We start from the raw sequence: 55,380 nt of genomic DNA, 5'->3' as shown, positions 1-55,380 counted from the left end.
CGCCCAGCGGCTCGAGACCGCCGCGGCCGTGATCCGCGAACGGGTGGATGCCGGGGCCGAGCGCGGTGAGCTCGGCGGCGGGGTGTCGACGCTCGTCATCGATACGGCCTCGCTCGACTCCGTGCGCTCCGGCGCCGCCGCGCTCCGCGGGGCACCGCAGCTCGACGGCGCCGTGCTGAACGCCGGCATGGTGCACACCCCCGGCCGGCGGCTCGAGAGCCCCGACGGCAACGAGCTCGTGCTCGCCACGAACGTGCTCGGGCACTTCGCCCTGCTGGCCGGGCTCTTCGGCGCAGCCGGGGCCGGCGATGAACTCGTGCCCGGGCCCCGTCGCCTCGCCGACGGGGCCCGGGTGATCACCCTCGGATCGCTCGCGACGAAGCTCTCCACCTTCCGCGTCGACCAGCTGCAGCTCGAGCGCGGCTACGACTTCTGGCGCGCCTACGCGCAGTCGAAGATCGCCGGGCAGTCGATCGGTTTCGAGCTCGATCGCCGGTTGCGCCGGGCCGGCATCCCCGTGTCGAGCATCGTCACGCACCCCGGCTACTCGATCTCCGGACGCACGCCCACCGTCCCCGGCGTGAACGAGCCGAGCCGGGGCGACCGCTTCGCCGACGCCCTGCAGGCCGCCTGGGCGCAGGGCAAGCACCGCGGCGCGGAGCCCGTGCTGCACGCGCTCACCGCGGCGGACGTCGCGGGCGGCGAGTTCTGGGGTCCACGCGGGCTCGTGAAGGGCGAGCCGGCCAGGCAGCAGCCCACGCGGGTGTCGAGCGACCCTGCGATCGGGGCGAAGACGTGGGCCTTCGCGGAGCTCGCGACGGCGACCCCGTTCACCCTCTCCGGCTGATGCGCGGGCTCCTCGCGAGGTGGTGGGCTCGCCCCGCGGTGCGGCGCCGGGCAGCCGTCGTTGTCGCCGGTGCCGGCACCGTGCTCGCGGTGCTCGGCGTGTTCACCGGCCGCTGGGGCGTCGTGGTCGTCGCGATCGTGCTGCTGGGGCTCGCGGCGGCGCTCGGCCCCGCGCGGATCCGCCGCTGACGGGTACGCTGCACTCCATGACCGAGGGGCCGGACGAGGCATCCGCGCAGACGGCGCACCCCGCGGGCCCCGCGCACCTCGCGGGCGAGGCGGCGTTCGCGGAGGCGCGCGCCGCGGTCGCTGCGGCGACCGCGAGGCTCAGCGCGGCCGACGCCCGGCGGGAGGTGCTCGCCGTGCACGAGCCGGCGCGTCGCAGGCTCGGTCTGCCGCGGGCGGCGCGGATGCGACGCGTCGGCGAGGTCTGGCGGCTCGGCTCGCTGCTGCTCGACGGCGAGGGCCGGCTCTACGCGGTCGGTCGTGTCGTGCGCGCCGAGGCACCCGTCCGGCGATCCGTGACCGCGAACGCCGTCGCCGAACAGCGGGCGTATCGCGCCGCAGCGGTGAGGGGCGGCATCCCGTCCGGAGCGACGGTGAACTTCGACACCGCGCCGATCCGGCTCGACGGGGCGTCCGACGGGCCGCCCGCCGACGGACCGGTGGCACTCCGCGACGGGCGGGTGATGGTGCGCTGGAACCCGAGCGATCCCGGCGCCTGGACTCCGCTCGCCGGCTACCTCGCCGAGCGGGCGGAGCTGCTCGCGCAGCCGGCGCCTGGGACCTGACGCCGGCTGACGCCGGAGCGGGCCTCGCGGACCTCGCGGGCTCGCGAGGTCTTAGCCGAGCGTGACCTGCACGGGCACCGGGTTCTGGAACAGATCGAGCACCGGGCAGTGCGCGTCGACCGCGGCCTGCAGTTCGGCGTAGCGCTCCTTCGGCTCGGGGCCGCTGAGTCGAACGTCGAGGCGCACCGCTGAGAAGCCCGCCCGCCCGGACTCGTCGATGCCGAAGAGCTTCCGCACGTCGAGGTCGCCCTCGGCGTTGATCTCAACCTCGTCGAGCACGATGCCGAGCGCCTGCGCGTACAGCCGGTACACGACGACCTGGCAGGAGATCAGCGCGCCGAGCGCGTACTCGACCGGGCTCGCGGCGGCGTCGTCACCGGCGAGGGCGGCGGGCTCGTCGACCGTGAAACGGTGCTTGCCGGCGATGATGCGGGTCGCGACGGCGCCGGTGCCCCGTCCGGAGACGCGATAGGTGAGCTCGGCGGTGGCGGGCGCGGCGGCGATGCGCTCGTGCCAGGCGGAGCCGGCGGCACTCAGGCGGGCGGCGCGGTCGGCCGCTTCCGCGGCGGTCTCGTCTGGGGCGGTCTCGTCTGACGTGGCGGGCGCGGTGGCGGAGTCGTCGATGAGCGTCATGGCGGGAGCGTACGGCGGCGCGGATGCCTCGGCGAGCCCGCCCGTCATCGGCCGACGCCGGGCGTCACACGGCGACGCACGGCCCCGCTCTCGACGAGTTGCCCAACTTTGATGAAAGTCGGGCAACTCCGGGGCGGGGTGGGGCGGGGCGCCCGGTTCGCATCGCGGCTCAGGGCTTGCTAGGGTGGCGGACCATGTCCTGCATGTGCCCGCAGATGATCATTCGGCCCCGCACCGCCTGAGGCGGAGCGACCGGATCCTCTCCCGCTCCGCCGCCAGTCGAGTCCTCGGCCGCGGCGCGCTTCGGCGTCCCCCGGCGTTCATTCGTCAGCGGAGCATCCATGCCTTCATCCAAATCCCGTTCTTCCCGCGCGCGCGATCGCGCGCAGCCGTCCAGCCGAGGCGGCGACTCGCACCAGCACGGCGGCGCCGTCGAACGGCGCACGACGCCGCACGGCGGGCACGCCCAGCCCGACGCCCAGCCCCACGGCGGGCGCCACGCCCAGCCCCACGGCGGGCGCCACGAGCTCGGGCAGAACTTCATCGTCGACCGTCGCGTCGTCACCGAGATCGTCGAGCTCGCGCGGGCGAGCCAGCATCCCATCGTCGAACTCGGGCCCGGCGGCGGGGCGATCACCCGGCCGCTCGCGGACCTCGGCCGCCCGCTCACCGTCGTCGAACTCGATCCGGCGCGCGTCGCCCGCCTGCGACGCGAACACGGCTCGCACGTCGAGGTCGTGCACGGTGACCTGGTGCGTTGGGCGCTGCCGAGGCATCCGCACGTGGTCGTCGCGAACCTGCCGTTCCACCTCACGACGGCCGCGCTCCGGCACCTGCTCGGCTCGCCCGGCTGGGACCAGGCGGTGCTGCTCACCCAATGGGAGGTGGCGCGTCGGCGCTGTGGGGTCGGCGGGGCGAGCATGCTGACCGTGCAGTGGGCACCCTGGTATCGCTTTCGGCTGCGGCGGCGGGTGCCGGCGTCGGCATTCCGGCCGGTGCCCTCCGTCGACGGCGGGCTGTTCACCATCGAGCGGCGTGCACGGCCGCTGGTCGAGTCGCGCGAGCGGCGGAGCTACCAGCGCTTCGTGGGGGAGGTGTTCCAGGGGCGCGGGGCCGGGCTCGCCGCACGACTCGCGGCGGCGGCGGCCACGACGGGCGGGACGGGATGGGCTGGCGCTGGCGCTGGCGCTGGCACTGGTGCTGGTGCTGGTGCTGGTGCTGGTGCTGGTGCTGGTGCTGGTGCTGGTGCTGGTGCGGCGAAGGCGTGGCTGCGCCGTCGCGGCATCCCGTCCTCGACGCCACCCGGGCGCCTGTCGCCGGATGATTGGGCTGCCCTCTGGGCCGCTTCACGCGGTCGCGGCTGAGCGCTCGTACGGCGTCCGCTCGCCTCACCGACTTGCCCGACTTTGATGAAAGTTGGGCAAGCCGGTGAGGGGGTGGCGTGGGGGTGGACGGGCGGACGGGTGGGCTCAGCGCGGGGCGTCGGCGTCCCGCTCGGCGCCGCCGCGCTGCTCCTGCTCCTGCACGACCGCGATGATGGAGTCCTGCAGGCCGCGCTGGCCGGTGTGCAGCTCCTGGTAGCTCTCGCCGGCTCCGGCGATGGGGCCGAAGGCGTGCCGCAGGCGGGAGCGGACGCCGCGCGGTGCTCGGATCCAGCGCACGACCACCCCGCCCGAGATGATCGCCGCGAAGCCGAGGGCTGCGACCGTGCCGATGAGCGCGAGGTCCATGCTCAGAAGCCGAACGTCGAGACGCCGGGCACCGGCGGGGTTCGCAGCGCTTCGAGCACCCGGAGCTCATGGGGCACGACCGGCACCGGGAGCGCGTCGAGCGGGAACCACTCGAGCCCCGCGGCCTTGCCCTGCTCCATCAGTCGCGGCTCGCCCGTCCACTCGCGTGTCTGGAAGAAGACGTCGAAGCGCTGCTCGATCGCTCGGCCCGAGCCGTCCGTTCGGTGCATGAGCGTCACGAACTCGAGGGCGCCGGGCGGGAGCTCGACGCCGAGCTCCTCGCGGGCCTCCCTGGCGGCACCGGCCGGGAGTGACTCGCCCGCTTCGATGTGGCCAGCCGCGCCGAAGGCCCAGTGCTCGTCGTAATAGCCGGTGCCACGACGCAGCTGCAGCAAGACCTCGTCGCCGCGGCGCAGCAGCACATACGCGGCAGGGACGACGGCGAAGCGCCCGTGCGTGGCGGCGTAGGCGTCGGTGTACTCCTCGATCACGAGACCAGTGTCACACGCGGGCTGCACGGGCCGCGCGGGCTGCACGGGCCGCGCGGGCCGTGCGGGCTGCGTGGCGGCTCAGTAGCCGACGATGGGACCGAAGGCGTCGGCGAGCGGGGCGCGGTTCACGCCGCGCAGCTCGTCGACCGAGACGGTGAACGCGTCCTGCACCTCGAGGGCGTCGGAGGCGGCGTCGGTCACACCGATGCGGCGCACGGGGTAGCCGCGGCCCTCGCAGAGGCCGCGGAACTTGACGTCGTCCTCGCGCGGAACCGTGACGATGACGCGGCCCGTGGACTCGCTGAACAGCGCCGTCGCGAGGTCGATGCCGGCGTCTTCGACGATCTCGCCGAGGAACACGCGAGCGCCGATGCCGAAGCGCGACACGCCCTCGGCCAGCGCGACCGCGAGTCCGCCGTCGCTCAGGTCGTGCGCGGAGTCGATGAGCCCCTCGAGCGCGGCCGCGTTCAGCAGCTCGCCGAGCGTCTTCTCGCGCTCGAGATCGACCGCCGGCGGGCGACCGCCGAGGTGGTCGTGCACGGTGCCGGCCCAGGCCGAGCCATCGAGCTCGAGCGCGGTGTCGCCGAGCAGGTAGATGTTGTGGCCGTCGTCCTGCCAGCCGCTCGGGACCCGGCGCGCGACATCGTCGATCACCCCGAGCACGGCGATCACCGGGGTCGGGTGGATCGGGACATCGCCGGTCTGGTTGTAGAAGGAGACGTTGCCGCCGGTCACGGGGATGCCGAGCTCGAGGCAGCCGTCGGAGAGGCCCTCGACGGTCTGCGAGAACTGCCACATGACCTCGGGGTTCTCGGGGGAGCCGAAGTTCAGGCAGTCGCTCACGCCCATGGGCTTGGCGCCGGTCACGGCGACGTTGCGGTACGCCTCGGCGAGCGCGAGCTTGGCGCCCTGCTTCGGGTCGAGCTGCGAGTAGCGGCCGTTGGCATCGGTCGCGACCGCGACGCCGAGGCCGGACTCCTCGTCGACGCGGATCATGCCGGCGTCGTCGGGCGAGCCGAGCGCCGTGTTGCCGAGCACGTAGGAGTCGTACTGGTTCGTGACCCACGCGGCGTCGGCCTGGTTCGCCGAGCCGACGAGCTGGAGGAACTGCTCGCGGAGCTGCTCCGGCGCCTCGGGCCGCGCGAGGCTCGCGGCCGAGTCGGCCTGGAGCGCATCGATCCAGCCGGGGTACGCGACGGGGCGCTCGTAGACCGGGCCGTCGACCGCGACCGTGCGCGGGTCGACGTTGACGATCTCCTCGCCGCGCCAGGTGATCGAGAGGCGGCCGGTGTCGGTGACCTCGCCGAGCACGCTGGTCTCGACGTCCCACTTCTGCACGACCTCGAGGAAGCCGGCGAGTTTCTCGGGCCGCACGATCGCCATCATGCGCTCCTGGCTCTCGCTCATGAGGATCTCCTCCGGCGTGAGCGTCGGGTCGCGCAGCAGCACCTCGTCGAGCACGATCGACATGCCGCCGTCGCCGTTCGAGGCGAGCTCGCTCGTCGCGCAGGAGATTCCGGCGGCGCCCAGGTCTTGGATGCCCTCGACGAGGTCGGCGGCGAAGAGCTCGAGGCAGCACTCGATGAGCACCTTCTCGGCGAAGGGGTCGCCGACCTGCACTGCGGGGCGCTTGGTCGGGCCGCCCTCGGCGAAGGTGTCGGAGGCGAGGATCGACGCGCCGCCGATGCCGTCGCCGCCCGTGCGAGCACCGAACAGTACGACCTTGTTGCCGGCACCCTTCGCGTTCGCGAGGTGGAGGTCTTCGTGACGGAGTACGCCCACGGCGAGGGCGTTGACGAGCGGGTTCGCCTGGTAGGTGGGGTCGAACCAGGTCTCGCCGCCGATGTTCGGCAGGCCGAGGCAGTTGCCGTAGAAGCTGATGCCTGAGACGACACCGTGCACGACCCGGGCCGTGTCGGGGTGGTCGATCGCGCCGAAGCGCAGCGCGTCCATCACGGCGACCGGGCGGGCGCCCATCGAGATGATGTCGCGAACGATGCCGCCGACGCCGGTCGCGGCGCCCTGGAACGGCTCGATGTAGGAGGGGTGGTTGTGCGACTCGATCTTGAAGGTGACGGCCCAGCCCTCGCCGATGTCGAGGACGCCCGCGTTCTCACCCATGCCCACCATGAGGTGCTGCTTCATCTCGGGCGTGACCTTCTTGCCGAACTGGCGCAGATAGATCTTCGAGGACTTGTACGAGCAGTGCTCGCTCCACATCACGGAGTACATCGCGAGCTCGGCGCTCGTGGGGCGGCGACCGAGGATGTTGCGGATGCGCTCGTACTCGTCGGGCTTCAGGCCGAGCGCCGCGTAGGGCTGCTCCTTCTCGGGCGTCGAGGCCGCGACGTCGACGGTGTCGAGGGGCTGGCTCCCTGAACTCGTCGAAGGGGCGGTCGAAGCAGGGGTGGTGGCCGGCTGAGTCACAGGGGAGTCTCCAGGGCTGAGCGACGGATGCCGCGGACGGAAGCCTGACCGGATCAGTCTACCGGCGGCGCGCGGGCTCGGCGGCCGGGCGCAGCTGGCCATCGGCGGTCACTCGCGCTCGACGCCGAAGCTGCGTTTCACGAGCGCCTGGACGTCGCGATCGAGGCTGTCGACGCGGTGATGGAGCGTCGTGAGTTCGCCGCGGAGCTCGCCGAGTTCGCCGCGGAGCTCGCCGAGTTCGCCGCGGAGCTCCCCTCGGAGCTCGCTGAGCCCACTGCGGAACTCGCCGCGGAGCTCGCCGAACGCGCCGCGGAGCTCGGTTCGTACGCTGCCGATCTCGACCCGGATCACACGGAGGAAGACCGTCGTCATCAGCGTGAGCATGCCGAAGAGCGCGGCGGCGAAGACGCCGAGCAGCGTCCAGACCTGGGGTTCATTCACTTCGATCACCGTTCCATCATGGGCTGGTGATCCCGAGACTTCCAGGGCCGGACGCGTGGAAGTGGCGCTATCGCACATCTGTGAACGCTGCAGCCGCTGCATTCGGCTGTGGAGGGACGGCACGTGGCCGTCGCCGTCACTCCTCCCGGGCGAACGCGGCCGCCCGCGCGACCTGCTCCGGCGTCAGCGGGGCTCCGGTGTACCGCTCGAACTGACGGGCCGCCTGCAGCGCGTGCACCTCGGCGCCCGAGATCACGAGCTTGCCCGCGTCGCGCCCGGCCCGGATGAGCGGCGTCTCGGCCGGGAAGGCCACGACGTCGAAGACGACCGCCGCCGTCGTGATGTGCTCCGGCGGGAAGGCGAGGGTCTCGGCATCCGCCCCGGCCATCCCGATCGGCGTGACGTTCACGATCACGTCCGCCGTCCCCGGCCCCGGGTCGTCGGCGAGCCATTCGTAGCCGTATTTCTCGGCGAGCGCCGGCCCGAGCTCTCGGTTCCGGGCGAGCACGGTCACCCGGGCGAAGCCGGCGTCCCGGAAGGCGGCCACGACCGCCTTCGCCATGCCTCCGGACCCCCGGACGAGCACCCGCGCCTCGGGGTCCAGCCCGTTCGCGCGGATCAGCTCCGCGATCGCCTCATAGTCGGTGTTGGCCGCGACGAGCCGTCCGCCGTCGTTCACGATCGTGTTCACGGACTCGATGGCGAGCGCCGAGGGCTCGAGCTCGTCGACGAGCGGGATCACCGCCTCCTTGAACGGCATCGAGACGCTCGCACCGCGGATGCCGAGCGCCCGGATGCCACGGACCGCTCCCTCGATGTCCTCGGTCGAGAACGCCTTGTAGACGAAGTTCAGCCCGAGCTCGTCGTAGAGGAAGTTGTGGAACCGCGTTCCCAGGTTCGACGGCCGCGCCGAGAGCGAGATGCACAGGGTCATGTCCTTGTTCAGGATGGGCATGCTCCCAGTGTGCACCCGGCGCTCGTGGAAGTGGCGCGCTCGTGGAAGTGGCGCGCTCCGGATGCCTCGAGGGCACGCTCGGCGTCGGCTCGAGGCATCCGCGCCACTTCGGCAGCGACGCGCCAGTAGAGATGGCGCAACGAAGCGGAAGTGGCGCGCTCGCGGAGCGCGGGCGGGCCGGGCGGGCAGGCCGGGCGGGCGGGCCGGGCGGGCCGGGCGGGCGGATCGGGCCCGCGCGCGCCCGCCCGCCGGTACACTGGGACGTGGTCGTCGGTTCCCGGCGGCCCTGGGCGCGCACATCGGCGCGCAGTCCTCGTCGCGGCGCATGCGCGGAGCCCCGCCCCGGTGCCGACGAGCGACACGTTCCCTCCTGGGTATCCGCATGACCTCGTCTTCGTCGCGCGCCGTTCCGGCGCCGCCCTTCCCGTGGCTCGGGCTGCTCACCCTCGCCACCGCCGTCTTTCTCTCCATCACGATCGAGATGATCCCCACGGGACTCCTGCCCGACATGAGCCGCGAGCTCGGCGTCGGCGAGCCCGCGATCGGCGTGCTCGTCACCGTCTTCGCCGGCACCGTCGTGATCGCCGCGGTGCCACTCTCGGCCCTCACCCGCCGGGTGCCGCGCCGGACGCTCATCGTGATCACCCTCGGCATCCTCGCGCTCAGCTGCGTGCTGACCGCGCTCGCGCCGAACTACCCTGCCGTCGTCGCGACCCGCGTGCTCGGCGGTGCCGCGCACGCCGTGTTCTGGTCGGTCGTCGGCGCCTACGCCGGCCACCTCGTGCCGAAGGAGCAGCTCGCCCGCGCGGTCTCGATCAGCGTCGCCGGCGGCTCGCTCGCCTTCGTGCTCGGCGTGCCGCTCAGCACCGCGCTCGGGCAGGCCTTCGGGTGGCGTCTCGCGTTCGCCGTGGTCGGCGGCGCCGCGCTCCTCGGCGCGCTGCTCGTGCTGCGCTTCCTGCCGCCTGTGGCGCACCACGCCGCCAGCGCCGACGCGGAACCGCTCAGCCTCCGCCGAGACCCGACGTTCGTGCCCGTGGTCGTCGTGTGCCTCATCACGATGGTGACGATGATCGGCGCGTACACCTTCTACACCTTCGTCGCGCCGTTCATCACCGAGGTGATGGGCCTGCCGGCGAGCGCCATCAGCCCCATGCTGCTCGCCTACGGCATCGCCGGTGCGGTCGGCCTCCTGCTCGCCGGCACCGTGCTCGGACGTCGACCGACCGTGGGGCTCGTCATCGCGCTCGTCGCGACCGGCATCGGCGTCGCCGGACTGGCCGCCTTCGCGCAGTCGCCCGTCGTCGGGATCGCCTCGTTCCTGCTCTGGGGCACGGCGTTCGGCGCGCTGCCGCCGATGCTGAACACCCGGCTGCTGCACTCGGCGTCCGCTCGGATCCGCGACGCCGCGGCCTCGTTCTACACGACCGCGTTCAACCTCGGCATCGGCGGCGGCGCGCTGCTCGGCTCGGTGCTCTACGGCGCGATCGGGCTCGCGGGACTCCCCTGGGTATTCGTGGCGCTGCTCGTCTGCTCGACGGCCGCCCTCGTCTGGACGGCGCTCGTCAACCGCGTGCGTCGGTAACGGGAGGCCGTTCGGCGCCGATCGGGCCGGCGCAGGTCGGCTCGCCGCTCGTTCAGCTCTGCCAGCCTCCGGGCGGGCCGAGCACCAGCAGTCCGCCGAAGATCGCGGCGATCGCGACGACGGCGACCGAGGCGAGGAGCACGGGGCGGGCGAGGAACCAGCGCAGCACCCGGTTCCACCACGCGCCGTCGTCCGGGTGGTCGGTGGGCTCGCGGCGCCAGTCGCCCTCGAGGCGACCGCTGCGCACGAGGTGCAGCTCGAACGGGATCGTCGCATACGGCACGATCGCGGTGAGGACGGCGAAGGCGATGCGGCCGACGCTCCAGCGCTGGTTCACGCCGACGAGGATCGAGCTCGCCGCGTAGGCGAGGAAGACGAAGCCGTGGATCGAACCGCCCACGAGCACCGCCCACTCGACGCCGGCGGCGTACTTCAGGATCATGGCGACGATGAGGATCGTCCAGGTGACGGCCTCGGCGAGGGCGAGGCCGCGGAAGAGCCGCTTGGGGCTGAGTGTGGTCATAGGTGGGGGACTCCAGCGATCGGGATGCTTCCATCGTCGCCGATCCGGCGGGTCGAGGCATCCGTCGAAGGTTGGAACCGCGCCGAGCGGATGCCTCGACGGCGCGCCCACCGCGCCCGACGGCCCCCGCCGTTCCGGCGGGCGCGCGCGGCGGGCTAGCCTGTCACGGTGAACGAGTCCGAAACCCGTGCCCTGGTCGAGTCGCACCTCGCGCTCATCCCCGACTTCCCGGAGCCGGGCGTGCTCTTCCGCGACCTGACGCCGGTCTTCGCCGACGGGGAGGCGTTCCACGCGCTCGCCGAGGCGTTGACGGCGCCGTTCGCGGGGCGCTTCGACGTGCTCGCCGGGGTCGAGGCCCGCGGCTTTCTCCTCGCGGCGGCCGCCTCCGTGGCGGCCGGGGTGGGCGTGCTGCCGATCCGTAAGGCGGGCAAGCTGCCGCGCGCGGTGCTCCGCGAGGAGTACTCGCTCGAGTACGGCACGGCGGCGCTCGAGGTGCACGAGGGCGAGCTCCCGCCGGGCACCCGCGTGCTGATCGTCGACGATGTGCTCGCGACCGGGGGGACGGTGGCCGCCGCGGCGCGCCTCGTCGAGCGGGCCGGATGGCACGTGGCCGGCGTCTCCGTCGCGATCGAGCTCGCCGAGCTGCGCGGGCGCGACGCGCTCCCCGCCCGGCTCGAGGCGTACAGCCTGCTCAGTTATTGACCCACCCCCGCCAGCCGCGCGGGCGGCGGCTACTTCAGCAGGTCCGGGTCGGATCTGGATGCCGGTGATCGTGTTGATCGCGAGCACCAGGATCAGGGCGTTGAAGAAGAAGCTGAGCGAGGTGTGCCAGATCACGGTCCAGCGCATGCGCGTGGTCGTCACCTGCACGTCCGACACTGAGAAGTTCGTCGCGTTGGTGAAGGCGAAGTAGACGAAGTCGATGAGCTCCGGCTCCGGGGTCCTCGGGAACTCGAGCGGCGGGATGCCGGGTGCCCGGTGATAGCGCGAATAGTAGATCCGTGCCCAACCCCAGTGGAACAGGCCCCACGCGACGAGCATCGCCCAGACGGCGAACAGCTCGATGAAGCCGCTCCATTCAGGGTCGTTCCGCAGCACGATGAGCTGGATCGCCGCCACGACGCCGACCGTGCTCGACGAGAAGGTGAGCAGGGTCGCCGCGATCCGCATCGCGGGGTGCGCGAGGAAGCGGCGGGTCTCGGCGCGGCCGGCCATGCCGGGCAGCCGCACGGCGAGGTTCAGCGCCACGATCGTGACGACGAGGTAGAAGGTGCCGACGAGGCACCAGCCCACGAGCTCCTCGATGTCGTCGCCGACGATGAACGCAACGCCGAGCCAGACGAGCGGGATCTGGATCACGAGCCCGAGCGACTCCGCGACCATCGCCCCCACGTCGGCGCCATGCTGCTTCGCCGTGCTCGTCGCCACGGTGCGCTCCTCCCCGGGCGAGCGGCGTTCGCCGCGGCATCCCTCCGTCTGCTCGTAGCCTGCCGCAGCGGGGGCGCGAGCGCCAGCATCGGCGCGCGGATGCCTCGCAGCGCCGTCAACCCCCTCCCCGTGCACAGCCGGCGGGCCTAGCGTCACACGGATGAGCGAGCTCCCCGACTTCTCCGACCTCCGCGCCCTCTACGTGAACTGCACGCTGAAGCGCAGCCCGGAGCGCAGCAACACCCAGGGCCTCATGGATGCGAGCATCGCCCTCATGCGCGAGCACGGGGTGCACGTCGACGTGCTGCGATTCGTGGACCTCGACGTCGCCACGGGCGTCTACCCGGACATGCGCGAGCACGGCTGGGCGAGCGACGCGTGGCCCGAGGAGGTGTGGCCGCTCGTCGAGGCGGCCGACATCCTGGTCATCGGCGGACCGATCTGGCTCGGCGACAACTCCTCCGTCACGAAGCGGCTGATCGAGCGGCTCTACGCGATGAGCGGCGAGCGGAACGAGCGCGGCCAGTACGTCTACTACGGCAAGGTCGGTGGGGCGATCATCACCGGCAACGAGGACGGCCTCAAGCACTGCGCGATGGACGTGCTGTTCAGCCTGCAGCACATCGGCGTGGCCATCCCGCCGGGGGCGGATGCCGGCTGGGTCGGCGAGGCGGGCCCCGGGCCGAGCTACCTCGACCCGGGATCCGGCGGGCCCGAAAACGAATTCACCAACCGGAACACGACGTTCCTCAGCTACAACCTGCTGCATCTGGCGCGGCTGCTGAAGGACGCGGGCGGCTTCCCGCTCGGGGGCAACTCGATCGCCGAGTGGGAGGACGGGCAGCGCTCGGGCTTCGAGCCGAACCCGTACGGTGCGAACCCCGAGTACCGCTGAGCGCGCTCGGCCGCCCCTGCCCCTGCCCTCTGTCCCCTCGAGGGGGTCGAATTGCGACACGCGCACGGCTCGAGCCCGTCGTTTCTGCCGGAAAACGACCCCCTCGAGGGTGGGCCCTCGGGGGAGGGAGTGGGCAAGGGGGAGGGAGTGGGCGAGTGGCCGGGCGGGGCGGGCAGGGTGAGGCGGTGCGGGCGCGCTCAGCGTGCGTGCGGGTCCACGGCGACGCGCACGTGCGTGCCCGCCGCGGCCGCGACGAGCGCCTCGTCGATCGCGTCGAGGGGGAAGCTCGCGCCGACCAGGTGCTCGGCGGCGAACGGCCCGGGCGTCGCCGCGAGGAAGTCGATCGCGCCCTGCAGGTGCGCCGGGGCGTAGTTGTGCACCCCGCGCACGGTGAGGAGGCGCCGCACCATCCGCTCGGGATCGAGCTCCACGGACGGCCCGGGCGAGACGCTGCCGACGAGCACGACCGTGCCGCCCACCTCGCTCGTCTCGAGCAGGGCGCGTACCGAGCGGGCGGAGCCGGATGCCTCGACGGAGAGCACCGGCGCCGCGCGGCCGTGGGCCGCGAGCTGGCCCGGGAGGGCGCCGTCGCCAGGGTCGAGCACGGTCCGCGCGCCGAAGCGCCGCGCGGGCTCGCGACGCGCGTCGTCGGGATCCACGACCGTGACGGTCGCCCCTGCCGCGCTCGCGATCGCGGTGACCGCGAGGCCGATCATGCCGGCGCCCGCCACGAGCACCTCGGCGCCGTCGAGCGGGGCGCCGCCACCGGCATCCAGCGCGGCGACCGCCGTCGCGGTCGAACATGAGGCGGGCGCCGCGAGCTCGGCCGGCATCGTCTCGGGCACGCGCACGATGCCGGTGCCGCGGAGCAGGTGCACGTGCGTCGCGAAGCCCCCCGAGAGCTCCCAGCCGCGCTCGAGCCGCTCGTGCCCGTACTTGCGCAGCTCGTGGCACTTCTGCGGAAGCCCGCGCAGGCAGCGTTCGCACGCCCCGCAGCTCGCCGTGACGGTCCACACCACCCGGTCGCCGAGCGCGAGCACCGCGCCGTCGACCGAGGAGGCGCCGCCCGGGCCGAGGGCGACGACGCGCCCGACCTGCTCGTGGCCGAGCACGCCGGGGGCGGGCTGCCGGCGGTGACCGAGCACCGTGTGCACGTCGGAGCCGCAGACCGTCGCGAGCTCGACTTCGACGAGCACCTCGCCGGGCCGCAGCTCAACGCCGGGCACCGCGATCGACTCGTGCGCCCGACCGGGCTCGTGCCACACCATCGCCGCCGGCGACGGCGTCACGAGCACCGCGCCGGCCGAGGTGCGCGCGGGGCTCACGCCGACGCGCCGGGGTCGACCTCGAGGCGCGCCGCGTCGAGGCCGAGCAGCGCGGGGAGCTCGGCGACGGAACCGAGCACCTCGTCGGCCCCGGCGTCCTCGAGGGCGTCGCGGTCGTGGGCGCCGGTGAGCACGCCGACGACGAGCCCGGCGCCCGCGTTCACGCCGGAGCGCATGTCACTGCGGGTGTCGCCGACGACGGCCATCGCCTCGACCGAGCTCGTGCCGGTGCGCAGCAGGGCGGTGAGCGGCATATCGGGGTGCGGGCGTCCGCGCCCGGCGTCGGCCGGGGCGAGCACGAGGTCGGCGAGCCCGGTCCAGCCGAGCGCGCCGAGCAGGGCGTCCCGCGTCGCGGGGGAGAACCCGGTGGTGAGGACGACGGATGCCCCGGCTTCGCGCAGCGCGCGCACCGCTGCCTCGGCACCGGGGATCGCCTCGACGCCGACCTCGTCGATGAGCTCGGCGTAGGCGCGCTCGAACTCCTCGTTGGCGCGCTGCGCGACGGCCTCGTCGCCGGTGAGCGCGCGGAAGACCTCGATCTTCGACTGGCCCATGGTGTCGCGTACGTACTGCAGCGCGGTCTCGCGCGCCTCGCCCTCCGGGGCGAAGCCGGCGCGCTCGGCCGCGAGGGCGAAGGCGCGCTCGACGAGTCCGTCGTCGCGGACGGTCGTGCCGGCGAGGTCGAGCACGACGAGCTCGATCTCGTGGGAGTCGGCGGGCTCGGCGAGTCCGGGTGCGGTGTCGATGGTCATCTCGTGCCTTCCTGCTGGTGCCGCGTGCGCGGCGTCTGGGTCTGCGTCCCGGCCGGCGTCCGGGGTGCGGCGTCGGCGAAGCCGGCGACGACGTGCTCGGCGAGGCCGAGGCCGGTCGTCATGCCGATGCCGGTCGTGGCCGCGGCGAGGTGCACGCCGGGACGGGCCTCCAGATCGAGGAACTCGTCGCGGCCGCTCGCGTACACGCCCTGCCAGCGTTCGAGCACCCGGGGCGTCGCCCCGAACAGCGCCTGGAACTCCTCGAGCAGCGCGTCGGCGGCGGCCTCCGGCTGGAACGGGGTCACGGCGGGGCCGCGGTAGTGCGTGTCCCCGACGATGAGGCTGCCGTCGGGCAGCTGCGTGTACATCTGGTTGAGGTCGAGGGCGGCGAGATCCGGGCGTTCGCCGTGCAGCCGCTCGCGGAGGGCGTCGACCGCGGGCGTGGCGGCGAAGCCCGAGTACCGCAGCAGCGACCAGCCGGTGAGCAGCGGCGCGTCGAGCGGTCGGGAGAGCTCGGCCGAGACGCGCAGCATGTCGAGGCCGCAGCGGAGGATGCCGAGCTCATCGGCGACCTCGGGGAACAGCTGGTCGACGTCATGGTTCGTCGCGACGACGATCCGCTCCGCCGCCACCTCGCCCCGGCTCGTCGCGACCCGCCCGGGCTCCACCGCGCCGACGGCGGTGCGGAAGCGGAACTCGACGCCCCGCTCGCGCAGGTGCGCCGTGATCGCGGCGAGCGCCTGGCGGGGGTTCGCCTGCAGATCGAGGGGCAGCACCGCGCCGCCGACCGCGGAGCCCGCGGGGATCGGCAGCCGGGCGGTGATCGTCGCGGCGTCGAGCAGCTCGACCTCGGCACGCCCGGCCGGAAGCTCGGGCGCGTCGCTCGCGCCGGCTCTGGCGGCCGCGAGCTCCTCGAGCACGGCGAGCTCGTCGGCGGCGCGGGCGACGACGAGCGTGCCCGACTCGCGAAGCCACACCCCGGCGTCGCGGGCCAGCCGCAGCCAGAGTTCGCGGGCGGCGAGGCCGTGCCGGCGGGCGACGCCGGTCTGCGGCGTCACGCAGAGGTGGCCGAAGTTGCGGACCGAGGCGCCGTTCGCCTCGGCCCCGCGCTCGACGACGAGCACGCGCAGGCCCCGGCGGAGGCCCGCGTACGCCGCGCCCAGCCCGATCACGCCGCCGCCCACCACCACGAGGTCGTAGCGCTCGGCACTCAGACCGGCGCTCAGCTCCGCGCTCAACGGAACACCCGCCGCATCCACATCGCGAGGCCCTCGACGGCGAGCACGGTCACGAGGATCATCAGCACGATCGCCGTCACGACGCCGTAGTTGGAGCCCTGACCGGCGTTCAGCAGGTAGTAGCCGATGCCGCCGCCGCCGACGATGCCGAGGATCGTCGCCGCGCGGATGTTCGTGTCGAGCAGGTAGAAGCTGTGCCCGATGATCGCGGGCGTGCCCTGCGGCAGCGTGGCGGCGGCGTAGCGCTGGAAACGACTCGCCCCGGTCGCGGTGATCGCGCGCTCGGGTCCGCCCTTCACCTCCTCGAGCGAGTCGGCGATGAGCTTGCCGGCGAGCCCGATCCCGCCGAAGGCGAGTGCGAGGGTGCCCGCCTGCGCGCCGAGGCCGGTGATGACGATGAGCACGATCGCGAGGATCACCTCGGGCACCCCGCGGATGCCGACGAGGAGGAACCGCGCGCCCGCCCGGGTGCCGCGGTTCGGGGCGACGTTGCGGGCGGCGAGGGAGCCGATCACGATCGAGGCGAGCAGCGTCAGCACGGCCGCCGCGAGGGCGATGGCGATCGTCTCGAGCATCGCACCCGACATCCGCGTCCAGTCGTACGCGCCGAAGCTCGGCGGCCAGAACTGCGCCGCGACCGGCGGGATCTTCGCCCACACCGTGACGAGATCGCCCCACTGGATGTTGCAGACCACGATCGCGCCGATGAGGAGGGCGGCGGTCACCCAGCTCCAGATCGTCGTGCGCACGCGGGCGGCGGTCCACGGGCGGCGGACCGCGGCCTCGGCGGTCGTCGCGGCGAGCGGCCCGCCGCTCGCCCGGCCGCCGTGCAGCATGGCCCGTCGCACCGCGCTCGAGATGAGCTCCATGAGCACGCAGAGGGCGAGCATGACGATCGCGATGCCGAGCCCGAGCGAGTAGTTCAGCGACTTGAAGGCGTGCGACATCTCGAGGCCGAGGCCGGCGACGCCCACGTAGCCGAGCACGACCGATCCGCGCAGGTTGATGTCGTTGCGGTGCAGCACGGTCGCCACCCAGCTGGGCAGCACCTGCGGCAGGATGCCGCTCGTGAACTGCTGCAGCTTCGAGCCGCCGGCGGCGCGGATGGCCCGGCGCGGGCCCTCGTCGATCTGCTCGATGGCGTCGGCGAAGAGCTTCGCGATCATCCCGATCGAGTGGATGCCGATCGCGAGGATGCCGGGCAGCGAGCCGAGCGAGAACAGCAGGACGAACACCATGGCGAGCACGACGTCGGGCAGCGCGCGGGTGAAGACCGTGATGAAGCGGGCGGCCGCGCGCCATCCGGGCCCCGGCGTCGTGTTCGACGCCGCGAGGTCGGCGATCGGCACGGAGCAGATCGCGGCGAAGAGCGTGCCGGTCACGACGATGCCGAGGGTGAGCGCGGTGAGCTGGACGAGTTCGAGCGGCTCCGGGAAGCGGATCGTGCCGACGCGGGTGAAGAAGCGCTCGGCGTTCGACCAGCTCTCGAGCATCGACGGCAGCGAGATGCCGAGCGAGTTCAGGGCGAAGAGCGAGGCCACGACGAGGGCGACGAGGGCGAGGCCGGCGGCGATCCGCTCCGGCGAGCGGCGGTGCTTGGGGGCGCGCTCGGCGACGGAGGCGGCTCCTGCGGCCGGGGCGAGGGCGGTCATCGACCGGCTCCCTCGGCGAGCGGCTCGGCGTGCTCCGGGCGGGCCTCGGACGAGGCATCCGCGAGCTCCGTCTCGATCGCCTCGAGCTCGGCCGTGGCCGTCGCGACCCGGCCGTAGATCTCCATGACCTCGGCCTTGCCGAGGCCCTCGGTCGGGGTGTCGAGCACGAGGCGGCCGCCGCGGAGCCCCACGATGCGGTCGCCCCACGCGAGCGCGAGATCGACCTGGTGCAGGCTGCACACGACGGTGAGCCCCGCGTCCATCGCGATCTCGCGGATGAGGGCCATGACCTGCTCGCTCGACTCGGGGTCGAGCGAGGCGACGGGCTCGTCCGCGAGGAGGATCTCCGGCTCCTGCATGAGCGCGCGGGCGATCGCCACGCGCTGCTGCTGCCCGCCGGAGAGGGTGTCGGCGCGCTGGTAGGCGCGGTCGAGCAGGCCGACCCGGTCGAGGTGGCCGAGCGCGGCGAGCTTCAGGCGGCGCGGGTAGCTCCACAGGCCGAGGCGCGGGCCGCGGAGTCGGGCGAGCGAGCCGGTGAGCACGTTCTCCAGCACCGTGAGCGAGGGGACGAGCTCGAACTGCTGGAACACGAAGCCGACCCGGCCGCGCAGGGCGCGGAGGCGCCGGCCGCGCAGGCGCGGCACCTCCTCGCCCAGCACGCGCACCGAACCGGACGTCGGCGTCTCCAGCCCGTCGAGGTGACGGAGCAGGGTCGACTTGCCGGAGCCGGAGAGCCCGAGGAGCACGACGATCTCGCCGCGGTCGATCGTGAGCTCGACGCCGTGCAGGGCGAGCGTGCGGTCGAATCGCTTGTCGAGGTCGCGCACCTCGATGATGGGGCTGGGCATGTCGGCTCGTTCCGGTTCGGTGGCGTGCATTCGGGTGGTCAGGCCGCGGGGATCAGCCCTGGCACTGCTCCGCGTTGGTCTTCTTGCAGATGTCGCGGATGGTGTCGTAGTAGGCGTCGTCGACGGGCTTGGTCTCGAAGAAGACCGAGCGGAAGCCGTCCGAGTCGGCGCTCTGCACGCCCGAGGCGATGATGTCGTCGATCGTCACCTCGCCGAGCAGCTCGGTGATCTGCGTCTTCAGCTCGGCCGGGAGCGAGTTCGAGACGACGATCGGGGCGCCGGGGACCATGGTCTCCGCGACGACCTTGACCTGATCGCTCTTCGCGACCTCGCTGTCCTCGGCGAAGCCCGCCTCGCACTCGACGCCCTCGCCGACCTTGCTGACGCTGACGTCGTGCTTGCCGGCGAACACCGGGGTGATGTCCTGCTCGGGGTCGACGCCGGCCTCGAGGAGGTTGTACGTCGGGAAGAGGTAGCCCGAGGTCGACGACGGGTCGACGAAGCAGACCTTCTTGCCGGCGAAGCCCGCGAGGTCGGTGATCCCGCTGCTCGCGGGCACGATGGCCTGCGAGTAGTAGCCGGGCTCCTGGCCCTCGGCCGTGACGATGGAGGAGATCGGGGTGAGCTCGGCGCCGTTGTTCGTGGCGGTCACGTAGGTGAAGCCGGAGAACGAGGCGACGTCGATCTTGCCGGCGACCGCAGCCTCGATGAGGGCCGCGTAGTCGGTCGACTCGTGGTACTCGACGGTCTTGCCGGTCTCCTGGGCGAGGTAGTCCATGAGCGGCTGGTAGTTGGTCTCGGTGTCGACCGAGTCGGGCACGACGCCGAACACGAGGGTGTTCGCGTCGACGGCGAAGCCGGCGGCGGCGTCGCCGGACTCGCCGGCGGAGGCCGTGCCCGAGCAGGCCGAGAGGCCGATGGCGAGGGCGGCGGCGCCGAGGAGCGCGAACGCGGAGGTCGTGGTGCGGGTGATCATGACGGCCTTTCAGGCAGGGGTGCGGATGCTGGCGACGGCAACGCTGCCAGATCACCCGAAAGATGTATACCGATCTCAGCGCGGATTCACGAGGTGTTCACTCTTCTTCCCCTGAACGTGAACCGCGGGTGTCCAGAAGCCCCACGGCGTTTCGCTTCGCGCCGGCTGGAAGTAGTCTGCCTACGTGACGTCGACGGTGTACAAGGAGATCGCCCAGGAACTGCGGCAGCGGATCGCGAGCGGGCAGCTCTCGCCCGGCGACGAGGTGCCCACCGAGGCGGAGCTCGCCGAGCAGTGGCACACCTCGCGCGGGCCGGTTCGCAATGCGCTCGCCGAGCTCCGGCAGGAGGGGCTCATCGAGACGAGCCGCGGGCGACCCGCGCGGGTCATCGAGCGCAAGGCGCACCAGGCGGTCGATGTCTCCATCCCGTTCACCCGCTGGGCGCGCGAGCTCGGCGCCGAGCCCGGGGCGGCCACCCAGGAGGTCTCGCTCCGCCGCGCCGACGAGGAGCAGGCGCTCCTGCTCGGCGTGGAGCCGGGCGAGCTCGTCGCGCACGTGCTGCGCCTGCGCCGGCTCGACGGCCGACCCGCGATGCTCGAGCGGCTCAGCTACGTCGAGGCCGCCGGGCGCATCCTGTTCGGCATCGACCTCGACGCCGTGTCGATCACCGAGGTGCTCGCCGAGCACGGCTTCGGCTCGAGCGACGTCGACCACGAGATCGACGCCGTCGCCGCCGACGAGCTCGATGCGGCGCTGCTCGAGCTGCCGCTCGGCTCGCCGGTGCTGCGGCTGCGGCGCATCTCCCGGGATGCCGAGGGGCGGGTGTTCGAGGCATCCGACGACCGCTACCGCAGCGACCTCGTGCGCTTCACCGTGGCCGCGTCCGGCCGCGCGCCGCGCGGCGAGCACTACCTGCGGCCGATCGGCGGCTCGTGATCCGAGCGGGCGGCGGACTCAGATCGCGAGCAGGGCGATGCCGCCCACGACGAGCGCCGAGGCCGCGAGCCGCCAGCCCGGCCGGCCCTCCCGCAGCACGATCGCGCCGAACAGGCTCACGAGCACCACGCTGACCTCCCGCATGGGGGCGACGAGTGCGACCGGGGCCATCGTGACGGCGACGAGCACGAGGATGTAGGAGAGCGGCGAGAGCGCCCCGAACAGCAGGATGCGCGGCCAGTGCCGACGCGCGACCGGCAGCAGCTCGCGGCGGCGCCGGCCGAGCATCGCCGCGTAGAGCACGATCTCGCCCAGCGTGCAGCCGACCATGTACGCGACGGGCGGGACGGCCCACTCCCGCACCGCGTGCGCGTCCCACACGGTGTAGATCGCGATGGCGACGCCCGTCGCGAGGCCCCACGCGATGCCAGGGTCGAGGCGGAGACGGCGGCGCGGCTGGGGTGCCTCGGCGGCCGCTGTCCCGTCAGCGGTGCCGGGCGCCCCGGCGCTCCCGCGTCCGCGGTCGAGCATTCCGATCGCCACGATGCCGGCGAGGATGACCGCGATGCCGGCAAAGGCGGCGGACGAGGGGCGTTCGCCGAGCAGGGTCACCGCGACGATCACGGTCAGCGTCGGCCCGGTGCCCCGAGCGGTCGCGTAGACCGTCGAGAGCCGGCCACCGGCGTAGCCGCGCTGCAGCACGAGCATGTAGCCGCAGTGCAACAGCGCCGAGACGCCGACGCCGAGGGCGACCTCCTCGGGTCTCGCATTGCCGAGGCCCCCGGTGGCGGGCACGAGCGGCAGCCAGACGAGTGTCGCGGCGACGGCGCCCCACCAGAGGAAGGGAACGCCGATGCGGCTGACGCCGTGGGCGAGGATGTTCCACGCAGCGTGGCAGACGGCGGCGGCGAGGACGAGGGCGAGCGCGGTGGGCGACATGGGGACCTTCTGCCCGCCGCGGGGCGCGACGAACCGGTCCTCCGGGCTTTTGTCCTGTCAGATGACGGCCGCCGCTGGCAGTGGCCGTGGCGCCGCTCGGACCAGTCGGGCGGACCTCGCGGTCGGCCCCGGAACCCTAGGCGCTATCGCCCTCGACGCTAGCAGCCGGGCTGCGGCGCACCGGGCCGGTGCGGCGTCGCGAGCGGATCGTTCACCGGGAGTTCGCCTCGGCGAGTCCGCCCCGCCGGCGAGGCGGGTGAACAGCTGTGCCGGCGCGGGCGCCGGTCGCTCAGTCGACCCCGAAGTTGCGCCGCACGAGCATCTGCACGTCACGGTCGAGGCCGTCGATGCGGTGACCGACCGCGTCGAAGCGGGCCTCGACCGCCTCGAAGCGTGCCCGCATCTCTTCGCGCACGCCGTCGATCTCGCTGCGCACGCCGCCGATCTCGCTGCGCACGCCGCCGAGCTCGGCTCGGAGCACGCGGACGAACCCGACCGACACCACCGTGAGCATGCCGAACATGAGCGTCGTGAACACCCCCAGCATGGTCCACACCTGCGCCTCGGTCATCTGCACCCCTTCATCGTCGCCGTTCCACGGCCAGACTTCCAGCGCCGGGCGCACGGAAGTGGCGCGATTACGAAGCAGTGGAGCAGGGAGTGCGGAGCTCGATTGTGGAGGAGACGGGTCAGACCGAAGCGAGGGTGCGCTGGATGACGCTCGTGAAGAAGCGCAGCCCGTCGACTCCCGAGCGCATCGCCACGGCGGTGTCGGGGCCGAAGCCGGGCTCGACCGCGTGCTCGGGGTGCGGCATGAGGCCGACCACGTTGCCACGCGCGTTCGTGATGCCCGCGATGTCGCGGAGCGAGCCGTTCGGGTTCACGTCGACATAGCGGAACACGACACGGCCTTCGCCCTCGAGGCGATCGAGCGTCTCGTCGTCGGCGATGAAACCGCCCTCGCCGTTCTTCAGCGGGATGGTGATCTGCTCGCCGGCCTCGAACTCGCCGGTCCAGTCGGTCGAGTCGTTCTCGATCCGCAGCACCTGGTCGCGGCAGATGAACGCGCCGTGGTCGTTGCGGATCAGACCGCCCTCGAGCAGGTGCGCCTCGGTCAGCATTTGGAAGCCGTTGCAGATGCCGAGGACGGGCATGCCGCGGTTCGCGGCATCCACGACCTCGGTCATGATCGGTGAGAGCGAAGCGATCGCGCCGCAGCGCAGGTAGTCGCCGTAGCTGAAGCCGCCGGGAAGGATGAGGGCGTCGACGCCCTCGAGGTCGTGCGAGCCGTGCCAGAGCGCGACGGGCTCGGCGCCGGCGAGGCGCACCGCGCGCTGCGCGTCGCGGTCGTCGAGCGAGCCGGGGAAGGTGATGACGCCGACGCGCATGGGATCAGGCCCCGGCGTTCGCGTCGTCGTCGCCGACGGCGTCGCCGAAGTCGATCGCGACGACGTCCTCGATGACCGAGTTCGACAGGATCTCCTCGGCGATCGTGCGGATCTCGGCGCGCACGGCCTCGTCGATCGGCCCGTCGACCGTGATCTCGAATCGCTTGCCCTGGCGGACTCCGGTGACGAGCGAGTGACCCGTGCGGGTCAGGGCGCCGGCGACGGCCTTCCCCTGCGGGTCGAGCAGCTCGGGCTTCGGCATCACGTCGACGACGATGGTGGGCACCTGGGACTCCGTCCGGTGTCGAGGGTGGGGATGCCTCGATTCTAGCTTGCCCGTGCGGGCGGGGTTTGCGGGCGCAGCATTCCGGGCGTACTATTCCGGGCGGAATAGATGATGGCGATTGCCTCTACGATCGACCGACCGCGAGAAGGGAGGACCGGATGCCGCGACTCACGCCGCTCGGCGTCACCGCCCTCGCCGTCCTCGCCGAGGGCGACATGCACCCCTACGAGATGTACCAGCTGATGCTGGCGCGCAAGGAGGATCGCGTCGTCAAGCTCTCGCCCGGCTCGCTGTACCGGGCCGTCGAGCGCTTCGCCGCCGACGGGCTGATCGCCGAGGTCGGCGTCGAGCGCGAGGGCAACCGGCCCGAGCGCACGGTGTACTCCATCACGGAGCGCGGCCGGGAGGCGCTCCGCGAATCCATCGCCGAGATGCTCGCCCGGCACGTCAACGAGTTCCCCGAGTTCCCCGCCGCGATCGGCGAGGCGCACAACCTGACGGCGGGTGAGGTCGTCCGCCTCCTCGGCGAACGGGTCGCCAGCATCCGCGAGACCATCCGCTTCATCGACACCGCGCTCGAGGGCATCGCCGCGCGCGGCGTCGCGACCGCGCACGTGCTCAACGTGCATTACACCCGGGCCATGCTCGTCGCCGAGGCGGACTGGCTCGACTCCACGATCTCCGAGCTCGGGACGGGCGCCCTCGCCTGGCCCGGGCCGGCCGACTGACTCCGAAAGGTTCCGAAATGGAACGCAAGCCCTGGCCCGCCCTCTGGGCCCTCGTCATCGGGTTCTTCATGATCCTCGTCGACTCGACGATCGTGTCGATCGCCAACCCGGCCATCCTCGAGGACCTGAACACCGACATCACCGCCGTGCTCTGGGTGACGAGCGCGTACCTGCTCGCCTACGCGGTGCCGCTGCTCATCACGGGCCGCCTGGGCGACCGCTTCGGCCCGAAGCGGATCTACCTCATCGGCCTCGTGATCTTCACCCTCGCCTCGCTCTGGTGCGGCTTCGCGGGCGACATCACGATGCTGATCGCCGCGCGCGCCGTGCAGGGGCTCGGTGCCGCTCTGATGACGCCCCAGACGATGGCGGTCATCACCCGCATCTTCCCGCCGAACCAGCGCGGGGCGGCGATGGGGCTCTGGGGCGCGGTCGCGGGCATCGCGACCCTCGTCGGCCCGATTCTCGGCGGCGTGCTCGTCGACACCCTCGGCTGGGAGTGGATCTTCTTCGTCAACGTCCCCGTCGGCATCGTCGCCTTCGCGATGGCGGTCTGGCTCGTGCCGAACCTCGAGACCCACGCGCACCGCTTCGACTGGCTCGGCGTCGTGCTGAGCGGCGTCGGCATGTTCCTCGTCGTGTTCGGCATCCAGGAGGACGAGAGCTACGACTGGGGCACCATCGTCGGCCCGATCAGCGTGTGGGGCCTCATCATCACCGGTGCCGTGGTCCTCGCCGGCTTCCTCGTCTGGCAGCGGTTCAACCGCGCGGAGCCGCTGCTGCCGCTCGCGCTCTTCCGCGACCGCAACTTCGCGTTGTCGAACGTCGCGATCTCGCTCGTGGGCCTCGCGATCACCTCGATGCCGCTGCCGCTCGCCTTCTACTTCCAGATCGCCCGTGGGCTCGACCCGACGCAGGCGGCGCTCATGCTCGCGCCGATGGCGGTGGCCTCCGGCATCATGGCGCCGATCATCGGCAAGCTGACCGACCGGGTCGACCCGAAGTGGGTCGCGCTCGCCGGGTTCTCGACGGTCGCGGTCGCGCTCGCCTGGATGGCGCTCTGGCTCTCGCCGGAGGCGGAGCTCTGGACCCTGCTCTTCCCGGTCGCGCTGCTCGGGTTCGGACTCTCCGGCATCTGGGCGCCCCTCGCCTCCTCGGCGACGCGCAACCTGCCGCAGCAGCAGGCGGGCGCGGGCTCCGGCGTGTACAACATGACCCGCCAGGTCGGCTCGGTGCTCGGCAGCGCGGCGATCACGGCGCTGCTGAACGCGCGGCTCGCAGCTGAGCTGCCCGGGTTCTCCGGCGGCTTCGGCGGCGAGGCGGCGGGAGCCGCCGGCTCGGGCGGGCTGCCGCCGCAGCTCGCCGCGGGCTTCGCGACGGCGATGAGCCAGTCGCTCTGGCTGCCGGTGATCGGGTTCGCGCTCGGCGCCGTCGTGGTGCTGTTCTTCGCCAAGCCGAAGGTCACGGTCGCGTGGGGCGGGCAGCGTCCGGATGACTCGGGCAGCGCGGATGCCGCGGGCGGCGCGCCTGCCGAGGCATCCGCGTCCCGCTCGGAGTAGTCGCGCCGTCCTCTCCCCTTCCCGCCTCACCCCCTCCCGCAGGGCAGGGCAGGGCAGGGGAGGGGCCGGCCCCTAGGCCAGCCCGGCCCGCTCGGTCAGCACCTGGCGGAGCACCTGCTCGGTCTGCTGCAGCCCGCGGTGCACCTCCTCGAAGCTCGTCGACAGCGGCGAGAGGCCGATGCGCAGGCCGCCCGGATCGCGGTAGTCGGGGATCACGTCGCGCTGCCAGAGCCTGGCGGTCACCTCGCGCATGGCGTCGTGATGCAGGGTGACGTGTCCGCCGCGCTCCTCGGGGTCGGCGGGCGAGGCGAGGGTGACGCCGAGCGGGGCGAGCCACGCCTCGGAGAGCTCGATCGCGAAGGCGGTGAGCGCCATCGACTTCGCCCGGATCGCGGGCATGCCGGCCTCCTCGATCATCGCGAGGGTCTCGGCCATCGGCAGCATGCCGAGGATCGGCGCGGTGCCGGAGAGGAAGCGGCGGATGCCGGGAACGGGCTCGTACTCCGGCCCCATCAGGAACATGTCCTTGGTGCCCCACCAGCCCTGGATGGGCTGCGCGAGCACGCCCTGCAGGTCTTCGCGGACGTAGGCGAACGCGGGCGAGCCGGGGCCGCCGTTCAGGTACTTGTAGGTGCAGCCGACGGCGAGGTCGAAGCCCCAGGCATCCGCCTTCACCGGAACCGAGCCGGCCGAGTGGCAGAGATCCCAGAGGATGAGCGCCCCGGCGTCGTGCGCGATGCGGGTGAGTTCGGGGGCGTCGGCGAGATGCGCCGAGCGGTAGGCGACGTGCGAGACCACGACGAGGGCGGTCTCGGGCCCGACGGCCTGTGCGAGCTGCGCGGGGGTGACGCCGGCCGCCGTGTCGACCTCGATCCAGCGCAGGCGCAGCCCGCGCTCGTTCGCGATGCCCTCGAGCACGTAGCGGTCGGTGGGGAAGTTGTCGGTGTCGACGACGATCTCCCGACGCTGCGGGTCACGGGCGATCTGCGCGTCGACCGCGGCGCGCGCGAGCTTGTAGAGCAGCACCGTCGTCGAGTCGGCGACGATCGTCTGCCCGGCCGTCGCCTCGATCACCGCGCGGCCGATGCGGTCGCCGACCTCGGTCGGCTGCGCGAGCCAGGCCTCGTCCCAGCCGCGGATGAGCCGGCCGCCCCATTCCTCGGTCATGAACTGCTGCATGCGCTCGATGGCAGCGAGCGGCGGACGGCCGAGCGAGTTGCCGTCGAAGTAGACGAGCGGACCGTCGGCGCCGGCGAAGCGCTTGCGGTAGTGGGCGAGGCCGTCGGCCCGGTCCATGCGGCGGGCGTAGGCGAGGTGCTGGTCGAGGCTCATCCGAACTCCAGGTTCTCGATCGGGACGACGCGGGCGGCCGCGAGCCAGGCCGGCAGCTCGTCGGCGTCGCCCGGCGGCAGGCCGGGCACGAAGGTGGCGAGGGCGTCGCCGCCCCACTCGGCCGCCTCGGCGAGCGGCCACGGGTCGGTCAGCGAGCCGATGAGCTCGGCCGGCGGCAGCCCGGCGGCGAGCAGGCCGGAGAGCTCGCCGGTGTTCACGCCGTCGGGCAGCTCGCCGTTGCCGAGGTCGGTGCCGTAGAGCACCCGACCGCCGACGGCGCGGAACCGGGCCGTGTTGTCGACAGCGATCGCGAGCGCGGATGCCTCGCCGGCGCGCACATGGATGTCGAACGTCGAGATCCAGCACTGGCCCGCGGCGGCCGCCCGGGCGACGAGTCCGTCGTCGAGGCGCTCGGTGAACGGGGCGTGCACGAGGGCGTCGGCGCCGGCCTCGATCGCGAGTCGGGCCATGCCCTCGCCCTCCGCGTGCGCGGCGACGAGCAGGCCGTGCGCGCGGGCGGCGGCGATGATCGCGTCGAGCGTCTCGCGGTCGAAGACCGGGCCGGCGACGGCGTTCAGCATGACCTTCACGAGCGTGGCGCCGAAGGCGGCCTGCTCGGCCACGGCCGTCTCGATCGGGTCGGGGAGGGCCCGGCGCTCGTGCGCGCCGATCGGCGCAGGCAGCTCGCGGAGGCTGCCCTGGCGGAGCCACCAGCGGTCGCCCGGATAGCCGCCGGGCGCGGTCAGGAACTGGCCGGCGTGCACCACGCGCGGCAGCGGCTCGCGGGCGGCGAGGGCCGAGATCGCGGTGAGCTCGGCGCCGAGGTCGACGACGCCCGCGATGCCCGCTCTCGGCGCGGCATCCGGGTCGACCATCTGCAGGTGCACGTGGTGGTCGACGAACGGCGGGAAGGCCACCCCCTCGGGCCCCGGCGTGCCGTCGGCGAGGCGCAGCCTGGCCGACCGGCCGGGGAGCCCGCCCGGCGCGGTGGTGCCGTCGCCCGCCGTCATGATCACCCGGGGATCTCGGTGCGGACGGCGAACAGCTCCGGGAAGAAGGTGAGCTCGAGCGCGCGGCGCAGGAACGGCGCGCCCGACGATCCGCCCGTGCCGGTCTTCGAGCCGATGATGCGCTCGACCGTCTTCAGGTGGCGGAAGCGCCAGAGCTGGAAGTTGTCCTCGAGGTCGACGAGCTCCTCGCAGGTCTCGTACGCCGCCCAGTGCTCGTCGGGGTTCGCGTAGATCGAGGCGAAGAGGGGCACCAGTTCGGGCTGGAAGGTCCAGGCGAGGGTGACGTCGCGCTCGAGCGCTGCGGACGGCACGGGGTAGCCGCGACGCGCGAGCAGCCGGAGGAACTCGTCGTAGAGGCTCGGCTGTTCGAGGGCCCGGCGAACGACCGCGTGCGCCAGGGGATCGGCGTCGAAGACCTGCAGCATCTTTGCGTTCTTGTTGCCGAGCACGAACTCGACCGCGCGGTACTGGTACGACTGGAAGCCGCTCGCGTTGCCGAGGACATTGCGGAACTGCGCGTACTCGGTGGGCGTCAGCGTCGCGAGCACCGACCACTGCTCGGTCAGCGTCTTCTGGATGTGCTTCACCCGGGCGACGCACTTCAGCGCGGGGGCGAGCTCGTCGGCGCGCAGGTAGGCGCAGGCCGCCTCGAGCTCGTGCAGGACGAGCTTCAGCCAGAGCTCGGTGGTCTGGTGCTGGATGATGAACAGCAGCTCGTCGTGATGCTCGGGCCGGGAGATCGGCCGCTGCGCGGCGAGCAGCGTGCCGAGGTCGAGGTACCCGCCGTAGCTCATGCGGTCGCTGAAGTCGGTGACGACGGATGCCTCGATCTGCCGGGTGTTCGCTTCGACGCCGTTGGATTCGACGCCGTTCGCCACGTCTTCGTGCTGAGTCACGGAGCCAGCCTACGCGCGCGCCTCGGCTGACCGGGTCCCGAAGTGCATGGAGGTGGCGCTCTGCGAAAATCCGCATGAATGGCCGGGGGCTTCCGTCGCTAGAATTCGAGGATGAGCTCGTCGACCTCCACCCGTCGCGACGCTAGGCGCAACCACGAGCGGCTGCTCGTGGAAGCCCGTCGCCTGTTCGCCGAGCGCGGCATCGATGCGCCGCTCGACGAACTCGCCACTCGAGCGGGGGTGGGGGCCGGCACGGTGTACCGGCACTTCCCGAACCGCGAGGCCCTGCTGCTCGAGCTCTACGACTCGGCGCTCGTCATGTTCCGCGACATGCAGCCCGAGATCCTCGAGGCCGACACCGCCTGGCAGTCGATCGAGCGCTACATCGAGCGCCTCGCGGGGTGGATCGCCGAGACCCCGTACCTCGCGGCGCTGCTGCACCGCGTCGGCGAGATCTACCCCGACCACCAGCCAGCGCTCGCGATGGAGCCGCTGCTGAACGAGCTCGTCGAGCGCGCCAAGGCCGAGGGCTCGCTGCGCGCCGACGTCACGGGCGTCGACCTCTCCGTGCTCGCGAACATGCTCGGCTCGGTCGGGCAGTTCGGCGGCGGCTACCTGCCGCACTGGCACCGGCAGCTGACCATCGTGTTCGACGGGCTGCGCGCCCGCCCCGAGCTCACCCCACTGCCGGGCGAGGCGCCGAGCTTCGCCGAGTTCCACGAGCTGCAGCACGGGCGCGGCGCCACGGAGTAGGAACACCGACGCGGATGCCTCGACGAGGCATCCGCGTGGGATGCATCCGCGCCCGAGGCATCCGCTCGCTGCGCGGCCTACTGGGCCGCGCGCACCTCGACGAGGTTCCCACGGGTCGTCGAAGGCGAGCGTGCGGCCGTCGTCCCGCACGCCGACGCGGAAGTGCGCCATCCGCTCGCCGAGCGCGCCGAGCTCCTCGGCGTCGGGCACGACGATCTCGACCTTGCCGAGCCCGAGGGCGAGCCCGCGGCGGCCGGCGCCCCGGCTGCCCCAGGTGTTCATCGCCATGTGGTGGTGGTAGCCGCCGGCCGAGACGAACAGGGCCTGATCGCCCAGCTCGGCGGTCGTCTCGAAGCCGAGGCGCTCGACGTAGAACTCGCGCGCGCTCGCCACGTCGCCGACGGAGAGGTGCACGTGGCCGACGATCGCGCTGCCGAGCCCGGTGCCCGCTGCCGCGGCCTGCACGCCCGGCTCGCCGAGGTGTTCGCGCAGGTACGCGTTCGGGTCGAGGTGCATCGTCGCCATCTCGACGGTGCCGTGCACCCAGCTCCAGGTGGAGCGGTCGCGGTCGAAGTAGAGCTCGACGCCGTTGCCCTCCGGGTCGGTGAAGTAGAAGGCCTCGCTGACGAGATGGTCGGCGCTGCCCGTGAAGGTGCCCGGGTATCGGGAGGCGACCGAGTAGATCGAGGTCGCGAGCGCCTCGCGCGAGTCGAAGAGGATGGCCGTGTGGTACAGCCCGGCGTCGCGCGGGGAGGCGTGGCGCAGCTCCGGCGCGTGCTCGAGCACGATGATCGGCGTGGCGCCGCGGCCGAGCACGGCGACCGGTCCGTCGTGGCGCAGCAGCTCGAGGGTGACGCCGTCGCGGTAGTACCGGATCATGCCGTCGAGGTCGGCGACCCGCAGCGTCACGGCACCCATGCCGGTGTCGGCGGCGAGGAGTCCGGCGCCCTTCGGCGCCCCATTGGTTGTAAGCACAACTAATACTACCGCGCAGCGCCCCGCGCTATTCCCTCCCACCTCCTCCTATCCGAGTTGCCCGACTTTCATGAAAGTTGGGCAACTCAAGAAGGGGAGCCGGAGGACAGCCCAGTGGCGTTCGATCTGGTGCCGAGCTGGTCGTCTCTAGCCGGGCACGCAGCGACTCGGTCCCGCGGCGCCGGAGCCCAGGAGCGGTCTATCTGATCCTTGAGCGGCTTGAGCGGCTGCGGCGGGCGGCATCGGCATGGGGTGGCCTGCTGCGCAGTTGTGCCTAGCTCGCTGGGGGGCGCCGCACGAGGAAGCGGGCGACGGTCAGGATGACGACGCCGATGAATACGACGGTCCCTGTCCAGATGCGTTGCTCGGCGCTGCCTACCGTGAACGCCAGCACCACGGCGACGACCCCGACGGCGACGAGCGACCAGTAGGTCGCCATGAACCAGATGGGCGTGCGACGGGCGGTCTGCATGTCCCCCATGGGAGTGACTCTACCTCTCAGGCGTAGCAGTTCGCCGTGCAAGCTGTTGCCCCGGGCCGGTCCTGTCGTCAGTGGGTTCACTCATGGGCACCCTCACAACGCTCGTAGCTCTGCTCACTCTCGCGCTCACCTTGGTTGGGTACGAGTCGCGCCGGTCACGCCACTCATGTGGTGGCTCATCGGGGGGTTCGCGTTGGTCTCAGTAGGACTATTGCTCGGACTTCGAGCGATAGACCGGCGGGCCGAGGCCGTCGACGTAGCCGCCGTTTCCGGATCGGTTGGGGACTGAGTTCATGGCTGAGTTGCCCAACTTTCATGAAAGTTGGGCAACTCAGGAGGGGGCGGGGTGGGTCAGCGGCGGCGCAGGCTCGCGAGCAGGGCGTCGAGGGCGGCGCGCATGCGCTCGTCGGTCGAGAACTCGGGCATCAGCAGCCGGATCGTCTGCCAGCCCATGTTCGACGAGGCGACCCGGTCGGAGGCAGTGACGAGGTCGACGTCGTCGGCGATCTCGCCGTCGTCGCGCGCCTCCTCCAGGTACCGCATGATCCGTTCGCGCCAGCGGCGGGCGTGCTCGCGCTGCGTCGCCCAGAAGGCCTCGTTCTGCGCCGCGTAGCTCCAGTAGGCGACGCCGACCCTGGCGTGCCGGGTGCCCTCCGGGCCGAAGGGGAGCGCGGCCACGCACATGCCGTGCAGCGCCGCGAGGCCCCGCTTGCCGGCCGTGAGCTCGTCGATGCGCGCGTCGGCGTCGCCCCGCGTGAGCAGGAAGACCGCGTTCAGCAGGCTCTCCTTGTCGGGGAAGTACCTGGCGAAGGCGCTGTGCGAGTAGCCGGCCTCCGCCGCGATGCGGCGCATGGTGAGCTGGTCGAATCCGTCGCGGGCGATGACCTGCCACGCGGCCGCCGCGATCTCGTCGCGGCGCGCGTCGTGATCGACGACTCTCGGCATCCTCGGCTCCTCGTTCGGCCGGCTGACCGGCTGCTGCCCCACAGCATACGTTGTTCCACGCGTGGAGAAAGTTACGCGTTCGTGACCTCGCGCAAGCCGGCGGCGGTTATCGTTAGTGACCACTTGGTCTCTAACGATTGCGAGGATGCATGGGACGGGCAGCTGCACGAGGCTACGAGGGCTTCGGCGGGCGGGTCGAGGAGTTCGCCTCCGAGTCCACGCCCTGGGATCGGCCGCGCCGCTCCGCCCCCGCCGGCGCGCCGAACGTCGTCGTCGTGCTCGTCGACGACCTCGGTTTCAGCGACCTCGGCCCCTTCGGCAGCGAGATCCCCACCCCGAACATCGACCGCCTCGCCGACGGCGGCTGGGTCTTCACCGACTACCGCACCGCTCCAGTCTGCTCGCCCGCCCGCGCCGCCCTGCTCACCGGACTGAACCCGCACCGCGCCGGTTTCGGCACCGTCGCGCACGTCGACCCCGGCTACCCGGGCTTCACGTGCGAACTCCCCGACGACGCGCCCACGCTCGCCGAATCGCTCCGCGCCGGCGGCTACGCGACGTTCATGGTCGGCAAGTGGCACCTCACCGTCGAGTCCCAGATGCACGACGGCGGCGACCGTTCGAGCTGGCCGCTGCAGCGCGGCTTCGACCGCTACTTCGGCAGCATGGACGGCTTCACCTCACTGCACCACCCGCACCGGCTCGTGCGGGACAACTCGGTCGTCGACCGGCCGAGCTTCCCGGAGGGGTACTTCCTGACCGACGAGCTCACCGAGGAGGCGCTCGGCATGATCGACGGGCTGCGCGCGAACGACGCCGAGAAGCCCTTCTTCCTCTACTTCGCGCACACCGCGGTGCACGGCCCGGTGCAGGCGAAGCCCGAGGACATCGCCCGCCAGCGCGGCCGCTACGCCACCGGCTGGGACACCCTCCGCGAGGCCCGCTTCGCTCGCCAGCGCGAGCTTGGCATCGTCCCGGCGGGCGCGCGGCTGCCGGCGGGCGAGCAAGCGGATGCCTCGATGATCCCGCCGTGGGAGGCGCTGACGGATGCCGAGCGCGAGCTCTTCGCCCGGCACATGGAGGTCTACGCGGCCTCGGTGACCGAGGTCGACGAGAGCATCGGCCGCCTCGTGGCCCGGTTGGATGAGCTCGGCGAGCTCGAACGCACGATCATCGTCGTCGCGAGCGACAACGGCGGCACCGCGGAGGGCGGGCCCGGCGGCACCCGCAGCTACTTCGCCCAGTTCGTCGCCGGTACGCCGGTGCCGCCCGAATGGGTGCGCGACGTGCCCCGCGAGCTCGAGCTGCTCGGCGGGCCGCGCGTGCACGGCCACTACCCGGCGGGCTGGGCGCGGGTCTCGAACACGCCGTTCCGCTCCTTCAAGGGCGGACTGTACGAGGGCGGCGTGCACGCCCCGCTGCTGGTCTCGTGGCCGGGCGCGCCCGTGGAGCGCGCTGATCGCGGCCTCCGGGACCAGTTCGTCTTCGTGGCCGATCTCGCGCCCACACTGCTCGAGCTCGCGGGCGTCACCCCGCTGGCGGAGCGGCACGGCCGGCCCGCGCAGGAGCCCGACGGGCGGAGCTTCGCCGCCGCGCTCGGTGACGCCGAGGCGCCGGGCCGCACGGCGCAGTACTTCGAGAGTTTCGGCCGCCGGGCCCTGGTGTCGGCGGGCTGGAAGGCGGTCTCCCCGATCGCGCCGACGCCGTCCGAGGGAGCCGCGGGCGGACGGTGGGAGCTCTACGACCTGGCGGGCGACCCGACCGAGACGCGCGACCTCGCGGCGGAGCATCCGTCCCTCCTCGGCGAACTCGCCGAGGACTGGCGCAGCGAGGCCTGGCGGAACACCGTGTTCCCCCTGGACGACGACGGCTCGCTGTTCCGCAGTCGGCCGGAGCGCGAGTGCGCGCTCGCCGAGCCGGTGCGGCTGCCGCCGTTCCGGCCGCCGCTCGAACGCTTCCGGGCGTCGCGGCTCACCGTGCTGCGCTCCTTCGAGGTGCGCGCCGAGTTCGTGCTCGCGCCCGAGGCATCCGGGGTCGTCGTCGCGCACGGCGACCAGGGCGGCGGGTACCTGCTCGCGATCGAGGGCGGCCGGCCGCTCGTCTCGTACAACGCCTACGGCGTCATGCACCGGGCGCACGGCGCCCGGCTCGAGCCGGGTGAGCACCTCCTCACGCTCCGGTTCGATGAACTGGACGGCCTGCGTTGGCGGGTCCACCTCGAGGTAGACGGGATGCCGGACGCCGAGCTCGCGGCCGTGCCGATGCTGCTCGGTATGGCCCCGTTTACCGGCATCAGCGTCGGGTACGACTACGGCGGTCCAGTCGACTGGGAACTGCACGAGCGGCACCCGGGCGGCTTCCGTTTCCTCGGCGGCGAGCTGCGCGCCGTCACCTACCTTCCCGGGGCGAGGTCCCGTCACGACGCGACCGTCATCCGACGGCTCGACGAGGCGGTGCTCGCCGTCGCCGACTGACCGTGCCGGCATCCGTCGGCCGACCCAGCTGTTCCGCACTCCCCCGACCACGAAAGGAACACCATGAACCGCACCCCCATCGCGGCCGTCGCGCTCGTCGCGGCATCCGCCCTCGCCCTCACGGCCTGCTCGGCCGGCGACGGCGGCGACGACGCCGCCGTCCCGAGCGAACTGCGCATCGGCAACTTCGCCGACCTCACCTCCTGGGACCCGGCGAGCGCCGACATCGGCTTCAACGCTCCGTACCTCTCGGCGATCTACGACCCGCTCGTCACGATCGACGGCGCGGGCGAGCCGCAGCCCGGGCTCGCGACCGACTGGGCCTTCTCCGACGACCGGCTCACCCTCACGATGAACCTCCGCAGCGACGCGGTGTTCTCCGACGGCGAGCCCTTCGACGCCGACGCCGCGATCGCAAACCTCGCGCACTTGAAGGACGGCACCGTCTCGCGCGAGTCGTACCTGAACGTCGAGAGCTTCGGCGCCGTCGACGACGACACCGTCGAGATCCGGCTGTCGCGCCGCGACGACCGGCTGCTCTACTTCATGGGACTCGGCCGGAGCTACATGGCCGCCCCGCGGCGATCGAGGCCGGCACGCTCGAGGAGACGCCCGTCGGCTCGGGCCCGTACACGCTCTCGGACGCCACGATCCCCGGCGCCGAGTACCGCTTCGAGCGGGTGGCCGAGCACTGGGCGGCCGAGGACTTCCCCTTCGACGAGGTCACCGTGCTGCCGATGCAGGATTCCAGCGCCCGCAACAACGCGCTCGAGGCGGGGCAGATCGACGTCAGTTACGGCGACGCCACGACCGTCGGGATGGCGGAGCAGCACGGCTGGAACGTCGCCTCCCAGGTCGCCTCCTGGGTGGGCCTCCGCATCAACGATCACACCGGTTCGACGCTCGCCCCGCTCGGCGACCCGCGGGTGCGCCAGGCGCTCGCCTACGCCTTCGACGGTGAGGCGCTGCTCGCGAGCATCGGCGAGGGCGAGGGGGTCGCGACGCCGCAGCTCTTCGCCGCCGGCTTCGCTGGCTACGACGAGAAGCTCGACGGCCGCTACCCGCACGACCTGGCGCGGGCGAAGGCGCTGCTCGCGGAGGCGGGCTACGCAGACGGCTTCGACGTGACGATGCCGATGGCGCCGCCGTTCCAGCCGTGGCAGGCTGCGGTCGACCAGACCTTCGGCGAGCTCGGGATCCGGGTCACCTGGGACGAGTTCCAGTACGTCGACTACCAGTCGAACGCGCCGAGTTACCCGATGTTCATCTCGGTGCTCGCCGTGGACTCGAATCCGACCGCGACGATCGCCCGCCAGCTCACGGTGCCGCAGTGGTACATGCCGGAGCCGGACATCGCCGAGTTCCCCGAACTGCAGGCGCAGGTCGACCGGACGCTCGACGCGGAGCCGGGGGAGGCGCAGCAGGCCGAGATCCAGGCGCTGAACGGCCTGCTCGTCGAGGAGGCCTGGCAGGTCGTCTGGTACCAGGCGAACGACATCTACGTGACGGTCGCGGGCGTCGAGCTCACCCCGGTCACTGGGATGAAGTTCCCGTCGCTGCGGCAGATCCAGCCGGCGGACTGACGGGAGACGACCGCGGCCGGTCCGTCCTCGCGGGGAGGCGGGCCGGCCGCCGTGCGCTCCACCCAGGGTTGCCCGACTTTCATGAAAGTTGGGCAACCCTGGACACCAGCCCGAGTTGCCCGACTTTCATGAAAGTTGGGCAACTCGGGATCAGGAGTGGGGGGCGAGGTGCGGCGCGACGGCCGCGGCGAAGCTCGCCGCGGTGCGCGCGGCGACCTCGGCGTGCGGGCTCGCCCAGATGTCGGCGTTGAAGAGCTCGACCTCGACGTCACCGGTGTAGCCCGCCGCCTCGACCGCCCGGGTGAGCCCGGCGAAGTCGACGACGCCGTCACCCGGGTAGTGCCGGGAGAGCAGCACGTCGGCGGCGAGCGGGGTCTTCCAGTCGCACACCTGGTACGTCGCGATGCGGCCCTCGCGGCCGGCGCGCGCGATCTGCGGCAGCACCTCCGGGTCCCACCAGAGGTGGAAGGTGTCGACCGCGACGCCGACCGTCTCCGGGGCGAACGGGGCCGCGAGGTCGAGCGCCTGGCGCAGGGTCGACACCACGGCGCGGTCCGACGCGTACATGGGGTGCAGCGGCTCGATCGCGAGCGTCACCCCGGCGGCGGATGCCTCGGGCGCGAGCTCGGCGAGGGCGTCGGCCACCCGGTCGCGGGCGCCGATGAGGTCCGTCGACCCCTCGGGGAGCCCGCCCGCGACCAGGACCAGCACCGCGCGCGAGCCGACGGCGCCGGACTCGGCGAGCACCGCCGTCTCCTCGATCGCGCGGCGGTTCTCGTCGATGGATGCCCGCCGGGCGGGGCCCTCCGCCATCGTGAAGAAGCCTTGGCGGCAGAGCGTCGACAGCCGCAGCCCCGAGTCGTGGAAGCGGCGGGCGGCGGCGGCGAGGCCGACCTCGGCGATCGGCTCGCGCCAGAGTCCGACCGACTCGTAGCCCGCCTCGGCCAGCAGGCGCAGCGACTCGTCGAAGCCGGCGTACTTGATCGTGCCGACGTTCATCGACAGCCGCGGGTGCGCGCTCATGCGCCGGCCCCCACCGGAACGGCGGCGCTGCGCGCCTCGATGCCGTTCACTCCGAGCAGCGCGTGCCAGCGGGCCGCGGCGAGCTCGGGCCGCTCGAGTGCGCCCGCGTCGTTCGCGAGCTCCACGATGCGGGAGAGGTGCGGCAGGCTGCGGGCGGCGTGCAGGCCGCCGACCATCTGGAAGGCGGGCTGGTGCCCGTTCAGCCAGGCGAGGAAGGCGACGCCGGTCTTGTAGTAGTACGTGGGCGCGGCGAAGACCTGCCTGGAGAGCGCCTCGGTGGGGCCGAGGATCGCCCGGTAGGCGCCGACGTCGCCGGCGTCGAGCGCCTGGATCGCCGCGGAGGCGTTCGGGGCGACGGCGGCGAAGGCCCCGAGCAGCGCGTCGGAGTACGGCCGGGCCGGCCCGTCGCCGGCGGCACCGGTGCCGGCGCCGGCACCCGCGCCGGCACCCGTGCCGGCACCCGCGCCGGCACCGGCGCCCTCGCCCTCGATGAGGCCGACGTAGTGGAAGTCGTCGCCGGTGAACATGCGCGCGGTCGCGGGCAGCCGGCGGCGCACCGCGATCTCGGCGTCCGCGTTGAGCAGGCTCATCTTCACGCCGGAGACCCGGTCGGGGTTCGCCGCGATGATGTCCAGCAGGGTGTCCGCCGCGGCATCCACGTCGTCGGAGCCGCTCGTACTGAGCTCCGCCGAAGTGAAGTAGCCCGCGAGCACCGGGTCGAAGGCCGGGCCGAGCCAGTGCAGCACGACGGGCGCGCCGGCCGCGGCGAGCACCTCGCCGTAGACGCGCCGGTAGTCCTCGGCGCTCTGCGCCGCTCGGGCGAGGTGCCGGCTCGCCATGAGCACGGCGCCGGCGCCGGCGTCCTCGGCGTGGTGCAGCTGGGAGCGGTACGCGTCGACGATCTCCGCGAGGGAGGCGTGCTCGGTCTCGAGGTGGTCGGTGTTGACGCCCACGACGAGCCGGCCGCCGACCGCGTTCGCCTCGGCGGCGCTGCGGCTGATGAGCTCGCGGGTCGCGGCGGGGTCGAGGCCCATGTTGCGCTGCGCGGTGTCCATCGCGTCGGCGACGCCGAGCCCCCAGCTCCAGACGTGGTGGCGGAACGCGAGCGTCGCGTCCCAGTCGATGTCGGCGGGGACGCCGGGGGTGTTGTCGGCCGAGGCCCGCGGCACGACGTGCGCGGCCGCGTAGGCGACGCGGCTGGCGGGCGGCCGGCCGGGCTTCGTGAAGGCGGGGGCCTCGCGCAGGGCGACGGCGCGCACCGCGCCGTCGCCCGCGAGCAGGGTGAGCGCGGTCACGCGCGGACTCCGGTGAGCTCGGCGGATGCCTCGGCGCCGCCCGCGCCCGCGATCGTCACGTGCGGCAGCTCGACGCGGCGGCCCTCGGCGTTCGAGCGCAGGCCGGCCTCGGCGAGCAGCACGCCGCGCGCGCCGGCGAGGAAGTCGAAGCGGTTCGGGGCGTCCTCGATGACGTGGCGGAGGAACTCCTCCCACTGCGCCTTGAAACCGTTCTGGAACTCGCGGTTGCCGGGCGACTCGATCCAGTCGCCGGCGTAGTCGTGCGCGTCGGCGAGGTCGGGGTTCCAGACGGGCTTCGGGGTGGCGTTGCGCGGCTGGATCTTGCAGCCGAAGAGGCCGACCACGGCCGAGCCGTGCGTGCCGTCGACCTGGAACTCGACGAGCTCGTCGCGGTTCACCCGGGTGGTCCAGCTGGAGTTCAGCTGCGCGGTCACGCCGCCCTCGAGCTCGAAGATCGCGTAGGCGGCGTCGTCGGCCGTCGCGGCGTACGCCCGGCCCTGCTCGTCGACGCGCTCGGGGATCTCGGTGACCGCCTTCGCGTAGACCGACTCGACCCGGCCGAAGAGGTTCTCGAGCACATAGTTCCAGTGCGGGAACATGTCGACGATGATGCCGCCGCCGTCCTCGGCGCGGTAGTTCCAGCTGGGGCGCTGGGCGGGCTGCCAGTCGCCCTCGAACACCCAGTAGCCGAACTCGCCGCGCACCGAGAGGATGCGCCCGAAGAAGCCCGAGTCGATGAGGCGGCGGAGCTTCTCGAGCCCCGGCAGGTAGAGCTTGTCGTGCACGACGCCGTTCTTGATGCCGGCGGCCTCGGCGAGGCGGGCGAGCTCGAGCGCCTCCTCGAAGCTCTCGGCGGTGGGCTTCTCGGTGTAGATCGCCTTGCCGGCGGCGATGGCCTTGCGGATGGCCGTGGCGCGCGCCTTCGTGACGAGGAAGTCGGCGTAGATCTCCCAGCGCGGGTCGGCGAGCGCCTCGTCGAGGTTCGTCGTCCAGTGCTCGATGCCGTGCTTGGCGGCCAGTTCGGCGAGCTTCTTCTCGCTGCGCCCGACGAGGATCGGCTCGAGCTGGACGCGGGTCTCGCCGTCGCCGAGGAGCACGCCGCCCTCCTCGCGGATGGCCAGGATGGAGCGCACGAGGTGCTGGCGGTACCCCATGCGGCCGGAGACGCCGTTCATGATGATGCCGATGGTGCGGGTGGGCTGCTCTGCCACGGTGGTTCCTCTTCAGGTCCGGGAGCGCGGGCGTGGTCGCCGCACTCGGGAAAGCGTTTACCGAGAGTGTGGCATGCGCTGGAGCGCCGCGCAAGGCCGGATGACGCGGGCTTGCCGCCGCCCGGTCGGGCTGTCATGATCGCAGCATGGATAACGCTTTCCCGACCGGCGACGGAGCCGCTCGCCCGGCGGTCCCCCGCGTCGTCGTCGCCCCCGACTCGTTCAAGGGCAGCGCCACGGCCGCCGACGCGGCCCGGGCGATCGCCGCCGGCTGGACGTCCGTCCGCCCGTACGACGAGATCCTGCTGCGCCCCATGGCCGACGGCGGCGAGGGCACGCTCGACGCCTTCGCGGCCGCGGTGCCCGGGGCTGAGCGCCGCGCCGTCGTCGTCGCCGGCCCGGCGGGCGGCGAGCACGCGGCGGAGTGGCTGCTGCTCCCCGACGGCACCGCCGTGGTCGAGCTCGCCGCGACGAGTGGACTGACGCTCCTCGACCGGCCGCGCCCGCTCGAGGCCTGCACGCGCGGCTTCGGCCAGGCGATCGGGGCGGCGCTCGACGCCGGCGCGGAGCGGCTGCTGCTGGCGCTCGGCGGCAGCGGGTCCACCGACGGCGGCACCGGAGCGCTCGCGGCGCTCGGCGCGCGCTTCCTGCGGGCCGACGGCGAGCCGATCGCGCCGGGCGGCGGCGGACTGGCCGAGCTCGACCGGGTCGAACTCGGGGGACTCCGCTCGCTGCCGCCCGGCGGGGCGACGATCCTCGGCGACGTCACGAACCCCCTGCTCGGCGCGGAGGGCGCGGCCGCTGTGTTCGGTCCGCAGAAGGGCGCCGAGCCGGCGCAGATCGATCGGCTCGAGCGCGGACTCGCGCGACTGGCCGAGCGGATCCCCGGCGGCGCCGCCCTCGCGGCCGCGACGGGGGCCGGAGCGGCGGGCGGCACCGGCTTCGGGCTGCTCGTGTGGGGCGCCCGGATGAGCGGCGGCGCCGCCGCGGTCGCGGAGGCGATCGGCCTCGACGCCGCGCTCGGCGGGGCCCGGATCGTCATCACCGGCGAAGGGCGCTACGACCGGCAGTCCGCCGCGGGCAAGGTCCCGAGCGAGGTCGCCGCGCGGGCCGCCGTCGCCGGGGTGCCCGTCGCCCTCGTCGCCGGTCGCATCGACGCCGAGACGAGCGCCTTCCGCGCCACGGCCTCGCTCAGTTCGCTCGCCGGTTCCGGTGCGCGGGCGATGGCCGACCCGCTCGCGTGGTTGCGGGCCGCCGGGGTCGAGCTCGCCCGGGCGCGCTGAGGCATCCGCCCTCCGCAGCGCGCGGGGCCCGCTACTCCGCCGCCGTCGAGGGCAGCGCCGAGGCCGCGAGCAGGTACCACGCCGAGTGCGGGATCCACTGCTCCGCCCAGCGCCAGCTGTCCGGCCCGCCCGCGGTCTCCTCGGTGAGGAACGCGATGCCGTGCTCGTCGTCGGGGTGGCTCGTGATGCCGTTCACGATGCCGCCGGGCACGTTCGGGTGGTCGCGGGAGTACTCGACCGTGTTGCGGCCGCGACCGTGCAGCATGCTCGCGTCGAAGGGGTTGCGGCCGAGGATCCAGGCGAGCTGGTCGGCGGCGAAGGCCTCGAGCCGCGTGGCGAGCGCGGGGGCGGTCCCGTCGAGCTCGGCGACGAGGAGCGCGGCGAAGGCGAGCGAGCCGAGCGCCGCGTTCTCGCCCTGCCACCAGTAGCCGGTATCGTTCTCGTGCGGGAAGAAGAAGGCGTCCCGCGGCTCGCCGCCGCGCGGCTGCACCCGCTGGCGCGGGTAGCCGAAGGGGTTGGCCACCGCCTCGGTGCGGGCGAGCAGCTCTGCCGCGAGTCGGATCGCGAGCGTCCGTGCGGCCGGCGCGGTCGCCGCGTCCGGCAGGACCGCAGCGAAGCGGAGCAGCGCGACGATCGGCAGCCCCGCCTCGACCGGGCTGAAGTACGGGCGGCCGTCGTCCCAGGCCTCGAGCCAGCCGGGGGCGCTCGGGTCGTCGGGATCCGCGCGGTGCCGGGCGAGCAGGGCGATCGCCCGGCGCTCGGCAGCCTCCCGGTAGCGGGTGCCGCCGGGGTCCGCGGCGGTAAGTTCGGCCGCGGCGAGCAGGGCGCACACGTCGTTGACGATCGACTCGGTGCTCGGGGTCAGCTCGCCCGTGGCGAGGTCGAGCCCGAAGAGGTAGTCGCCGTTGCGCTGCTCCAGATCGGCGAAGGCGCCGGCGGCGGCGGCGAGGTACGTCGCGGCGTCGTACTCGCCGAGCGGCTCCTCGCGGGCGACGGTCGCCGCACGGGCGAGCGCGGCGATCGCGAGTCCGCCGCCGCCCCGGTACGAGGCCTGGTAGCGGTCGGTGCGCACGCACTCCGGCAACGGGGCGTTCACGAAGCGCTCCTCGAGCCGCTTCGTGAGTCCGTCGAAGATGCCGGTGTAGAAGGAGCCCTCCGGCGCACGGAACCGCACCAGGAAGTCGGCACCGAAGAGCGCCTCGTCGCGGGCCCGGGTGCCGAGGGCGCGGTGGAACCGCGGATGCCTCGACGCGAGCCGCTCCCGCGCCTCGAACAGCGCCCACACGCACATCGGGATCTGCTGGGGGCTCATCGTCGGCGAGTACGTGAGGTGGCTGAGGAACTTGCTCGGGTCGCCGCTCGCGTCGAGCCAGCCGCCGCGCGCGTCCACGGTCGGCCCGTCCGCGTCGCCCCAGCGTTGCGCCTCGCGGTCCTTCCGGTCGATCTCGCCGCTCGAGCGCACCGCCTTGAAGGCGTAGAGCACGTCGGAGAGCGTGCCGGCGGCGAACTGCTCGACGCCGATCGCGAACGGCTCGGACATGGCCGTCTCCCCGTCGACCGCGGCCTCGAGCCGGTAGCGGCCCGGCTCCTCCACGTGGCTCAGCTCGACCCGGGCGTACGCGCCGCCCGCCCAGGCGTCGACGTGCACGGCGGGCTCCGCGGCGAGCGGGATGCGCGCGCCGTCGTCCCGCACGAGCGCGCAGGCGGGCGTCTCACCCTCGGCGAGCCCGGCGACGACGGCGCGCTTGGCGGCGCCGAGGTCGTAGCCGAGGTGGCTCGTCAGCACGCGCACGGTCATCCCTTCAGCGCTCCGGCGAGCACGGCGCTCTCCATCTTGTCGGCGAACACCGCGTAGACGAGGTAGGCGGGCACCAGCGTGATGATGATGCCGGCGGCGAGCACGCCGTACTGGGCCGCGTTCGCGATGGACAGCGTCGGCAGCGCGACCTGCGCGGTGCGCAGCGCCGCGTCGGGCCCGATGATCACGAGCGAGAAGAAGTACTCGTTCCAGAACGACAGGAAGTTCAGGATCGCGACGACGGTGAGCGTGGGCACGGACAGCGGCACGTACACCGACCACAGCACGCGCAGCGGCCCGGCGCCGTCGAGCACCGCGGACTCCTCGAGCTCGGCGGGCACGGCGCGCATCGCCTGGGTGAGCAGGATGACGGTGAGCGGCAGCGCGGAGGCGGGGAGGAAGAGGATGAGGAACTCGCGGGTGTGGAACAGTCCGAGCGAGATCGACAGCAGCACCGTCGGCACGAGGGCCGCGAAGCCCGGGATCAGGAAGCCCAGCGCGAACACCCGCTCGACCATCCGCCCGACCGCGCCCTTCGAGCGGGCCAGCGCGTAGGAGGCGGGGATGGCGAGGAGGAGCGTGACGAGCTCCGCGCCGAGGGTCACGTAGACGGAGTTCAGCATCGCCGTGCCGAGCGAGGCCTGGCTGAACGCGAGGCCGAAGTTGTCGAAGGTCAGCGGAGTGAACGGGGAGAACGGCTGGTTGAAGATGTCCGTGTTGCGCTTGAACGCCGAGATGACGAGGTAGTAGAGCGGCGCGGCGAGCAGCAGCACGTAGAGCCAGACGCCCGCGTGGGCGAGGTACTTCGACGGGCCGGTGCGGCCGAGCGCGTCGCCGCGGCGACGGCGGCGGCGGACGGGCGGCGGGGCGGCGGGGGCGGTGCGGCGCTCGGCGGGGCGGGCTTCCGGGGCGGCGGTGGTGGTCATGGTGATGGCTCCTGAAGCTCGGCTCAGTACTTCTGCCGGAAGGCGCGGCGGATGAGGAGGATGCCGGCGACGCCGACGACGAACAGCACGACGGCCACGGCCTGGCTGTAGCCGACCTTCGACTGGTTGAAGGCGAAGTCGTACACGAGGAACGCGAGGGTGACGGTCGCGTTGCCGGGGCCGCCGCGGGTGAGCAGCAGCACGACCGCGGCGGAGGCGAAGAGCGTCCAGAGGAACTGCAGCATCGTCACCACCCCGATGAACTCGCGGCAGATCGGCCAGGCGATCTGCCACATCCGGCGCCAGTGGCCGGCGCCGTCGATCTCGGCGGCCTCGAAGATCGACTCGTCGACCGAGTTCAGCCGCGCGGCGAGCATGATCGCCGACACCGACATGCTGCACCAGATCGTGACGATGATGATCGCCCACAGCGCGCTCGTGCCGTCGGCGAGCCAGGGGCGGGCGAGCTCGTCGAGGCCGACGGCGTCGAGGAAGCCGTTGATCATGCCCTTCGGCGCGAAGACGCCGACGAACACCATCGCGAGCGCCGAGGCGGAGAGCAGCACGGGGGTGAACATGAGCGCCCGCATGATGCGGTGGCCGCGGGGCTTGAGGCTCAGGTAGTAGGCCAGCATGAACGCGCCGAGGACGACGATCGGCAGCGAGACGACGAGCTGGAGGAGCGTGTTCCAGGCGGCGAGGCCCACGACCGGGTCGGTGAAGAGCCGCTCGAAGTTGCCGAGCCCGGCCGGGGTGCGCGGCGCGATGAGGCCGCGCCAGTTCACGGTGGAGAAGGAGAAGAGGCTCACCAGCGGCCCGACGGTGAAGACGAGGAACCAGATGAGCGCGGGGATCGTGGCCGAGAGCTGCGCCGCCTCGCGGACGCGCGCCGAGCGGCGGCGGCGCGGGGCGGGGGAGTCGGCGCGGTCGGTGGAGCCGGCGCGGTCGGAGGAGTCGGGGGAAGGGCGGTGCGGGGTGGTGAGCGTGGTCACGTCGGTCCTCGGCGGTGCGGCGGTGCGGGGTGCTGCGATGGGAAGCGGATGCGCGGGCCGGCGCACGTGCGCCGGCCCGCGCCGGGATCACTGCGCGGCGGCGTAGATCTCGTCGACCGTGGCGCAGATGGTCTGCGCGTCGGTGCCGGGGGTGAACGCGATCGAGGTCGCGCGGTACATCGGGTTCGAGACGTCGGCCGGCACGTAGATGTCGGGCATGACGGGGAACTCGACGCGCTCGGGGAACTCGGTGAGCGACTGGGCGAGCAGCGGCGCGGAGACGCCGGAGGTGTCGCCGCCGAAGTCGGCGACGGGGATCACGCCGCCCTCGTCGAGGATGCCCTTGATCACCTCGTTGCCGTACATGTGCTCGATGAGCTGGCGCACCTGGTCGATCTTCTGCTCGCCGTTCGGGCTGATCCACCAGCCCGCGGAGGTGGAGCCGCGGTAGGCGATGGGCTGCTCGTACGCGGCGTCCGCGGGCAGCGGGAGGCCGCCGAGCTCGGTGACGGCGGCGAGCTCCTCGGAGGCGCCCGGGTAGGCCCACGAGCCGAGCGGGGCGATGGCGGCCTGACCGTCGAGGTAGGCGGCCTGCGCCTGGTCGGCCGTGTAGCCCTCGATGCCGTCGACGAAGACGCCGGCATCGCGCAGCTCGATCAGCAGCTCGATGCCCTGCATCGCCTTGGGGTTCTCGCAGACGCCGCCCTCGGCGTAGACCTGCTTGGCCTCGTCCTCGCTGAGGTACGCCTCGAGCAGTTGGAGGAAGATCTTCTGCCCCGACCAGTCGATGCCGCCGAACACGACGGGCGCGATGCCGGCGGCGCGCAGCTTGGTCGCGGCGGAGATGAGCTCGTCGGCGGTCTGCGGCACGCCCTCGACGCCGGCCTGGGCGAGCAGCTCGGTGTTGTACCACCACGGCCAGGTGAAGCCGGAGTAGGGGAAGGCCCGCAGGTTGCCCTCGGTGTCGGTCCAGTCGACGAGCGCGTCGGCGGGGATGCGGTCGGCGATGCCCCACTCCTCGATGTAGTCGTCCACGGGTACGACGGCGCCGTTGACCGCCCAGTCGAGCTGCTTCTCGAGGAGGCCCACGAGCAGCACGTCGGCCTCTTCGCCGGCGAGTAGGGAGGTCTCGTACACCTGGTTCAGGTTGTCGCCGGACTCGAGCACCTTGACCTCGATGCCGGTCTCCTCGGTGAACGCGTCGAAGGCGTCGAAGAGCGGCTTGTTCTGGGCCTGGCTCGAGGTCCAGTTGGTCTGCACGACGATGACGTTCTCGTCGCCGGCGGCGTCGCCGCCGCTCGCGCACGCACCGAGTGCGAGCACCATGGCGATCGCGCCGGCGCCGGCGCCGGCCGTGGACAGGGTCTTCCTCACGGGGTTGCCTCCTGGGGGGTTCGGCCGGCGTCCGCACCGGCGCGTTGAGCCGATGGTACATTTCGGACTACATGTGGTCAATACTGGTATTGAACTTGATGCCCGGATGGTGTGCTCGGGAACGAGGCATCCGCGGGCCGACGCGCGGCGCGGATCCGCGCCCGCCAGGATGGAGTGGTCGTGTACGGTACTGACTGGTATCGATCCCGAGCGGAGGGGGTACGCATGGCGGAGCAGGGGGCGACCGCGTCGCCGATCCGGGCGGACTACCCGGAGCCGCTCTGGGTGCAGGCCGTGCAGCTCATCACCGATGAGATCGCGCAGGGCCGGCTCGCCGAGGGCTCCCGCCTCCCCCCGGAGCGGGAACTCTGCCAGCAGCTCGGCATCAGCCGGGTCACGCTGCGCAAGGCGCTCCTGCAGCTCGTCGACGACGGCGTGCTCGCCTCCTCGCACGGGCGCGGCTGGTACGTCGCCTCGGCGAAGGTCGCCAAGGAGTGGCCGAACAACCTCGAGTCGTTCACCGAGACCGCACGCAAGATGGGCCTCGAGGCATCGTCGCGAGTGCTCCGGGCCGAGATCGCGCCCGCCGATCTCGACGAGGCGGAGTCGCTCTCGATCGCCCCGGGCACCCCGGTCTTCCACCTCGACCGCATCCGTCTGCTCGAGGGCGTGCCGACCGCGCTCGACACGACGATCGTCCCGGCCGCCCTGATCGGCGAGGCCGAGGCCGTCGACTTCGCCCACGGCTCGCTGTACGAGGAGCTCGAACGGGCGGGCGCCGCGCCGGAGCGGGCCGACAGCACGATCGAGGCGCGCGAGTCCGACGAGGCGACGGCCGAGGCGCTCGGCATCGCACCCGGCAAGCCACTGCTCGTCATGCGTCAGCTCGTGCACGGTGCCGACGGACGCGCGGTCGCCCTGTCGACGCTCCGCTACGTCGGCGAGCGCTACCGCCTGCGCACGGTGTTCGCGCGCGGGGCGCGCTGAGACCCCGCCGACTCCGCGTCAGGCCTCGTCGGCGAGTCGGCGGGCGATCGCGAGCGCACCGGCGACCGGCGGCTCGCGGAGGATCACCAGCTCGAGCTCGGGATGCCGCGCCGCCAACCGCTCGCGCAGCCCCTCCGCCAGGCGGGGCTGGCCCGCGATGACGCTGCCGCCGGCGACCACGTGCCGGCCGACCGCACCGCGCGCGAGCAGCTGGTCGACGAGCCGGGCGAGGTGCGTCGCGGCGGCCGCGACGACCTCGGCGGCGAGCGCCGACCCGGCGTCGGCCGCACCGAACACGGCGGGCGCGTGCGGCCCCCAGTTCGCCATCGTCGGCTCGTCGTTGACCGCGCGGGCGAGGCGTTCGGCATCCGCGACCCCGAACGCGGCGGTGAGGGCGCCGAGCAGGCCGTCGTCCGGCAGGCCGTCGTCGTGCGCGAGGAGCGCGGCGCGAGTCGCCTCCCGGACGAGGCCGGCGGCCCCCGCCTCGTCGCCGATGACCCAGCCCCAGCCGCCCGTCACGAAGTCGTGGCCGTCGGCCGTCCGCCCCACCCCGATGGCGCCCGTGCCCGCGACGAGCCCGAGCCCCTCGGCGAAGCCCGCCGCCGGCACGAGCAGCGCGGCATCGTTGACGCAGACGACGTGCGGCACCTCCGCTGCCGCGAGCGCGGCCTCGAGCCGGCGGGCGACCGGCTCGGCGTCGAGGCCCTGGGCGCCGACCGCGAGCGCGTCGATCCGCCGGCCCGGCAGGGCCGCCGCGACCACGTCGAGGATCAGCCGGGCGGCGCGCTCCACGGGCTCGGCGTCCCACTCGCCGGACGGCACGACGAGGTCCGCGACGACGGCGCCCGAGGCATCCGCCGCCCGGAGCGCCGTCTTCGTGCCGCCGACGTCGAGGCCGACCCGCAGCCCGCTCATGCCGGCACGTCGCGCGGGTCGAGCTTGGTGTCGTCGTTGTGGAACACGAACTCCTCGATGTCGACGTCGCGGAGCTCCGCCGCCCGGCGCACGAGCCCCTGCAGTGCGAGCGCCTCGAACACCGGACGCTGCGCCTCGCTCGACTCGGGCAGCACGACGACGGTCGCGCCGGGGACGTCGAGCTGCGCGTCGCTCGTGACGAGGAGCACCCGATGCCCGGCGGCCGTGAGGGTGCGTGCCAGCTGCGCTTCGCGCGTCTCGCCGAAGAGGACGTGCACCCCGTCGCCCGCGGACTCCATCGAGCCGTGCAGGTACTGCCGGGTGCTCATGGCGCTGGCCGGGATGCGAGCGACCTCCCGGAAGAGCAGCGCCCCGGCCTCGGCGGAGCCGAGCGAGGCGCCGCCCCCCACGAAGTCCGCGCTCGGCGCGTCGGCGAAGAGCTCCGCCGCTGCGTCGAGCTCGGGCCGGAGGGCGGTCTCGACCGTGCGGAACCGCTCGCCGAGACTCGCCCACGAGGCATCCGGGGACCCGTCGGCCCACGCCTCGGCCAGCATTCCGAGCGCCGTCACCGTCGCCGTGTACCCGATCGTCGACGCGTAACTGTCGGCGATGTTGCCGAGATCGAGGGTGCGGCTGGCGAGCTCGGAGAGCGGGGACGGCGCCGTGTTCACCACCGCGTAGCGGAGCTCGGGGGCGACCGAGGCGAGGGCGGCGACGGTCTCGGCGCTCCGGCCGCTCTGCGAGATCGCGACGACCGGGTGCTCGCCCGTGGCGAGCGGCAGCGGGGTGTCGCCGGCGCCGAGACGCCACGCGGCGACGCCGCCCGCGCGCAGCCGCCACACGGCCGGGGCCGCGGCCGACAGGCTCGCGCCGATGCCGAGCAGCACCGGGCCGGGGCCCGAGAACGCGCGTGCGGCGCCGAGGGCGGCCAGCTGCGTCCCGAGCCTCGGCACGAGCCGCGTGAGCTCGCCGGCCTGCGACGCCGTCGCGTCGGTGAATGCGATGTATCCGTCCACGGTTTCCTCGTGCTCCAGTCTCAGTGGTGCGCGTCGTGCGGGTGCGCATGCCCCGCCGAGGCGTGATGGTCCGGTGCGCAGTGGTCGGCGGCGGCCGGGATGTCGAGCGAGGGGTTGCGGCCGAAGAAGCCGTGCGGCTTCAGCACGAAGCCGGTGGAGTCGACGGGCATGATCGGCCAGTCCTCGACCCGGGGGAAGTGCGTCAGGCCGAAGGTGTGCCAGAGCACGAGGTCGCTCGCCTCGACCGGCCGGTCGCCGGCGGTCCACTCGGGCAGGCCCGCCCCGCCCCGGTGCAGGTTCACGAAGTCGCCGGCGGGGTAGCGCTCGTCGGGCGCGTAGGGCGTGACCCAGAGGTGCTTCGTCGTGTACGCGGCGCGCGCGGCGATGTCGGAGTCGGCGTCCGCGAGCAGCAGCGGGCCGCCCTCCGGGAAGAGCACCCAACCCGTGGGGCGGCCGAGCCGGTTCCGCCGCTCCTCGCTCGTGACGAGCCAGACGCGGCCGCGTCGGTTGTCCGCCTCGCGCTGCGCCTGCAGCTCGCTCGTGAGGCGCGTGAACGACTGGGTGAAGCCCGTGCCGCTGGGGTTGTCGGCGCCGCGGGGCACGGCGACGGCCTCGACCTCGTCGACGGAGTTGCGGTGCCCGTCGACCATCATGTCGAGGCGGGCGCTGAAGAGGTGCTGGTGGTTCGGGGCGCCGAGGCCGGGGGCGACCTCGGTGGCCCACGGGTAGCCCTCGCCCGGGTACGAGGAGGTGAAGACGATGCCCGTCGCCTTGATCTCGAACTCGATCGTGCCGTCGAGGCCGAAGTACCAGTAGAAGCCGTAGTCGTAGTTGCCGACGGTCATGAAGAAGCTCACGACGAGGCGGCGGTTGCGGCGGGTCTCGCTCGAGCCGTTCCAGTTGTCGGAGTGCTTCCAGAGGATGCCGGCGTCCTCCTCGTGGATGCAGATGGCCTGGCGGATGACGCGCGGGGCCCCGTCGTTGCCGGCGACCACCGCGTCGAGGTAGGTGATGTCGCCGACGCAGTCGCAGCCGAGCTCGAGCGAGTTCGCGAAGCCGCCGAAGAGGTACTCGCCGCCGTCGAAGAAGTTCTGGAACCAGCGCTGCGGGCTCGGGTCGCCGTAGGGCACGACCATCTCGGCGATGGAGGCGCGGTAGACGACGGGGCGGGTCTCGCCGTCGTCGTCGATGCCGATGTTGTGCAGCACGAGGCCCTCGCGCTGGTCGAAGCCGACCTGCAGCTGCCAGCCCGCCCAGGAGAGCACGCCGTGCTCGTCGATCGTGAAGCTCGGGCCCTCGGGCTGGGTGATCTCGATCGGCTTCAGGCCCTCGCGGTCGGGGCCGCGCCACTCGGCGAGGTGGTAATTTCCCTCCTCGGCGGGGATCGGCAGCTCGGCGTAGTCCACGACGTCGAGCACCTCGCCCGAGACGACGTCGACCATGACCGTCACGCCGTCGACGGGGTGCGCCCAGCCGAGGTCCTCGGGGGTGTGCTGCACGAAGGTGAAGCAGCGCTGGATGCGACGGCCGCGCTCGGTGTCGGCGAGGACGCCCGCGGAGAGGGGGTTCACGCGCAGCTTCGAGACGTCGGTCAGGCCGCGCTTGGCCATCGCCGCGAGCCAGCGCTCGTCCTGGTGCACGACCTCCTCGACGAGGGAGAACTCGCGCAGCACGACGGGGACGGCGCCGTCCACGTCGAGGTCGAGCTCCCGCGCGGAGACGAGCGCGCCGGTCGCGGGCTCGACGACCGTGTCGTGCGAGCGCCCGGTGCGCAGATCGATCAGCAAGGAGCGGACCCGGCGCGGCGGTCGGGCGCCGGCGAACAGCTCGCGCTTGTCCGCCTCGTCCAGCCCGACGTAGGAGAAGTGGGTGTCGGGAGTCACGAGGTCCTCCCGTTCGAGCACGGCTCGGTTCCCGGCGATCTCGTCGGCCTGCAGGGTGCGCAGCGCCTCGGGGAGGTGGTCGGGGAATCGGGTCATGGTGGTGCTCCTTCCAGGCCGGCGGGGCCGGCGGATCGGTTGGCGGGCGGCGTCAGCCGCCCTTGGTGAAGGTGGTGCGGAGCCGGTAGCGGTCGCCCGCGTACTCGACGAGGGAGAGCAGCACGGGACGGCCGCGCTCGTCGTGCACGAGCTGCCGGATGACGAGCATCGGCGCGCCGCGGCTCAGCTGGAGCGCCTCGCTCGCCGCGGCGTCGGCCGGCCGCGACTCGAGCACGGACTCGGCGCGGTGCACGGTGGTGCCGCGGGCCTGCATGGCGCGGTAGAGGCTCTCGCTCGTGAAGTCGTGTTCGAGCAGGCCGGGCGCCGCGGCCTCGGGCACGAGGGCCGTGTCGAGTGCGGTCGGCACGCCGTCGAGGTGGCGGATGCGGCGGATGCGGTAGACGGCGGTGCCGGGCGCGATGCCGAGCGCCTCCGCGTCGTCGAGGCTGGCGGCCTCGCGGGCGGCCTCGACCACGGTCGACGAGGCGGCGAGGCCGAGCCGCTCGGCCGTCTCGCTGAAGGACTCCAGGCTCGACGGCCAGTCGGCCCGCTGCGGCCGCGACACGAACCAGCCGCGGCCCTGGTGCGAGGTGAGCGCGCCGGCCTCGACGAGGTGGGCGAGCGCTCGTCGCAGCGTGACCCGGGAGACGTCGAGCTGTTCGCAGAGCTCGCGCTCCGGGGGCAGTCGGGTGCCGAGCGGATAGCGGCCGGCTTCGACGGCCGCCATGATCGTGCCGGCGACGCGCGACCAGAGCGGGTCCGGGCGGTCGCTCGCGAGGAGCGCGTCGGAGGGCGGTCGGGTCATCGGGCGACCAGCACCTTCTCCCACGTGCCCGAGCGCATCGAGCGGTAGCAGGCGTCGAGGATGCAGTTGACGATCCAGCCGTCCTCGAAGGTCTCGATCGGGGTCTCGCCGGCCGCGAAGCGCTGCACGAAGTGGCGCATCTGCTGGGAGAAGCCGTAGGCGCGGGTCTCCTCGGGCACGGGGTGCACCCAGCCGGTGTCGACGTCGGCCTTCTCGACGAGGTAGCCGACGGGCTTCGTGATGAAGCCCCACACGGGGCTCACCGAGGTGTCGGTGACGAGCCGGCCGGCGCTGCCGGAGAACTCGTGTCGCAGCTGCATGCCGCCCTGCTCGGCCCAGGACGCCTCGATGATCGCGAGCTGGCCGCGCTCGAACTTCAGGAGCGCGACGGCGGTGTCCTCGCCGGTGGTCTTGTCGGCGTGGCGGAGCGTCGCGCCCCAGGCGAACGCCTCGACGACGCGGTTGTCCTTGCCGAAGAAGTGGCGGGCGGACTCGACGGTGTGGCAGCCCATGTCGAGCAGCGCGCCGCCGCCCGCGGTCTCCGCGTCCCAGAAGTGGGCCGCGTGGGGGCCGGAGTGCGCCTCCCTGGCGCGCATCGTGAGCAGGTCGCCGATGCCGCCGGCCGCCGCCATGCGGTGCGCCTGCTCGATGTTCGGCGAGAACACCGAGCTCTCGGCGTAGCCGTGCCACACGCCGGCCTCCTCGACGATGCGCAGGATCTCCGCCGCCTCGGCGCCCGTGCGGGCGAGCGGCTTGGTGCAGACGATCGCCTTGCCGGCCGCTGCGGCGATGCGCACCGCCTCGAGGTGGGCCTCGTTCGGCAGGGCGATGACGACGAGGTCGATCGAGGGGTCGGCGCACAGCTCGGCGGGGTCGGTGGTCCAGAGCGGGCTGTTCCAGCGCTCGGCGAACGCGCGGGCCTTGTCGGCGTCCCGCGAGGTGTTGCCGGCGAGCACGGCCTCGCGGACGTCGAGCAGGGAGTCCGCGTAGCAGTCGGCGATGAAGCCGGAACCGAGGATGCCGACACGAATCACAGGTCCTCCAACGATCGATGCGTCCGCCTTACCGGACGGTGTACCAATCTGTATCAGACAATACAACTACGCACAATCAATCGATTCAGAAAATACCTCTTGCTACCTCATTGGTACAACAGTATGCTGACGGCACCGCGCGGCGAGGCGCATCCGCTCTCCCCGCGACGGCTTCCATCCCCCTGACCGAGCGACACCACAGCAAGAGAGAAGGAACCGATGCGTTCGAGACTCGCTCCGCTCGCCACCCTCGCCGTCGCCGCCCTGGGCCTCGGACTCGCCGGCTGCGCAGCCGGCGGATCGGGCGACGGCGACACCACCAAGATCGTGCTGGGCACCTGGCGCACCGAAGACGCGGCGATGTGGGAGAACGACATCATCCCCGCGTTCGAGAAGAGCCATCCCGGCATCACGGTCGAGTACGCCCCCGTCGACACCAACGACTACAACGCGGCCATCCAGTCCCAGATCGAGGGCGGCACCGGACCGGACGTCATCATGTGCCGTCCGTTCGACGTCAACCGCTCCTGGATCGAGCAGGGCTACTTCGACTCGCTCGCCGAGCTCGACGCCGTCTCGACCTTCCCGGAGACCGCGCTGGCCGCCTGGGAGGGAGATGACGGCACGCCCTACTGCGTCCCCGTCGCCTCGGTGCTCGCGGGCTTCTACTACAACACCGCGATCTTCGACGAGCTCGGCCTCGAGGTGCCCACGACCCAGGCCGAGTTCCTCGACGTGCTCGATGCCGTCAAGGAAGACGGCACCTACACGCCGCTGGCCCTCGGCTCCGCCGACGGCTGGCAGCTCGCGTACAACATGCTCTACCAGGTGGGCCCGAACGCCTGGCACGGCGAGGACGGCCGGCTCGGCCTCATCGACGGCACCAAGAAGCTCACCGACCCCGACTTCGTCGAGGGCTTCCGCGTGTTCGACTCCTTCAAGGACTACCTGCCCAAGGGCTACGAGTCGATCTCCTACGAGGACATGACCCAGCTGTTCACCCTCGGCCAGGCCGCGATCCTGCCCGACGGCTCGTGGCAGATCAGCCAGGTCACCTCGACCGGGCTCGACGTCGGGGTCTTCGGCGCCCCGCCCGCCGCGGCCGGCGAGCAGCGCTACCAGCAGGAGATGGCCGACATGGCCTTCGGCCTGAACGCCGCGGGCAAGCAGAAGGAGGCCGCGACCGAGTTCCTCGAGTGGCTCGGCACGCCGGAGTTCCAGCAGCTCTACGTGAACAAGCTGCCCGGCTTCTTCTCGATGGGGTCCGAGCCCGTGAGCTACGACAACCCGCTCGCCCAGGAGTTCGCCGACCTGAAGGAGGGCGCCGAGCTCACCTCCCGCCTCGCCCTCGACCGCCTGAGCGCCGGCCAGCCCCCGCTCGACGACGAGATCTGGCGCGTCGCGCAGCTCATGTACAACTCCGGGCTCTCGCCGGAGGAGGCGACCGCCGAGCTCCAGAAGGGGCTCGACTCCTGGTACACGCCGGCCGGGTAGTCCCACGAACGGCCGGGGCGGGCGCCGTCCGCCCCGGCCGTCCCGACCCGGCTCGCCGAGCCATCCGCCCTGTCCTCCCCCCCCCGGACCGCCCCGCCCCCGAGGAGCCCACGCATGATCCGAACCGGCACCCGCTACCGGATGCTCGCCCTGTTCGTCGCGCCCGCGCTCGTCGTGTACGTCGCGTTCGCGGTGTACCCGCTGCTCAGCTCGGTGGGGATGAGCTTCTTCGACTCCGGCGGCGGCGACAGCACCTTCGTCGGCTTCGGCAACTACGTGGAGCTGTTCACGAACCCGACCACGAGCGAGCGGTTCTGGAACGCGCTCGTGAACAACGTCGAGTTCTTCCTCATCCACCTGCTCGTCGAGCTGCCGGTCGGCCTGCTCATCGCGGCCCTGCTCACCTCGGGGCGGCTCCGCCGCTCGGTGGGGCTCTACCGCACGCTGCTCTTCATCCCGGCGACGCTCTCGGTCGTCATCGTCGGTTTCCTCTGGCGGCTCATCATCAACCCGCTCTGGGGCATCGTCGAGTTCCCGCTGCTCGGGAACGAGGCGACCGCGCTGCCGACGATCTCGCTGATGTCGGTCTGGCAGTACCTCGGCATCCCGATGGTGTTCCTCTACACCGCGCTCCTCGCCATCCCCGACGACGTCGTCGAGGCCTCGCGCATCGACGGCGCCGGCGCCTGGACGATCTTCTGGCGGATCAAGTTCCCGCTCATCGCGCCGCAGTTCGGGCTGATCACGATCCTCACCTACATCTGGACGTTCAACGGCTTCGACATCGTCTACGCGCTGAACGGCTCGGCACCCGGGCCGAACTACTCGACCGACATCCTCGGCACCTTCTTCTACCGCTCCTTCTTCGGCTCGAGCGGCCAGGTCGCCGACCTCGACCTCGGGGGGACGGTCGCGAGCGTCATCTTCGCGATCATCCTCGTCACGACCGCCGCCTACTTCTGGGTGCTCCAGCGGCGCCTGAAGACCTACGAGCTCTGAGGGACGCCATGACCACCGTGACCCAGCCCCGCCAGCGTCGCCGCGTGCGGCCGGCCGACCGCGCCGCGAACCTCGGCCTGCACGCCGCGCTCATCGCCCTCTCGCTCGGCGCCGTCGTGCCCGTGCTCATCGTCGTGATGAACTCCTTCAAGACGACGCAGGGCATCTTCGGCTCCTTCCTCGCCCCGCCCGACGCCGAGACGTTCAGCGTGCAGGGGTACCTGAACGTCTTCAGCCGCGGCAACTTCCTGCTGAACTACCAGAACAGCCTCATCGTGACGATCTCGACGATCGTGCTCACGATCGTGCTCGGCACGCTCGCCGCGTGGGCGCTCGTCGAGTACCGCGTGCCGATCGCGCCGGCGCTCGCCGGGTTCTTCGTCATCGGCATCATGCTGCCGATCCGCCTCGGCACCGTGCCGCTGCTGAA

The 55,380-nt window shown here is 72.7% G+C and carries 52 protein-coding genes and 3 pseudogenes (2 of these 55 running past the window's edge); 19 read left to right on the top strand and 36 right to left on the bottom strand.

From position 1 onward, the window contains the following. The 3 genes in view from M3147_RS08935 to M3147_RS08925 are tightly spaced (at most 17 nt apart) and all read left to right on the top strand, a layout consistent with a single transcriptional unit that may run on beyond the window. Positions 1–847, top strand: partial view of an SDR family NAD(P)-dependent oxidoreductase gene (locus M3147_RS08935; protein WP_251203118.1) — the 3' portion only. The gene continues 137 nt to the left of window position 1, outside the view; only the last 847 of its 984 coding nucleotides appear in the window; its start codon lies beyond the left edge, outside the window; its stop codon occupies positions 845–847. After that, entirely contained in the window at positions 847–1,035 is a 189-nt protein-coding gene (locus M3147_RS08930; RefSeq protein WP_251203117.1) for a hypothetical protein, read from the top strand. Before M3147_RS08935 ends, M3147_RS08930 begins: the two co-directional genes overlap by 1 nt. A 17-nt stretch (positions 1,036–1,052) precedes the next feature. Next, positions 1,053–1,637, top strand: coding sequence for a hypothetical protein (locus tag M3147_RS08925; RefSeq protein ID WP_251203116.1), 585 nt, complete (start codon positions 1,053–1,055; stop codon positions 1,635–1,637). 51 nt (positions 1,638–1,688) lie between these two features. Here M3147_RS08925 and M3147_RS08920 read toward each other — a convergent pair whose 3' ends face one another. Further along, a complete protein-coding gene (locus M3147_RS08920; protein ID WP_251203115.1) occupies positions 1,689–2,270 on the bottom strand; it encodes an OsmC family protein in 582 nt (193 codons plus the stop codon). A gap of 341 nt (positions 2,271–2,611) precedes the next feature. Between M3147_RS08920 and erm the strand changes: the two genes are divergently transcribed. Then, positions 2,612–3,634 carry a 23S ribosomal RNA methyltransferase Erm gene (gene erm, locus M3147_RS08915; protein WP_251203114.1) on the top strand — a complete coding sequence of 341 codons (1,023 nt, stop codon included), beginning with the start codon at positions 2,612–2,614 and terminating at the stop codon, positions 3,632–3,634. A 105-nt stretch (positions 3,635–3,739) separates the two neighbouring features. Here erm and M3147_RS08910 read toward each other — a convergent pair whose 3' ends face one another. From M3147_RS08910 to M3147_RS08890, 5 genes are all read right to left on the bottom strand, one after another. After that, positions 3,740–4,000 (bottom strand): hypothetical protein, encoded by a 261-nt coding sequence (locus tag M3147_RS08910; protein ID WP_251203113.1) that lies wholly within the window; start codon positions 3,998–4,000, stop codon positions 3,740–3,742. A 2-nt stretch (positions 4,001–4,002) separates the two neighbouring features. Beyond that, positions 4,003–4,491, bottom strand: a complete 489-nt coding sequence (locus tag M3147_RS08905; RefSeq protein WP_251203112.1) for an NUDIX hydrolase — start codon at positions 4,489–4,491, stop codon at positions 4,003–4,005. Positions 4,492–4,569: 78 nt separating this feature from the next. Next, positions 4,570–6,918: a phosphoribosylformylglycinamidine synthase subunit PurL gene (gene purL, locus M3147_RS08900; protein WP_251203111.1), complete on the bottom strand. Its 2,349-nt coding sequence runs from the start codon at positions 6,916–6,918 to the stop codon at positions 4,570–4,572. Between the two features lie 108 nt (positions 6,919–7,026). Continuing rightward, positions 7,027–7,368 (bottom strand): hypothetical protein, encoded by a 342-nt coding sequence (locus M3147_RS08895; protein ID WP_251203110.1) that lies wholly within the window; start codon positions 7,366–7,368, stop codon positions 7,027–7,029. Between the two features lie 127 nt (positions 7,369–7,495). Continuing rightward, complete coding sequence (locus tag M3147_RS08890) at positions 7,496–8,314, bottom strand: shikimate 5-dehydrogenase (RefSeq protein WP_251203109.1); 819 nt, start codon at positions 8,312–8,314, stop codon at positions 7,496–7,498. Between the two features lie 382 nt (positions 8,315–8,696). On the opposite strand from M3147_RS08890, the gene M3147_RS08885 reads away from it, so the two are divergent. Next, a complete protein-coding gene (locus M3147_RS08885; protein ID WP_251203108.1) occupies positions 8,697–9,896 on the top strand; it encodes an MFS transporter in 1,200 nt (399 codons plus the stop codon). Positions 9,897–9,948: 52 nt separating this feature from the next. Here M3147_RS08885 and M3147_RS08880 read toward each other — a convergent pair whose 3' ends face one another. Then, the gene (locus M3147_RS08880; RefSeq protein ID WP_251203310.1) at positions 9,949–10,419 is read right to left on the bottom strand and encodes a DUF3817 domain-containing protein; all 471 of its coding nucleotides are present in this window, start codon (positions 10,417–10,419) and stop codon (positions 9,949–9,951) included. Between the two features lie 168 nt (positions 10,420–10,587). Between M3147_RS08880 and M3147_RS08875 the strand changes: the two genes are divergently transcribed. Next, positions 10,588–11,121: an adenine phosphoribosyltransferase gene (locus M3147_RS08875; protein ID WP_251203309.1), complete on the top strand. Its 534-nt coding sequence runs from the start codon at positions 10,588–10,590 to the stop codon at positions 11,119–11,121. 99 nt (positions 11,122–11,220) lie between these two features. Here M3147_RS08875 and M3147_RS08870 read toward each other — a convergent pair. After that, positions 11,221–11,802, bottom strand: a pseudogene (locus M3147_RS08870) (DUF1345 domain-containing protein); the annotation flags it as partial. A gap of 205 nt (positions 11,803–12,007) precedes the next feature. On the opposite strand from M3147_RS08870, the gene M3147_RS08865 reads away from it, so the two are divergent. Next, entirely contained in the window at positions 12,008–12,742 is a 735-nt protein-coding gene (locus tag M3147_RS08865) for a flavodoxin family protein (protein WP_251203107.1), read from the top strand. A 197-nt stretch (positions 12,743–12,939) separates the two neighbouring features. Here M3147_RS08865 and M3147_RS08860 read toward each other — a convergent pair whose 3' ends face one another. The 6 genes from M3147_RS08860 to M3147_RS08835 are packed head-to-tail and all read right to left on the bottom strand — an operon-like array spanning position 12,940 to position 19,533. After that, positions 12,940–14,067 carry a zinc-binding dehydrogenase gene (locus M3147_RS08860; protein WP_251203106.1) on the bottom strand — a complete coding sequence of 376 codons (1,128 nt, stop codon included), beginning with the start codon at positions 14,065–14,067 and terminating at the stop codon, positions 12,940–12,942. Beyond that, a complete protein-coding gene (locus tag M3147_RS08855; RefSeq protein WP_251203105.1) occupies positions 14,064–14,819 on the bottom strand; it encodes a phosphonatase-like hydrolase in 756 nt (251 codons plus the stop codon). The genes M3147_RS08860 and M3147_RS08855 overlap by 4 nt, the downstream gene beginning before the upstream one ends. After that, positions 14,816–16,057 (bottom strand): TIGR03364 family FAD-dependent oxidoreductase, encoded by a 1,242-nt coding sequence (locus tag M3147_RS08850; RefSeq protein WP_251203104.1) that lies wholly within the window; start codon positions 16,055–16,057, stop codon positions 14,816–14,818. The genes M3147_RS08855 and M3147_RS08850 overlap by 4 nt, the downstream gene beginning before the upstream one ends. Further along, positions 16,054–17,709 carry a PhnE/PtxC family ABC transporter permease gene (locus M3147_RS08845; protein ID WP_251203103.1) on the bottom strand — a complete coding sequence of 552 codons (1,656 nt, stop codon included), beginning with the start codon at positions 17,707–17,709 and terminating at the stop codon, positions 16,054–16,056. The genes M3147_RS08850 and M3147_RS08845 overlap by 4 nt, the downstream gene beginning before the upstream one ends. Continuing rightward, positions 17,706–18,557, bottom strand: coding sequence for a phosphonate ABC transporter ATP-binding protein (gene phnC, locus M3147_RS08840; RefSeq protein WP_251203102.1), 852 nt, complete (start codon positions 18,555–18,557; stop codon positions 17,706–17,708). Before phnC ends, M3147_RS08845 begins: the two co-directional genes overlap by 4 nt. Before the next feature lie 52 nt (positions 18,558–18,609). Then, positions 18,610–19,533, bottom strand: coding sequence for a phosphate/phosphite/phosphonate ABC transporter substrate-binding protein (locus tag M3147_RS08835; RefSeq protein WP_251203101.1), 924 nt, complete (start codon positions 19,531–19,533; stop codon positions 18,610–18,612). A gap of 184 nt (positions 19,534–19,717) precedes the next feature. Here M3147_RS08835 and M3147_RS08830 point away from each other — a divergent pair, with 184 nt between their 5' ends. Then, complete coding sequence (locus M3147_RS08830) at positions 19,718–20,470, top strand: GntR family transcriptional regulator (RefSeq protein ID WP_251203100.1); 753 nt, start codon at positions 19,718–19,720, stop codon at positions 20,468–20,470. 18 nt (positions 20,471–20,488) lie between these two features. Here M3147_RS08830 and M3147_RS08825 read toward each other — a convergent pair whose 3' ends face one another. From M3147_RS08825 to purS, 4 genes are all read right to left on the bottom strand, one after another. Continuing rightward, positions 20,489–21,409, bottom strand: a complete 921-nt coding sequence (locus tag M3147_RS08825; protein WP_251203099.1) for an EamA family transporter — start codon at positions 21,407–21,409, stop codon at positions 20,489–20,491. 289 nt (positions 21,410–21,698) lie between these two features. After that, the gene (locus M3147_RS08820; protein WP_251203098.1) at positions 21,699–21,980 is read right to left on the bottom strand and encodes a hypothetical protein; all 282 of its coding nucleotides are present in this window, start codon (positions 21,978–21,980) and stop codon (positions 21,699–21,701) included. A 118-nt stretch (positions 21,981–22,098) separates the two neighbouring features. Further along, a complete protein-coding gene (gene purQ, locus M3147_RS08815; RefSeq protein ID WP_251203097.1) occupies positions 22,099–22,797 on the bottom strand; it encodes a phosphoribosylformylglycinamidine synthase subunit PurQ in 699 nt (232 codons plus the stop codon). Between the two features lie 4 nt (positions 22,798–22,801). Beyond that, positions 22,802–23,083: a phosphoribosylformylglycinamidine synthase subunit PurS gene (gene purS, locus M3147_RS08810; RefSeq protein WP_251203096.1), complete on the bottom strand. Its 282-nt coding sequence runs from the start codon at positions 23,081–23,083 to the stop codon at positions 22,802–22,804. A 158-nt stretch (positions 23,084–23,241) separates the two neighbouring features. Here purS and M3147_RS08805 point away from each other — a divergent pair, with 158 nt between their 5' ends. Next, complete coding sequence (locus M3147_RS08805) at positions 23,242–23,811, top strand: PadR family transcriptional regulator (RefSeq protein ID WP_251203095.1); 570 nt, start codon at positions 23,242–23,244, stop codon at positions 23,809–23,811. 17 nt (positions 23,812–23,828) lie between these two features. Continuing rightward, positions 23,829–25,370 carry a DHA2 family efflux MFS transporter permease subunit gene (locus tag M3147_RS08800; RefSeq protein WP_251203094.1) on the top strand — a complete coding sequence of 514 codons (1,542 nt, stop codon included), beginning with the start codon at positions 23,829–23,831 and terminating at the stop codon, positions 25,368–25,370. Between the two features lie 72 nt (positions 25,371–25,442). Here M3147_RS08800 and M3147_RS08795 read toward each other — a convergent pair whose 3' ends face one another. From M3147_RS08795 to kynA, 3 genes are read right to left on the bottom strand one after another with little or no spacing between them, the layout of a single operon-like run. Next, a complete protein-coding gene (locus tag M3147_RS08795) occupies positions 25,443–26,702 on the bottom strand; it encodes a kynureninase (protein WP_251203093.1) in 1,260 nt (419 codons plus the stop codon). After that, positions 26,699–27,712 (bottom strand): amidohydrolase family protein, encoded by a 1,014-nt coding sequence (locus M3147_RS08790; RefSeq protein WP_251203092.1) that lies wholly within the window; start codon positions 27,710–27,712, stop codon positions 26,699–26,701. The genes M3147_RS08795 and M3147_RS08790 overlap by 4 nt, the downstream gene beginning before the upstream one ends. 2 nt (positions 27,713–27,714) lie before the next feature. Continuing rightward, a complete protein-coding gene (kynA, locus tag M3147_RS08785; protein WP_308201053.1) occupies positions 27,715–28,608 on the bottom strand; it encodes a tryptophan 2,3-dioxygenase in 894 nt (297 codons plus the stop codon). Positions 28,609–28,719: 111 nt separating this feature from the next. Here kynA and M3147_RS19625 point away from each other — a divergent pair, with 111 nt between their 5' ends. Further along, entirely contained in the window at positions 28,720–29,361 is a 642-nt protein-coding gene (locus tag M3147_RS19625) for a TetR/AcrR family transcriptional regulator (protein ID WP_368859828.1), read from the top strand. 108 nt (positions 29,362–29,469) lie between these two features. Here the strand turns inward: M3147_RS19625 and M3147_RS08780 are convergent. The 3 genes and pseudogenes from M3147_RS08780 to M3147_RS08770 all read right to left on the bottom strand — a co-directional run. Further along, positions 29,470–30,279, bottom strand: a pseudogene (locus tag M3147_RS08780) (VOC family protein); the annotation flags it as partial. Positions 30,280–30,610: 331 nt separating this feature from the next. Continuing rightward, positions 30,611–30,817, bottom strand: coding sequence for a hypothetical protein (locus tag M3147_RS08775; protein ID WP_251203091.1), 207 nt, complete (start codon positions 30,815–30,817; stop codon positions 30,611–30,613). Positions 30,818–31,168: 351 nt separating this feature from the next. Then, on the bottom strand, positions 31,169–31,762 hold the full coding sequence (locus M3147_RS08770) for a TetR/AcrR family transcriptional regulator (RefSeq protein WP_251203090.1): 594 nt from the start codon (positions 31,760–31,762) through the stop codon (positions 31,169–31,171). Positions 31,763–31,911: 149 nt separating this feature from the next. Between M3147_RS08770 and M3147_RS08765 the strand changes: the two genes are divergently transcribed. The 3 genes and pseudogenes from M3147_RS08765 to M3147_RS08755 all read left to right on the top strand — a co-directional run bounded on the left by M3147_RS08765 (position 31,912) and on the right by M3147_RS08755 (position 35,819). Further along, a complete protein-coding gene (locus M3147_RS08765; protein WP_251203089.1) occupies positions 31,912–34,236 on the top strand; it encodes an arylsulfatase in 2,325 nt (774 codons plus the stop codon). A gap of 63 nt (positions 34,237–34,299) precedes the next feature. Further along, positions 34,300–34,728, top strand: a pseudogene (locus M3147_RS19520) (ABC transporter substrate-binding protein); the annotation flags it as partial. 92 nt (positions 34,729–34,820) lie between these two features. After that, the gene (locus tag M3147_RS08755) at positions 34,821–35,819 is read left to right on the top strand and encodes an ABC transporter substrate-binding protein (RefSeq protein ID WP_251203307.1); all 999 of its coding nucleotides are present in this window, start codon (positions 34,821–34,823) and stop codon (positions 35,817–35,819) included. Positions 35,820–35,969: 150 nt separating this feature from the next. On the opposite strand, the gene M3147_RS08750 is transcribed toward M3147_RS08755, so the two are convergent. From M3147_RS08750 to M3147_RS08740, 3 genes are read right to left on the bottom strand one after another with little or no spacing between them, the layout of a single operon-like run. Continuing rightward, entirely contained in the window at positions 35,970–36,842 is an 873-nt protein-coding gene (locus M3147_RS08750) for a sugar phosphate isomerase/epimerase family protein (protein WP_251203088.1), read from the bottom strand. Further along, positions 36,839–38,137 (bottom strand): DUF993 family protein, encoded by a 1,299-nt coding sequence (locus tag M3147_RS08745; protein ID WP_251203087.1) that lies wholly within the window; start codon positions 38,135–38,137, stop codon positions 36,839–36,841. Before M3147_RS08745 ends, M3147_RS08750 begins: the two co-directional genes overlap by 4 nt. Further along, positions 38,134–39,312, bottom strand: a complete 1,179-nt coding sequence (locus M3147_RS08740) for a Gfo/Idh/MocA family protein (RefSeq protein ID WP_251203306.1) — start codon at positions 39,310–39,312, stop codon at positions 38,134–38,136. The genes M3147_RS08745 and M3147_RS08740 overlap by 4 nt, the downstream gene beginning before the upstream one ends. A 182-nt stretch (positions 39,313–39,494) precedes the next feature. On the opposite strand from M3147_RS08740, the gene M3147_RS08735 reads away from it, so the two are divergent. After that, positions 39,495–40,631 (top strand): glycerate kinase, encoded by a 1,137-nt coding sequence (locus M3147_RS08735; protein WP_251203086.1) that lies wholly within the window; start codon positions 39,495–39,497, stop codon positions 40,629–40,631. A 31-nt stretch (positions 40,632–40,662) separates the two neighbouring features. Here the strand turns inward: M3147_RS08735 and M3147_RS08730 are convergent, their stop codons facing one another. The 4 genes from M3147_RS08730 to M3147_RS08715 all read right to left on the bottom strand — a co-directional run bounded on the left by M3147_RS08730 (position 40,663) and on the right by M3147_RS08715 (position 45,721). After that, the gene (locus M3147_RS08730) at positions 40,663–42,429 is read right to left on the bottom strand and encodes a glycoside hydrolase family 9 protein (RefSeq protein ID WP_251203085.1); all 1,767 of its coding nucleotides are present in this window, start codon (positions 42,427–42,429) and stop codon (positions 40,663–40,665) included. Continuing rightward, the gene (locus M3147_RS08725; RefSeq protein ID WP_251203084.1) at positions 42,426–43,355 is read right to left on the bottom strand and encodes a carbohydrate ABC transporter permease; all 930 of its coding nucleotides are present in this window, start codon (positions 43,353–43,355) and stop codon (positions 42,426–42,428) included. Before M3147_RS08725 ends, M3147_RS08730 begins: the two co-directional genes overlap by 4 nt. Before the next feature lie 23 nt (positions 43,356–43,378). Further along, positions 43,379–44,347 carry a carbohydrate ABC transporter permease gene (locus M3147_RS08720; RefSeq protein ID WP_251203083.1) on the bottom strand — a complete coding sequence of 323 codons (969 nt, stop codon included), beginning with the start codon at positions 44,345–44,347 and terminating at the stop codon, positions 43,379–43,381. An 87-nt stretch (positions 44,348–44,434) separates the two neighbouring features. Continuing rightward, entirely contained in the window at positions 44,435–45,721 is a 1,287-nt protein-coding gene (locus M3147_RS08715; protein WP_251203082.1) for an ABC transporter substrate-binding protein, read from the bottom strand. A 225-nt stretch (positions 45,722–45,946) separates the two neighbouring features. Between M3147_RS08715 and M3147_RS08710 the strand changes: the two genes are divergently transcribed. Further along, positions 45,947–46,708 carry a GntR family transcriptional regulator gene (locus M3147_RS08710; RefSeq protein WP_251203081.1) on the top strand — a complete coding sequence of 254 codons (762 nt, stop codon included), beginning with the start codon at positions 45,947–45,949 and terminating at the stop codon, positions 46,706–46,708. A gap of 18 nt (positions 46,709–46,726) precedes the next feature. Here M3147_RS08710 and M3147_RS08705 read toward each other — a convergent pair whose 3' ends face one another. From M3147_RS08705 to M3147_RS08685, 5 genes are read right to left on the bottom strand one after another with little or no spacing between them, the layout of a single operon-like run. Then, complete coding sequence (locus tag M3147_RS08705) at positions 46,727–47,623, bottom strand: N-acetylglucosamine kinase (RefSeq protein WP_251203080.1); 897 nt, start codon at positions 47,621–47,623, stop codon at positions 46,727–46,729. Continuing rightward, entirely contained in the window at positions 47,620–48,639 is a 1,020-nt protein-coding gene (locus M3147_RS08700) for an SIS domain-containing protein (RefSeq protein WP_251203079.1), read from the bottom strand. Before M3147_RS08700 ends, M3147_RS08705 begins: the two co-directional genes overlap by 4 nt. Before the next feature lie 20 nt (positions 48,640–48,659). Continuing rightward, positions 48,660–50,618, bottom strand: a complete 1,959-nt coding sequence (locus tag M3147_RS08695) for a primary-amine oxidase (RefSeq protein WP_251203078.1) — start codon at positions 50,616–50,618, stop codon at positions 48,660–48,662. Positions 50,619–50,670: 52 nt separating this feature from the next. Next, on the bottom strand, positions 50,671–51,423 hold the full coding sequence (locus tag M3147_RS08690) for a GntR family transcriptional regulator (RefSeq protein WP_251203077.1): 753 nt from the start codon (positions 51,421–51,423) through the stop codon (positions 50,671–50,673). Beyond that, positions 51,420–52,457 carry a Gfo/Idh/MocA family protein gene (locus M3147_RS08685; protein ID WP_251203076.1) on the bottom strand — a complete coding sequence of 346 codons (1,038 nt, stop codon included), beginning with the start codon at positions 52,455–52,457 and terminating at the stop codon, positions 51,420–51,422. Before M3147_RS08685 ends, M3147_RS08690 begins: the two co-directional genes overlap by 4 nt. A gap of 219 nt (positions 52,458–52,676) precedes the next feature. Here M3147_RS08685 and M3147_RS08680 point away from each other — a divergent pair, with 219 nt between their 5' ends. From M3147_RS08680 to M3147_RS08670, 3 genes are all read left to right on the top strand, one after another. Continuing rightward, positions 52,677–53,951 (top strand): ABC transporter substrate-binding protein, encoded by a 1,275-nt coding sequence (locus M3147_RS08680; protein WP_251203075.1) that lies wholly within the window; start codon positions 52,677–52,679, stop codon positions 53,949–53,951. A gap of 114 nt (positions 53,952–54,065) precedes the next feature. Further along, complete coding sequence (locus M3147_RS08675) at positions 54,066–54,950, top strand: carbohydrate ABC transporter permease (RefSeq protein WP_251203074.1); 885 nt, start codon at positions 54,066–54,068, stop codon at positions 54,948–54,950. An 8-nt stretch (positions 54,951–54,958) separates the two neighbouring features. Then, positions 54,959–55,380 carry the 5' end (the start) of a carbohydrate ABC transporter permease gene (locus M3147_RS08670; protein WP_251203073.1) on the top strand. The gene runs 445 nt beyond the window's last position, so the window shows 422 of its 867 coding nt (coding positions 1–422); its start codon is at positions 54,959–54,961; its stop codon lies off the right edge, out of view.

Origin of the sequence: Agromyces mediolanus, assembly GCF_023715325.1 — a bacterium.
In the GTDB taxonomy this organism is placed as follows: domain Bacteria; phylum Actinomycetota; class Actinomycetes; order Actinomycetales; family Microbacteriaceae; genus Agromyces; species Agromyces mediolanus_A.
The sequence above is the reverse complement of the archived record's forward strand: the minus strand, read 5'-3'. Positions and strand labels throughout refer to the sequence as shown.

Bases quoted from the DNA above. Each gene is read 5' to 3' on its own strand.
- M3147_RS08765 (WP_251203089.1), top strand. From the start codon at position 31,912: ATGGGACGGGCAGCTGCACGAGGCTACGAGGGCTTCGGCGGGCGGGTC.
- M3147_RS08795 (WP_251203093.1), bottom strand. From the start codon at position 26,702: ATGAGCCTCGACCAGCACCTCGCCTACGCCCGCCGCATGGACCGGGCC.
- M3147_RS08805 (WP_251203095.1), top strand. From the start codon at position 23,242: ATGCCGCGACTCACGCCGCTCGGCGTCACCGCCCTCGCCGTCCTCGCC.
- M3147_RS08885 (WP_251203108.1), top strand. From the start codon at position 8,697: ATGACCTCGTCTTCGTCGCGCGCCGTTCCGGCGCCGCCCTTCCCGTGG.
- M3147_RS08775 (WP_251203091.1), bottom strand. From the start codon at position 30,817: ATGGGGGACATGCAGACCGCCCGTCGCACGCCCATCTGGTTCATGGCG.
- erm (WP_251203114.1), top strand. From the start codon at position 2,612: ATGCCTTCATCCAAATCCCGTTCTTCCCGCGCGCGCGATCGCGCGCAG.
- M3147_RS08750 (WP_251203088.1), bottom strand. From the start codon at position 36,842: ATGAGCGCGCACCCGCGGCTGTCGATGAACGTCGGCACGATCAAGTAC.
- M3147_RS08865 (WP_251203107.1), top strand. From the start codon at position 12,008: ATGAGCGAGCTCCCCGACTTCTCCGACCTCCGCGCCCTCTACGTGAAC.
- M3147_RS08855 (WP_251203105.1), bottom strand. From the start codon at position 14,819: ATGACCATCGACACCGCACCCGGACTCGCCGAGCCCGCCGACTCCCAC.
- M3147_RS08880 (WP_251203310.1), bottom strand. From the start codon at position 10,419: ATGACCACACTCAGCCCCAAGCGGCTCTTCCGCGGCCTCGCCCTCGCC.
- phnC (WP_251203102.1), bottom strand. From the start codon at position 18,557: ATGCCCAGCCCCATCATCGAGGTGCGCGACCTCGACAAGCGATTCGAC.
- purQ (WP_251203097.1), bottom strand. From the start codon at position 22,797: ATGCGCGTCGGCGTCATCACCTTCCCCGGCTCGCTCGACGACCGCGAC.
- M3147_RS08675 (WP_251203074.1), top strand. From the start codon at position 54,066: ATGATCCGAACCGGCACCCGCTACCGGATGCTCGCCCTGTTCGTCGCG.
- M3147_RS08705 (WP_251203080.1), bottom strand. From the start codon at position 47,623: ATGAGCGGGCTGCGGGTCGGCCTCGACGTCGGCGGCACGAAGACGGCG.
- M3147_RS08925 (WP_251203116.1), top strand. From the start codon at position 1,053: ATGACCGAGGGGCCGGACGAGGCATCCGCGCAGACGGCGCACCCCGCG.
- M3147_RS08910 (WP_251203113.1), bottom strand. From the start codon at position 4,000: ATGGACCTCGCGCTCATCGGCACGGTCGCAGCCCTCGGCTTCGCGGCG.
- M3147_RS08680 (WP_251203075.1), top strand. From the start codon at position 52,677: ATGCGTTCGAGACTCGCTCCGCTCGCCACCCTCGCCGTCGCCGCCCTG.
- M3147_RS08800 (WP_251203094.1), top strand. From the start codon at position 23,829: ATGGAACGCAAGCCCTGGCCCGCCCTCTGGGCCCTCGTCATCGGGTTC.
- M3147_RS08835 (WP_251203101.1), bottom strand. From the start codon at position 19,533: ATGATCACCCGCACCACGACCTCCGCGTTCGCGCTCCTCGGCGCCGCC.
- M3147_RS08695 (WP_251203078.1), bottom strand. From the start codon at position 50,618: ATGACCCGATTCCCCGACCACCTCCCCGAGGCGCTGCGCACCCTGCAG.
- M3147_RS08730 (WP_251203085.1), bottom strand. From the start codon at position 42,429: ATGACCGTGCGCGTGCTGACGAGCCACCTCGGCTACGACCTCGGCGCC.
- M3147_RS08690 (WP_251203077.1), bottom strand. From the start codon at position 51,423: ATGACCCGACCGCCCTCCGACGCGCTCCTCGCGAGCGACCGCCCGGAC.
- M3147_RS08725 (WP_251203084.1), bottom strand. From the start codon at position 43,355: ATGACCACCACCGCCGCCCCGGAAGCCCGCCCCGCCGAGCGCCGCACC.
- M3147_RS08845 (WP_251203103.1), bottom strand. From the start codon at position 17,709: ATGACCGCCCTCGCCCCGGCCGCAGGAGCCGCCTCCGTCGCCGAGCGC.
- M3147_RS08890 (WP_251203109.1), bottom strand. From the start codon at position 8,314: ATGCCCATCCTGAACAAGGACATGACCCTGTGCATCTCGCTCTCGGCG.
- M3147_RS08790 (WP_251203092.1), bottom strand. From the start codon at position 27,712: ATGACGGCGGGCGACGGCACCACCGCGCCGGGCGGGCTCCCCGGCCGG.
- M3147_RS08735 (WP_251203086.1), top strand. From the start codon at position 39,495: ATGGATAACGCTTTCCCGACCGGCGACGGAGCCGCTCGCCCGGCGGTC.
- M3147_RS08820 (WP_251203098.1), bottom strand. From the start codon at position 21,980: ATGACCGAGGCGCAGGTGTGGACCATGCTGGGGGTGTTCACGACGCTC.
- M3147_RS08920 (WP_251203115.1), bottom strand. From the start codon at position 2,270: ATGACGCTCATCGACGACTCCGCCACCGCGCCCGCCACGTCAGACGAG.
- M3147_RS08710 (WP_251203081.1), top strand. From the start codon at position 45,947: ATGGCGGAGCAGGGGGCGACCGCGTCGCCGATCCGGGCGGACTACCCG.
- M3147_RS08740 (WP_251203306.1), bottom strand. From the start codon at position 39,312: ATGAACGGCGTCTCCGGCCGCATGGGGTACCGCCAGCACCTCGTGCGC.
- M3147_RS19625 (WP_368859828.1), top strand. From the start codon at position 28,720: ATGAGCTCGTCGACCTCCACCCGTCGCGACGCTAGGCGCAACCACGAG.
- M3147_RS08770 (WP_251203090.1), bottom strand. From the start codon at position 31,762: ATGCCGAGAGTCGTCGATCACGACGCGCGCCGCGACGAGATCGCGGCG.
- M3147_RS08930 (WP_251203117.1), top strand. From the start codon at position 847: ATGCGCGGGCTCCTCGCGAGGTGGTGGGCTCGCCCCGCGGTGCGGCGC.
- M3147_RS08825 (WP_251203099.1), bottom strand. From the start codon at position 21,409: ATGTCGCCCACCGCGCTCGCCCTCGTCCTCGCCGCCGCCGTCTGCCAC.